Annotated in this window: 53 protein-coding genes and 1 pseudogene (2 of these 54 only partly in view); 29 read left to right on the top strand and 25 right to left on the bottom strand. The window is 67.0% G+C overall.

Going from position 1 to position 57671, the window contains the following annotated elements; translation table 11 throughout:
* Positions 1–697, top strand: the 3' portion of a protein-coding gene (locus tag K6L26_RS09745; protein ID WP_043370522.1) for an Mrp/NBP35 family ATP-binding protein. The gene continues 446 nt to the left of window position 1, outside the view; the window shows 697 of its 1143 coding nt (coding positions 447–1143); its start codon lies beyond the left edge, outside the window; its stop codon occupies positions 695–697.
* On the opposite strand, the gene tatB is transcribed toward K6L26_RS09745, so the two are convergent.
* The 4 genes from tatB to sigE all read right to left on the bottom strand — a co-directional run bounded on the left by tatB (position 694) and on the right by sigE (position 3931).
* On the bottom strand, positions 694–1098 hold the full coding sequence (gene tatB, locus K6L26_RS09740; RefSeq protein ID WP_019348215.1) for a Sec-independent protein translocase protein TatB: 405 nt from the start codon (positions 1096–1098) through the stop codon (positions 694–696). The two genes, K6L26_RS09745 and tatB, sit on opposite strands and share 4 nt — an antisense overlap.
* A 2-nt stretch (positions 1099–1100) precedes the next feature.
* Positions 1101–2597 (bottom strand): serine protease HtrA, encoded by a 1497-nt coding sequence (gene htrA, locus K6L26_RS09735; protein ID WP_019348216.1) that lies wholly within the window; start codon positions 2595–2597, stop codon positions 1101–1103.
* A 78-nt stretch (positions 2598–2675) separates the two neighbouring features.
* Positions 2676–3074 (bottom strand): anti-sigma E factor RseA, encoded by a 399-nt coding sequence (rseA, locus tag K6L26_RS09730; RefSeq protein WP_047040369.1) that lies wholly within the window; start codon positions 3072–3074, stop codon positions 2676–2678.
* A 77-nt stretch (positions 3075–3151) separates the two neighbouring features.
* Positions 3152–3931 (bottom strand): RNA polymerase sigma factor SigE, encoded by a 780-nt coding sequence (sigE, locus tag K6L26_RS09725; RefSeq protein ID WP_036394806.1) that lies wholly within the window; start codon positions 3929–3931, stop codon positions 3152–3154.
* A 174-nt stretch (positions 3932–4105) separates the two neighbouring features.
* Between sigE and K6L26_RS09720 the strand changes: the two genes are divergently transcribed.
* From K6L26_RS09720 to K6L26_RS09690, 7 genes are all read left to right on the top strand, one after another.
* Positions 4106–4750: an O-methyltransferase gene (locus K6L26_RS09720; protein ID WP_019348219.1), complete on the top strand. Its 645-nt coding sequence runs from the start codon at positions 4106–4108 to the stop codon at positions 4748–4750.
* Positions 4751–4836: 86 nt separating this feature from the next.
* Complete coding sequence (locus K6L26_RS09715) at positions 4837–5502, top strand: TetR/AcrR family transcriptional regulator (RefSeq protein WP_043370520.1); 666 nt, start codon at positions 4837–4839, stop codon at positions 5500–5502.
* Positions 5499–6392 carry an ABC transporter ATP-binding protein gene (locus K6L26_RS09710; RefSeq protein WP_036394802.1) on the top strand — a complete coding sequence of 298 codons (894 nt, stop codon included), beginning with the start codon at positions 5499–5501 and terminating at the stop codon, positions 6390–6392. The genes K6L26_RS09715 and K6L26_RS09710 overlap by 4 nt, the downstream gene beginning before the upstream one ends.
* Entirely contained in the window at positions 6389–7978 is a 1590-nt protein-coding gene (locus K6L26_RS09705; RefSeq protein ID WP_221853040.1) for an ABC transporter permease, read from the top strand. The genes K6L26_RS09710 and K6L26_RS09705 overlap by 4 nt, the downstream gene beginning before the upstream one ends.
* 20 nt (positions 7979–7998) lie before the next feature.
* Positions 7999–8673 carry a methyltransferase family protein gene (locus K6L26_RS09700; protein WP_085142459.1) on the top strand — a complete coding sequence of 225 codons (675 nt, stop codon included), beginning with the start codon at positions 7999–8001 and terminating at the stop codon, positions 8671–8673.
* A gap of 10 nt (positions 8674–8683) precedes the next feature.
* Positions 8684–9358 carry a methyltransferase family protein gene (locus tag K6L26_RS09695; RefSeq protein WP_221853039.1) on the top strand — a complete coding sequence of 225 codons (675 nt, stop codon included), beginning with the start codon at positions 8684–8686 and terminating at the stop codon, positions 9356–9358.
* Positions 9359–9427: 69 nt separating this feature from the next.
* A complete protein-coding gene (locus K6L26_RS09690; protein ID WP_221853038.1) occupies positions 9428–10072 on the top strand; it encodes a DUF4126 domain-containing protein in 645 nt (214 codons plus the stop codon).
* A gap of 9 nt (positions 10073–10081) precedes the next feature.
* Here K6L26_RS09690 and glgC read toward each other — a convergent pair whose 3' ends face one another.
* Complete coding sequence (glgC, locus tag K6L26_RS09685; RefSeq protein WP_036394784.1) at positions 10082–11296, bottom strand: glucose-1-phosphate adenylyltransferase; 1215 nt, start codon at positions 11294–11296, stop codon at positions 10082–10084.
* Between the two features lie 101 nt (positions 11297–11397).
* Between glgC and glgA the strand changes: the two genes are divergently transcribed.
* Positions 11398–12561, top strand: coding sequence for a glycogen synthase (gene glgA, locus K6L26_RS09680; RefSeq protein WP_221853037.1), 1164 nt, complete (start codon positions 11398–11400; stop codon positions 12559–12561).
* Between the two features lie 21 nt (positions 12562–12582).
* On the opposite strand, the gene K6L26_RS09675 is transcribed toward glgA, so the two are convergent.
* The 7 genes from K6L26_RS09675 to K6L26_RS09645 all read right to left on the bottom strand — a co-directional run bounded on the left by K6L26_RS09675 (position 12583) and on the right by K6L26_RS09645 (position 18266).
* Positions 12583–12750: a DUF3117 domain-containing protein gene (locus K6L26_RS09675; RefSeq protein ID WP_003885506.1), complete on the bottom strand. Its 168-nt coding sequence runs from the start codon at positions 12748–12750 to the stop codon at positions 12583–12585.
* Positions 12751–12914: 164 nt separating this feature from the next.
* The gene (locus K6L26_RS09670; protein ID WP_221853036.1) at positions 12915–13511 is read right to left on the bottom strand and encodes a DNA-3-methyladenine glycosylase I; all 597 of its coding nucleotides are present in this window, start codon (positions 13509–13511) and stop codon (positions 12915–12917) included.
* Positions 13508–13900 (bottom strand): DivIVA domain-containing protein, encoded by a 393-nt coding sequence (locus K6L26_RS09665; RefSeq protein WP_221853035.1) that lies wholly within the window; start codon positions 13898–13900, stop codon positions 13508–13510. The genes K6L26_RS09670 and K6L26_RS09665 overlap by 4 nt, the downstream gene beginning before the upstream one ends.
* Positions 13901–13930: 30 nt before the next feature.
* A complete protein-coding gene (locus K6L26_RS09660) occupies positions 13931–14881 on the bottom strand; it encodes a glucosyl-3-phosphoglycerate synthase (RefSeq protein ID WP_036394781.1) in 951 nt (316 codons plus the stop codon).
* Entirely contained in the window at positions 14878–15702 is an 825-nt protein-coding gene (gene folP / locus K6L26_RS09655; RefSeq protein ID WP_076215465.1) for a dihydropteroate synthase, read from the bottom strand. The genes K6L26_RS09660 and folP overlap by 4 nt, the downstream gene beginning before the upstream one ends.
* Before the next feature lie 132 nt (positions 15703–15834).
* Positions 15835–17613 carry a long-chain-acyl-CoA synthetase FadD6 gene (fadD6, locus tag K6L26_RS09650; protein WP_036394779.1) on the bottom strand — a complete coding sequence of 593 codons (1779 nt, stop codon included), beginning with the start codon at positions 17611–17613 and terminating at the stop codon, positions 15835–15837.
* Between the two features lie 92 nt (positions 17614–17705).
* Positions 17706–18266 carry a cytokinin riboside 5'-monophosphate phosphoribohydrolase gene (locus tag K6L26_RS09645; RefSeq protein ID WP_019347427.1) on the bottom strand — a complete coding sequence of 187 codons (561 nt, stop codon included), beginning with the start codon at positions 18264–18266 and terminating at the stop codon, positions 17706–17708.
* Positions 18267–18385: 119 nt separating this feature from the next.
* Here K6L26_RS09645 and K6L26_RS09640 point away from each other — a divergent pair, with 119 nt between their 5' ends.
* The 4 genes from K6L26_RS09640 to K6L26_RS09625 all read left to right on the top strand — a co-directional run bounded on the left by K6L26_RS09640 (position 18386) and on the right by K6L26_RS09625 (position 22506).
* Positions 18386–19075 (top strand): TetR/AcrR family transcriptional regulator, encoded by a 690-nt coding sequence (locus K6L26_RS09640; RefSeq protein ID WP_019347426.1) that lies wholly within the window; start codon positions 18386–18388, stop codon positions 19073–19075.
* Between the two features lie 60 nt (positions 19076–19135).
* Complete coding sequence (locus K6L26_RS09635; protein WP_047040402.1) at positions 19136–19510, top strand: anti-sigma factor antagonist; 375 nt, start codon at positions 19136–19138, stop codon at positions 19508–19510.
* Positions 19511–19520: 10 nt separating this feature from the next.
* Positions 19521–21596 carry an ATP-binding protein gene (locus tag K6L26_RS09630; RefSeq protein WP_047040378.1) on the top strand — a complete coding sequence of 692 codons (2076 nt, stop codon included), beginning with the start codon at positions 19521–19523 and terminating at the stop codon, positions 21594–21596.
* A 73-nt stretch (positions 21597–21669) separates the two neighbouring features.
* Positions 21670–22506, top strand: a complete 837-nt coding sequence (locus K6L26_RS09625) for a type VII secretion target (RefSeq protein WP_221853034.1) — start codon at positions 21670–21672, stop codon at positions 22504–22506.
* Here the strand turns inward: K6L26_RS09625 and K6L26_RS09620 are convergent.
* The 3 genes from K6L26_RS09620 to dapE all read right to left on the bottom strand — a co-directional run bounded on the left by K6L26_RS09620 (position 22487) and on the right by dapE (position 25705).
* Positions 22487–24109 (bottom strand): ABC-F family ATP-binding cassette domain-containing protein, encoded by a 1623-nt coding sequence (locus K6L26_RS09620; RefSeq protein WP_221853033.1) that lies wholly within the window; start codon positions 24107–24109, stop codon positions 22487–22489. The two genes, K6L26_RS09625 and K6L26_RS09620, sit on opposite strands and share 20 nt — an antisense overlap.
* A 169-nt stretch (positions 24110–24278) precedes the next feature.
* Positions 24279–24644, bottom strand: a complete 366-nt coding sequence (locus K6L26_RS09615) for an RNA-binding S4 domain-containing protein (RefSeq protein ID WP_047040385.1) — start codon at positions 24642–24644, stop codon at positions 24279–24281.
* Complete coding sequence (dapE, locus tag K6L26_RS09610) at positions 24641–25705, bottom strand: succinyl-diaminopimelate desuccinylase (RefSeq protein ID WP_047040387.1); 1065 nt, start codon at positions 25703–25705, stop codon at positions 24641–24643. Before dapE ends, K6L26_RS09615 begins: the two co-directional genes overlap by 4 nt.
* A gap of 34 nt (positions 25706–25739) precedes the next feature.
* Here dapE and dapD point away from each other — a divergent pair, with 34 nt between their 5' ends.
* Both dapD and K6L26_RS09600 read left to right on the top strand, forming a co-directional pair.
* On the top strand, positions 25740–26684 hold the full coding sequence (dapD, locus tag K6L26_RS09605) for a 2,3,4,5-tetrahydropyridine-2,6-dicarboxylate N-succinyltransferase (protein WP_064895107.1): 945 nt from the start codon (positions 25740–25742) through the stop codon (positions 26682–26684).
* A 98-nt stretch (positions 26685–26782) separates the two neighbouring features.
* Positions 26783–28039 (top strand): IS30 family transposase, encoded by a 1257-nt coding sequence (locus K6L26_RS09600; protein WP_221853032.1) that lies wholly within the window; start codon positions 26783–26785, stop codon positions 28037–28039.
* 408 nt (positions 28040–28447) lie between these two features.
* Here the strand turns inward: K6L26_RS09600 and K6L26_RS09595 are convergent, their stop codons facing one another.
* Complete coding sequence (locus tag K6L26_RS09595; RefSeq protein ID WP_221853031.1) at positions 28448–29854, bottom strand: acyl-CoA synthetase; 1407 nt, start codon at positions 29852–29854, stop codon at positions 28448–28450.
* Positions 29855–29879: 25 nt separating this feature from the next.
* Here K6L26_RS09595 and K6L26_RS09590 point away from each other — a divergent pair.
* The 3 genes and pseudogenes from K6L26_RS09590 to K6L26_RS09580 all read left to right on the top strand — a co-directional run.
* A pseudogene (locus K6L26_RS09590) lies at positions 29880–30353 on the top strand (DUF309 domain-containing protein); the annotation flags it as partial.
* On the top strand, positions 30348–30905 hold the full coding sequence (locus K6L26_RS09585; RefSeq protein ID WP_064895121.1) for an NUDIX domain-containing protein: 558 nt from the start codon (positions 30348–30350) through the stop codon (positions 30903–30905). The pseudogene K6L26_RS09590 and the gene K6L26_RS09585, both read left to right, overlap by 6 nt.
* A gap of 34 nt (positions 30906–30939) precedes the next feature.
* Positions 30940–31938 (top strand): isopenicillin N synthase family dioxygenase, encoded by a 999-nt coding sequence (locus K6L26_RS09580; RefSeq protein ID WP_081281822.1) that lies wholly within the window; start codon positions 30940–30942, stop codon positions 31936–31938.
* 10 nt (positions 31939–31948) lie between these two features.
* Here the strand turns inward: K6L26_RS09580 and K6L26_RS09575 are convergent, their stop codons facing one another.
* Positions 31949–32908 (bottom strand): proline dehydrogenase family protein, encoded by a 960-nt coding sequence (locus K6L26_RS09575; RefSeq protein WP_221853030.1) that lies wholly within the window; start codon positions 32906–32908, stop codon positions 31949–31951.
* Position 32909: 1 nt separating this feature from the next.
* Positions 32910–34538, bottom strand: coding sequence for an L-glutamate gamma-semialdehyde dehydrogenase (gene pruA, locus K6L26_RS09570; protein ID WP_221853029.1), 1629 nt, complete (start codon positions 34536–34538; stop codon positions 32910–32912).
* A gap of 83 nt (positions 34539–34621) precedes the next feature.
* On the opposite strand from pruA, the gene K6L26_RS09565 reads away from it, so the two are divergent.
* The 4 genes from K6L26_RS09565 to K6L26_RS09550 all read left to right on the top strand — a co-directional run bounded on the left by K6L26_RS09565 (position 34622) and on the right by K6L26_RS09550 (position 39599).
* Positions 34622–36193, top strand: a complete 1572-nt coding sequence (locus K6L26_RS09565) for a PucR family transcriptional regulator (RefSeq protein ID WP_221853028.1) — start codon at positions 34622–34624, stop codon at positions 36191–36193.
* 80 nt (positions 36194–36273) lie between these two features.
* Positions 36274–37758: a carotenoid oxygenase family protein gene (locus K6L26_RS09560; RefSeq protein WP_221853027.1), complete on the top strand. Its 1485-nt coding sequence runs from the start codon at positions 36274–36276 to the stop codon at positions 37756–37758.
* 9 nt (positions 37759–37767) lie between these two features.
* Complete coding sequence (locus K6L26_RS09555) at positions 37768–38982, top strand: sensor histidine kinase (protein WP_245008715.1); 1215 nt, start codon at positions 37768–37770, stop codon at positions 38980–38982.
* Positions 38979–39599, top strand: coding sequence for a response regulator (locus K6L26_RS09550; RefSeq protein WP_221853026.1), 621 nt, complete (start codon positions 38979–38981; stop codon positions 39597–39599). Before K6L26_RS09555 ends, K6L26_RS09550 begins: the two co-directional genes overlap by 4 nt.
* Here the strand turns inward: K6L26_RS09550 and dapC are convergent.
* Positions 39596–40696 carry a succinyldiaminopimelate transaminase gene (gene dapC, locus K6L26_RS09545; RefSeq protein ID WP_221853025.1) on the bottom strand — a complete coding sequence of 367 codons (1101 nt, stop codon included), beginning with the start codon at positions 40694–40696 and terminating at the stop codon, positions 39596–39598. The two genes, K6L26_RS09550 and dapC, sit on opposite strands and share 4 nt — an antisense overlap.
* A gap of 29 nt (positions 40697–40725) precedes the next feature.
* Entirely contained in the window at positions 40726–41049 is a 324-nt protein-coding gene (gene fdxA / locus K6L26_RS09540; protein WP_003882174.1) for a ferredoxin, read from the bottom strand.
* A 273-nt stretch (positions 41050–41322) separates the two neighbouring features.
* On the opposite strand from fdxA, the gene K6L26_RS09535 reads away from it, so the two are divergent.
* The gene (locus K6L26_RS09535; protein ID WP_221853024.1) at positions 41323–43338 is read left to right on the top strand and encodes an NADPH-dependent 2,4-dienoyl-CoA reductase; all 2016 of its coding nucleotides are present in this window, start codon (positions 41323–41325) and stop codon (positions 43336–43338) included.
* A 6-nt stretch (positions 43339–43344) separates the two neighbouring features.
* On the opposite strand, the gene K6L26_RS09530 is transcribed toward K6L26_RS09535, so the two are convergent.
* Together K6L26_RS09530 and K6L26_RS09525 are read right to left on the bottom strand one after the other, a co-directional pair.
* On the bottom strand, positions 43345–44028 hold the full coding sequence (locus K6L26_RS09530; protein ID WP_221853023.1) for a GAF and ANTAR domain-containing protein: 684 nt from the start codon (positions 44026–44028) through the stop codon (positions 43345–43347).
* Positions 44029–44286: 258 nt separating this feature from the next.
* Positions 44287–44835, bottom strand: a complete 549-nt coding sequence (locus K6L26_RS09525) for a YceI family protein (protein WP_019348125.1) — start codon at positions 44833–44835, stop codon at positions 44287–44289.
* A gap of 176 nt (positions 44836–45011) precedes the next feature.
* Here K6L26_RS09525 and K6L26_RS09520 point away from each other — a divergent pair, with 176 nt between their 5' ends.
* Positions 45012–45587, top strand: coding sequence for an excalibur calcium-binding domain-containing protein (locus K6L26_RS09520; RefSeq protein ID WP_064895085.1), 576 nt, complete (start codon positions 45012–45014; stop codon positions 45585–45587).
* Positions 45588–45661: 74 nt separating this feature from the next.
* Here the strand turns inward: K6L26_RS09520 and K6L26_RS09515 are convergent, their stop codons facing one another.
* The gene (locus tag K6L26_RS09515) at positions 45662–48241 is read right to left on the bottom strand and encodes a bifunctional FO biosynthesis protein CofGH (protein ID WP_043367739.1); all 2580 of its coding nucleotides are present in this window, start codon (positions 48239–48241) and stop codon (positions 45662–45664) included.
* Positions 48242–48443: 202 nt separating this feature from the next.
* Here K6L26_RS09515 and K6L26_RS09510 point away from each other — a divergent pair, with 202 nt between their 5' ends.
* Positions 48444–49946 (top strand): hypothetical protein, encoded by a 1503-nt coding sequence (locus K6L26_RS09510; protein WP_221853022.1) that lies wholly within the window; start codon positions 48444–48446, stop codon positions 49944–49946.
* Position 49947: 1 nt separating this feature from the next.
* On the opposite strand, the gene K6L26_RS09505 is transcribed toward K6L26_RS09510, so the two are convergent.
* The gene (locus tag K6L26_RS09505) at positions 49948–50370 is read right to left on the bottom strand and encodes a hypothetical protein (protein ID WP_435405359.1); all 423 of its coding nucleotides are present in this window, start codon (positions 50368–50370) and stop codon (positions 49948–49950) included.
* A gap of 112 nt (positions 50371–50482) precedes the next feature.
* Entirely contained in the window at positions 50483–51340 is an 858-nt protein-coding gene (gene mshB, locus K6L26_RS09500) for an N-acetyl-1-D-myo-inositol-2-amino-2-deoxy-alpha-D-glucopyranoside deacetylase (RefSeq protein ID WP_221853021.1), read from the bottom strand.
* Between the two features lie 104 nt (positions 51341–51444).
* On the opposite strand from mshB, the gene K6L26_RS09495 reads away from it, so the two are divergent.
* The 4 genes from K6L26_RS09495 to K6L26_RS09480 all read left to right on the top strand — a co-directional run.
* The gene (locus tag K6L26_RS09495; protein WP_221853020.1) at positions 51445–52680 is read left to right on the top strand and encodes a chloride channel protein; all 1236 of its coding nucleotides are present in this window, start codon (positions 51445–51447) and stop codon (positions 52678–52680) included.
* A 522-nt stretch (positions 52681–53202) separates the two neighbouring features.
* A complete protein-coding gene (locus K6L26_RS09490) occupies positions 53203–54555 on the top strand; it encodes a hypothetical protein (protein ID WP_221853019.1) in 1353 nt (450 codons plus the stop codon).
* Positions 54556–55121: 566 nt separating this feature from the next.
* The gene (locus tag K6L26_RS09485; protein WP_221853018.1) at positions 55122–56324 is read left to right on the top strand and encodes a hypothetical protein; all 1203 of its coding nucleotides are present in this window, start codon (positions 55122–55124) and stop codon (positions 56322–56324) included.
* Between the two features lie 276 nt (positions 56325–56600).
* Positions 56601–57671: the 5' portion of a hypothetical protein gene (locus tag K6L26_RS09480; RefSeq protein WP_221853017.1), read on the top strand. The gene runs 168 nt beyond the window's last position; only the first 1071 of its 1239 coding nucleotides appear in the window; its start codon is at positions 56601–56603; its stop codon lies beyond the right edge, outside the window.

Here is a 57671-nt window from a genome sequence, read left to right as displayed (position 1 = left end):
GCTCTTGGACGCAGATATCTACGGGCACTCGGTGCCGCGGATGATGGGCGTGACCGATCGGCCCACCCAGGTCGACTCGATGATCCTGCCGCCGATCGCCCATGACGTGAAGGTCATCTCGATCGCGATGTTCACCCAGGGCAACACTCCGGTGGTGTGGCGCGGGCCGATGCTGCACCGGGCGTTGCAGCAGTTCCTCGCCGACGTGTACTGGGGCGATCTGGACGTACTGCTGCTGGACCTGCCGCCGGGCACCGGCGATATCGCGATCTCGGTGGCCCAGCTGATCCCGGGCGCCGAGATCCTGGTGGTGACCACTCCCCAGCTGGCCGCGGCCGAAGTCGCCGAGCGGGCCGGTGCGATCGCCCTGCAGACCCGTCAGCGCATCGCAGGCGTAGTCGAGAACATGTCCGGCCTGACGATGCCCGACGGCTCCGTCATGCAGCTGTTCGGCGAGGGTGGCGGCCGCCAGGTCGCCGACTCCCTGACCCGCTCGGTGGGCGCCGAGGTGCCGCTGCTGGGCCAGGTGCCGCTGGATCCGGATCTGGTGGCAGCGGGCGACTCCGGGGTTCCGCTGGTGCTGTCGGCTCCCGACTCACCGGCCGGCGCCGAGCTGCGCAAGATCGCCGAAGGATTGTCGGCCCGCAAGCGCGGCCTGGCCGGGATGTCGCTGGGCCTGGATACCGCCCGCCGCTAAGTCGCGTCGGGATCGAACGTCGTGCCGGTGGGCTTGTCCGCCGGCTTGGCGGCGATGTCACCGGCGGGCTTGTCGCCGGGCACCGAGGGCTGCTGATTCTGGCGGTCGTCGAAAGCGCCGGTCAGAAATGAATCGTCACCGTCGAGTAAGTGCTTGGTGATCGCCGCGCGCGGCGTCATGCCGCGCAGCTTCTGCAAGTCGGCCAGCGGCTGCCGGAGATCGTCGAACTCCGGCCCGAGGTCCTGACGCAGTTGGTTGGTGGCGCCGCTGACGTAGTCACGTGCCTGCCGCAGCGCACCGGAGGTCCAGCGGATGGCACCGGGCAGGCGCTCGGGCCCCAGGATCACCAGCCCGGCGATCACCAGGACCAGCATCTCTCCCCACCCGATGTTGCCGAACATCGCTACTGCGCTTTTTGATCGTCGCCGATGGGCGTGACCATGAATGTCATGGGCCGCCCGTCGCGGAGCACCTCGATCGGGGCTTCCTGCCCGATCTTGAGTTGACGCACCGCGACCACCATCTCATCGGCGTCGGCGACCTTGCGGTCCCCGACCTTGACCACCACGTCGTTCTCCAGGATCCCCGCCTTCTCGGCCGGCCCACCGGCGTTGACGTTACGAACCTGGGCTCCCGAGGCGACGCTGTTGCTGACCGTGACGGCACTGAGCAGCAGCGTCGGATGCGCGACCTTGCCGTCCTTGATCAGGTTCTCGACAACCTGCTTGACCTCGTTGACCGGGATCGCGAAGCCGAGACCACTGGCGCTGTCCGACAAGGACTTTCCTGCCGTGTTGATCCCGATCACCTCGGACGACATGTTGATCAGCGGGCCACCCGAGTTGCCGTGGTTGATCGAGGCGTCGGTCTGCAGCCCGTCGATCACGGTGTCGGTGTCGGAGCCTTCACCCGACAGCGGCACCGGCCGGTGCAGCGCGCTGATGATGCCGTGGGTGACCGTGCTGCGCAGCCCCAGCGGGGCGCCGGCGGCGATCACTTCCTCACCGACCCGCACCTTCTCGGAGTCACCCATCCGCGCCACGACGAGGTTGTCGACGTTGTCGACCTTGAGCACCGCCAGGTCGGTCTTGGGGTCGCGGCCGACGAGGTTGGCCGGCACCTCCTTGCCGTCGTTGAACACGACGGTGATCTGGTAGTCCGCGGGCTTGCTCGCCGCGTCGGAGATCACGTGGTTGTTGGTGACGACGTAGCCCTTGCCGTCGACGACCACACCGGAACCCTGCGAGCCCTCGGTCTTGCTCTTGGCCTCGATCGTCACCACCGAGTCCTCGACTGCCGAGGCGACCGTGGCGAACCGACCGGCGTCAGGGGACGGAAGGTCGCCCGTCTCCAGCGTCACCTTGGAGGTGGTGAAGGCCTGCACGGTGCCCGCGGTCTTCTGCCCGACCCAGCCGCCGACGAACGCGATGAGCCCGGCGACGATCAAGAGGATGAAGATCGACGGCCAGGACACCCGGCCGCCGAACAGCACCTCGCGCGCGCCCAGCTTGCCGATCGGGGCCGCCGCCACCACCGGCGCGGCCGGCGCCTGCGCCGGGGTACCCAATGCGGGGATGGCCCCCGGGTCGCGCCAGGGGTCGTCGAAATCGTCGTCCCCGACGTTCTTCTCGGCCTCCATCGCGCCGGCGTCGGTCGGGTGGCGTTGCAGCGAGTCCGTAGCTCCGCCGGGCCGGCCGAACGCCTCGGCCAGCACGGGATCGGGCGGTTGGTCCTTGGGCGCGTACTCGCCCTGATCCTGGTACTTCTCAGCACCCTGGAACGAGCCTTCGACGCCGTCGGGGCGCCCGAATGTGCGTTGTGACAATTGGTCGACGGGTGGGCGCTCGACAGGGCGCGGTTCCAGACGACCGCTCTCGTCGGACTGGTCCTGATTGGTCACCGGTGTTTCACTCTCTATCGGAGCGCCCCGCCCCAGCCGGATAGGCCGACGCCGGTCACTGATCGCCTTGTATGCAGCCTACCGGCGCTTACGCCGGCTCCGCGTCGGGTCATCAGCGAACGGGGGCTGCTCATCGACGTCGGCCGAAGGCTGTGGGCTGTGGTGCGGTATCTGCGACAACAGGCCCAGCAGGGAATTCGGAATGGCTATCGGACAGGAGTCCCGCAATGCGGCCCGGGCCTGACTCTGGGCGTCGACCTCGGCTGCGCAATCCGGGCACAGAGACAAATGGTGTGCGGCCCGCAGATGGGCGCTCATCCGCAGCTCACCGTCGACGAAGGCCGCGATGGCCTCGATCGACAGGTGCTCGGTGGAACCGAACTGGCGCGGTGCGCCGACGGGGGCGTCGCTCTGCGAGGCGAACTGCGCAGGCAACCAGGAAAATGCCCGACGGAACACATGTCCCGGGTCGACCATCACCCAGCTCCTCTCACCGCGCCCAAATGTCCTGCCCCGAATGTAGCGCGACCGGGCGCGCCGAACACCAACCACCGCTAGGCGGATTTGGCGGTTTCCGGCGAGTTCTTCGCCAGATAGTCACGCAAGGCCTGCCGACCGCGGTGAATGCGGCTGCGCACGGTGCCGAGCTTCACACCCAGCGTGGCGCCGATTTCCTCATAGGACAGACCCTCGATGTCACACAGGACCACCGCGGCGCGGAACTCCGGCGCCAGTGAGTCCAGGGCCGCCTGAAGATCGGCCCCCAGCCGCGAGTCGTGGTAGATCTGCTCGGGGTTCGGATCGTCGGCCGGCACCCGGTCGTAGTCCTCGGGCAGCGCTTCCATGCGGATGCGGCCACGACGACGGACCATGTCCAAGAACAGGTTGGTGGTGATGCGGTGCAACCACCCCTCGAAGGTTCCGGGCTGGTAGTTCTGCACCGAGCGGAACACCCGGATGAAGGTCTCCTGAGTCAGGTCCTCGGCGTCGTGCTGGTTACCCGAGAGCCGATAGGCCAGCCGGTAGACCCGGTCGGCATGTTGGCGCACTAGCTCGTCCCAGGACGGCATCGCGGCCTGGTCGCCGGTGGCGTCGAAAACCGCCGTACCGGTCAACTCGTCGGAAGGCTCCACCCATTCGCCGGTGGTGAACTGCTCCAGATGGGCCATGGTCACCGGGGCGGCCTGGGGTGCGGGGTTGGCGGTAACAGCGGTGGTGCTCGTCGGATCCTCCTGATCACAGATTTCACTCAGCTCAACACGACTGATGACTTCGTTATTCCGATTGCTGTCCTGGTTGTGCTGGGCGGTGCGCCAGCGGGCGCCGTGTTCCATGCCAGTACCGTTCCCGATCCCGGTGTGGCAGGCATATGAGCAATCTGAACTTTCCCTGAGAAAGCCGACGATACGTCGGGTTACCTGCAAGAACCAGCGAATTTCGAGCCGTGATACCCGCCACCCACGGGCGTGTCGCCTCGGCGCCTCGGGGGTCTGGCTTACGCTGCGGGCATGGTCAGCTCCAACCCCGGTCGCACCGAGGCGATCGTCACGCATGCCGAACGGTCGATCTCCGAGGACGAGATCGTCGCGGCTGCGCGCGAGCGGGCCGAGGAACTCGGCGCGGGTGCGGTCACCCCGGCGGTGGGCGCGTTGCTCAGTGTGCTCGCGCGCCTCACCGGCGGCCGGGCGGTCGTCGAAGTCGGCACCGGCGCCGGTGTCAGCGGGCTGTGGCTGTTGTCCGGAATGAGCGACGACGGCGTGCTGACCACCATCGACGTCGAACCCGAGCACCAGCGCATCGCCAAACAGGGCTTCAACGAGGCCGGCGTCGGCCCCGGACGTACGCGCCTGATCAGCGGACGCGCCCAGGAGGTGCTGACCCGGCTGGCCGACGAGTCCTACGACCTGGTGTTCATCGACGCCGAGCCGATCGACCAACCGCAGTTCGTGGCCGAGGGGGTACGTCTTCTGCGTCCCGGCGGTGCGATCGTGTTGCACCGGGCCGCGCTGGGTGGCCGGGCCGGTGACGCCTCGGCCAACGATGCCGAGGTCAGCGCCGTGCGCGAGGCGGCCCGGTTGATCGCCGAGGACGACCGGCTCACCCCGGTGCTGATCCCGTTGGGCGACGGTCTGCTCGCCGCCGCCCGCGACTGACTTCCCCCGCGCGAGCCAAATTTTGACGGATTCCTGACGGGGTAACCCCTTGACCGCCGACTGAACGGCTGTTTAGCGTATTAAACATGCGTTCAGTCGATGATCGAACAGCGATGGCCCGGATTCGCGACGCCGCGATCGCGCAGTACGGGCAGCACGGATTCAGCGTGGGGCTGCGGAGCATCGCCGAGGCCGCCGGTGTCAGCGCCGCCTTGGTGATCCACCACTTCGGCTCCAAGGAAGGCCTGCGCAAAGCGTGTGACGCCCACGTGGCCGAGGTGGTGCGCGAAGCCAAGACCGAGTCGATGCAGAGCAGCGACCCCGCGACCTGGATGGCTCAGATGGCCGAGATCGAGTCCTACGCGCCACTGATGGCCTATCTGGTCCGCAGCATGCAGTCCGGCAGCGAGCTGGCCAAGACGTTCTGGCGCACCATGGTCGACAACGCCGAGGAGTACCTGCAGGAGGGTGTCCGCACCGGGATGCTCAAACCCAGCCGCGACCCACGGGCCCGGGCCAGGTTCATGGCGATCTGCAGCGGCGGCGGCTTCCTGCTGTACCTGCAGATGCACGACGACCCGACCGATCTGCGTCGCGTGTTACGCGATTACGGCGAGGACATGATGCTGCCCGCCCTCGAGCTCTACACCGAGGGCCTCATGGCCGACTCGACCATGTACGAGACGTTCCTGCAGCAACGCGAACAAGGCATCCCGTTCAGTTCAGCCACCGAGAGCAAGGAGCCGGCGTGAACAAGACCGTCGAAATCCGCGGATTGACAAAGTCTTTCGGGCACACCAAAGCTCTCGATGGACTCAACCTCACCGTATCCCCCGGCGACGTCACCGGGTTCCTCGGACCCAACGGCTCGGGCAAGTCGACCACGATCCGGGTGCTGCTTGGGCTACTGCGGGCCGACGGGGGCAGTGTGCGCCTGCTGGGTGGCGACCCGTGGCGCGACGCGGTCGCCCTGCACCGACGAATCGCCTATGTCCCCGGCGATGTCACGTTGTGGCCCAACCTGACCGGCATGCAGGCGATCGACTTCCTGTGCCGACTGCGCGGCAACGGTGTCGACACTCGACGCCGCGACGACCTCATAGACCGGTTCGAGCTGGACCCCGACAAGAAAGCCCGCACCTACTCCAAGGGCAACCGGCAGAAGGTCGCCATCGTCGCGGCGTTCAGCTGCCATGCCGAGCTCTACATTCTCGACGAGCCGACCTCAGGGCTGGACCCGTTGATGGAGAAGGCGTTCCAGCAGTGCGTGGCAGAGGTCGCCGCCCAGGGTGCCGCAGTCCTGCTGTCCAGCCACATCCTGGCCGAGGTGGAAAAGCTGTGCGACAACGTGACTATCATCCGCTCCGGACGCACGGTACGTTCCGGAACGCTGGCCGAATTGCGGCATCTGATGCGCACCAAGGTCGTCGCGCGCACCCGCTCCGATGGCCAGGAACTGCAGCACACGCCCTACGTTCACGACTTCACCACCCGTGACGGTGCCGTGAGCTTCTCGGTGGACCGCAACGACATCGAGTTCGCTTTGGAACACCTCACCGACCTCGGGATCGAAGACCTCACCGTCACACCGGCATCCCTTGAGGACATGTTCCTCCGCGAGTATCAGCGGGCCGGGCGATGACAGCCACCACTGCGCCGACCGCGGCCTTCACCGGTACCGCCGTCCTGTTGCGCCTGGCGCTGCGCCGGGACCGGGTACGGCTCGGCGTGTGGATCGCGTCGCTGACCCTGATGATGGCCTACGCGCCCAACGCGATTCGGTTGGCTTACCCGGGCGAAGAGCAGCGACTGGCCCGGGTCAACCTGCTCAAGACTCCGGCCGGCATGATGCTCGGCGGGCCCATGTTCGGCGTCAACGAGACCGACCTCGGCGTGATGATGGCCAACGAGCTGACCCTCACTCTGACCGTCGCGACCTCGATCCTGGCGATCCTCACCGTGATTCGCCACACCCGTGCCGAAGAGGAGAACGGCAGCGCCGAGCTGGTGCTCTCCTCGGTGGTGGGCCGTTACGCACGGACCGCCGCGGCGCTCGTCCTGGTCGGTGGGCTCAATGCCGTTCTCGCACTCACCATGACCCTGGCCATGGCGGCCACCGGCTTCGCGGTACTCGACACCGCCGCCATGTGCCTGGGTATCACGGGAGTGGCCATGGTGTTCGGTGCGGTCGCCGCCGTGACCGCACAACTGTGGCGGCAGGCGCGCACCGCATCGGGCGCAGCGCTGGCGTCGCTCGCGCTGGCCGCGCTGGTGCGCGGGGCCGGTGATGTCATCGACAACTCGGGCAGCGCGCTGAGCTGGTTCTCCCCGATCGCCTGGGCACAACAGATGCGGCCGTTCGTCAGCCTGCGCTGGTGGCCCTTCGGCTTGTTGGTCATCCTGGCTGTCGCGCTGATGGGTATCGCGGCGGAGCTGGAGCGGCGTCGCCAATACGACGCGGGCACCATCGCGTCGGCAGGCGAAAAGCCAGATGCGACAACGATTACCGGCCCGCTGCGGCTGCACCTGACGCTGCAGCGCGGCCAAACGATCGGCTGGGCCGTCGGCCTGTTCGCGGCCGGCCTGGTGTTCGGTTCGATGACGAAAGCGCTGCTGGATGCGGCCAAAACCAACGACTTGATCGCCCGGTTGCTGTCCACGACCGGCAACGAGGGCATCTACACCACCATGACGCAGTTCCTGGCCGCGGCGGCCTGCGCCTACGTCGCCGCCGCGGTGCTACGGGTCTACGCCGACGAGCAGAACGGTCTGGGCGAGCCGGTGCTGGCCGGTTCGGTGTCGCGCCCGCGCTGGCTGTTGGGCGCGGTGTGCTGCGCCTTGGCGGGGGCGGCGGTGCTGATGTTCTGGGCCGGGCTGGGCAACGGTCTCGGTGCCGGGCTGACGCTGGGCGAGCCGGGAACAATCGTCCGCCTCACCCTGTCCGCCCTGGCGTATCTGCCCGCGCTGGCCGTGGTCGCCGCGATCGCGGCGCTGGCCGTGGCTCTGCGCGCACCCTGGATCGCCTGGCTCACGGTCACATTCGTGATCACCGCGCTGTATCTCGGAGCGCTGCTGCGGCTACCGCGCTGGCTGATCGAGTTGTCGCCCGTGGGACAGACGACTGTGCCCAGCGACTTCCCGGCCATGGCGCTGATCGTGATGCTCGTGGTGGCAACGGCTTTGGCTGTCATCGCGGGGTGGATCTACCGAAATCGAGACGCGGTCTGAACCGAAACAGGAGGAAGCTGATGAAACTCGCTCTGCAGACAATCGCATCGGGCGTTTTCGGTCTGGCGCTCTTCGTCGTGGCGCTGTTCTGGCCCGCCGGCACGTTTCATTATTGGCAGGCTTGGGTTTTCATCGCCGTGTTCATGGCCACCACCATGGGCCCGAGCATCTATCTCGCGGTGAGAGACCCAGCCGCCCTGCAACGACGCCTCAACGGCGGACCGACCGCGGAAACGCGGATCGTGCAGAAGATCCTCATCTGGGCGATCAGCGGTGCGGCTTTCGCCGCGTTCATCCTCAGTGCCCTCGACCACCGGTTCGGCTGGTCGAGTGTGCCGACAGCGGTCGTCATCCTCGGCAATGTCGTGGTGGCGGTCGGGCTGGTCCTGGCGCAGGCGGTGGTCTTCCAGAACAGCTTCGCCGGCGCCAGCATCCGGGTGGAGGACGAACAACCGCTGGTCTCCACAGGGCTCTACGGCCTGGTACGTCACCCGATGTACTTCGGTGCGGTGATGATGATGCTCGGCACTCCCTTGGCGCTCGGCTCGTACTGGGGCCTGCTGGTGTCCGCCGCGGCGATACCGATTTTCGGGGCCCGCATCCTCGACGAGGAGAAGATGCTGCGCGCCGAACTCGCCGGCTACGACGCGTACAGCGAGAAGGTCCGCTACCGCCTGCTGCCCTACGTGTGGTGACGGGGGCACCATGCTGATCGGCCTGCAAGCGGCGGTCGCCGCCGTCGTCGGACTCGCAGTCTTCGCTGTCCTCGTGTTCGCGCCCGCCGGCACGTTGGACTACTGGCAGGGGTGGGCATTCATCGCCGTGTTCACCGTCGTCACGACGCTGCCGAGCATCTATCTCGCGGTGAACGACCCGGCGGCGCTGCGGCGCCGGATGCAGGCCGGGCCGACGGCCGAGACCAGGCCGGTCCAGAAGTTCGCGAGCACGATGGCCTTCGTCTTGCTCGCGGGCATCATCGCCGTCGCTGCACTGGATCACCGGTTGGGTTGGTCCAGCGTGCCCGGTGGGCTATCGGTGCTCGGCGACGTCTTAGTGGCGATCGGGCTCGGCATCGCGATGCTCGTGGTCATCCAGAACAGCTATGCGGCGGCCAATGTCAAGGTGGAGGCCGGCCAGGCGGTGGTATCCACCGGGCTGTACGGGCTGGTGCGCCATCCGATGTACGTCGGCAACGTGATCATGATGATCGGCATACCGCCGGCCCTGGGTTCGTACTGGGCGCTGTTGCTGGTGATCCCGGCCCTGGCCCTGCTGGGTGTGCGCATCCTCGACGAGGAGAAGATGCTGCGCGCCGAACTCGACGGCTACGACGCGTACACCCGCGAGGTCCGCTACCGGTTGTTGCCCTTCGTCTGGTGAGCCGTTCGGCACGGCGCGGATAACGGCGAACTGCCCGGCAGGACGCCTAGTTCGCCGCATACTGCAGTAATGGAACTGTTGACCGGCTTCGGCCTGGCTACCGCGGCGGGGCTCAACGCCTATATCCCGTTGCTGGCGCTGGGGCTGCTGTCACGCTTCACTCATCTGGTGTCGTTGCCGGCGGGCTGGTCCTGGCTGGAGAACGGCTGGGTGATGGCGATCGTCGCGGTGCTGCTGATCGTAGAAGTGGTCGCCGACAAGATCCCCGCCCTCGACTCGGTCAACGACACCATCCAGACCTTCGTCCGCCCGACCGCGGGCGGCATCGTGTTCGGGTCGGGTACCGCGTCACAGACCGCGGCCGTCACCGACCCGGGCGCTTTCGCCCAATCCGGCCAATGGATTCCGGTGGTGATCGGTGCCGTCACCGCGCTCGTGGTGTCGTTGACCAAATCGACGGTGCGACCGGCAGCCAACGTCGCCACCGCCGGGGTCGCGGCACCCGTGCTGTCCACCGTCGAGGACGCCACCAGTGTCGGTCTGGTTTTCGTGGCGATTCTGCTACCGATCCTGGTGCTCGTCGCGCTGCTGGCATTGATCTGGGGCGTGTTCCGGTTGTGGCGCTGGCGCCGGCGACGCACCGAGGTCAAGGTCGGCGTCAACGCACGCGGCAGCGTGGCGCCGCGGCCCGCTGCCGTGGATCCCTGGGAGTGAACCGGCGGCTCAGATCCATACCCCCTTGCCGACGGCGACCACACCGCCGGCGCTGATCGCGAACCGCTCGCGGTCTTTGTCGAGGTCCACGCCCACCATCTCGCCCGGGCCCACCACCACGTTCTTGTCCAGGATGGCGTGGCGCACCACCGCGCCCCGGCCGATCCGCACACCCGGCATCAGCACACTCCCCTCCACGATGGCGCCGTCGTCGATCACCACGTTGGAGGACAACACCGAATTGCGTACCGAGGCAGCCGAAATGATGCTGCCGGCGCCGACCACCGACTCCTGCGCCGATCCGCCGTTGACGAACTTGGCCGGCGCCAGGTTCTCCGACTCACCACGGATCGGCCAGCGCTTGTTGTACAGGTTGAACACCGGGTGCACCGACACCAGATCCATGTGCGCGTCGTAGAACGCGTCCAACGTTCCGACGTCGCGCCAATAACCGTGATCGCGTTCGGTGGCCCCCGGCACCTCGTTGTTGTTGAAGTCGTAGACCGCGGCCATTCCGTCGGACACCAACCGGGGAATGATGTCGCCGCCCATGTCGTGGTCGGAGTGGTCATCGTCAGCGTCGGCGCGGATCGCGTCGATGAGCACCTTGGTGGTGAAGATGTAGTTGCCCATCGACACGAAGGTCTGCTCGGGATCGTCGGGCGTGCCAGGCGGGTCCGCGGGCTTTTCCACGAACTCCCGGATGCGCCCGGAATCGTCGGCGTCGATGCAGCCGAATGCGCTCGCCTCGGCGCGCGGCACCCGGATTCCGGCCACGGTGGCGCCGGCCCCGCTGTCGATGTGGAACCGCAGCATCTGTTCGGGATCCATGCGGTACACGTGGTCGGCGCCGAAGATGATGATGTAGTCGGGATCTTCGTCGTAGATCAGGTTGAGCGACTGATAGATCGCATCCGCCGATCCCGTGTACCAGCGCGGCCCGAGCCGCTGCTGGGCCGGTACCGGGGTGATGTACTCACCGGCCAGGCCCGATAGCCGCCAGTTCTGGCTGATGTGACGGTCCAGTGAATGCGACTTGTATTGCGTCAGAACGCAGATCCGTAGGTATCGGGCGTTGACCAGGTTGGACAGCACGAAGTCGATCAGTCGGTAGGCCCCGCCGAAGGGAACTGCCGGCTTGGCGCGATCGGCCGTCAACGGATACAGCCGTTTGCCCTCTCCCCCGGCCAGAACGATGCCCAGCACATGTGGCAACTCCCTCATGACTCCAAACCTATCCGCCAACCAGTAACGCGGCCAGCCAATGGCAACTTCAAGTGGTCGGCGTGTAGCTGGACCCACGCCGACCTACTACCGTCTCGGATATGCGGGTGGCCATGATGACTCGGGAATATCCACCCGAGGTGTACGGCGGTGCCGGAGTGCACGTGACCGAACTGGTCGCACAGTTGCGTCAACTGTGCGACGTCGACGTCCATTGCATGGGCGCCCCGCGGGAAGGCGCCTTCGTGGCGCAGCCCGACCCGGCGTTGCGCGGCGCCAATGCGGCACTGTCGACGCTGTCCGCGGACCTCAACATGGTCAACTCGGCGGCAGCCGCCACGGTGGTGCACTCACACACCTGGTACGCCGGGATGGCCGGGCACCTGACCGGGCTGCTCTACGACATTCCCCACGTGCTGACCGCCCACTCGCTCGAGCCGTTGCGCCCGTGGAAGGCCGAGCAGCTCGGTGGCGGTTACCGGGTGTCGTCCTGGGTGGAACGCACCGCGATCGAGGCCGCTGACGCGGTGATCGCGGTGAGCTCCGGGATGCGTGACGATGTGCTGCACACGTATCCGGCGCTCGATCCAAACCGGGTTCACGTGGTGCGCAACGGCATCGACACCGACGTCTGGTATCCGGCTGCGCCGTCCGACCAGGACTCGGTGCTCGCCGAACTCGGTGTCGACCTGAGCCGCCCGATCGTGGCCTTCGTCGGGCGGATCACCCGGCAGAAGGGCGTCGCGCATCTGGTGGCCGCGGCCCACCGGTTCAGCCCGGAGGTGCAGCTGGTGCTGTGTGCCGGCGCCCCCGATACCCCCGAGATCGCCGCCGAGGTGTCCTCGGCAGTGGCGGAGCTGGCCCGGGCCCGCACCGGGGTGTTCTGGGTACGCGAGATGCTGCCGATCAACAAGATCCGCGAAATACTTTCCGCTGCAACAGTTTTCGTATGCCCGTCGGTTTACGAGCCGTTGGGCATCGTGAATCTGGAAGCGATGGCTTGTTCGACGCCGGTGGTGGCCTCCGACGTCGGCGGTATCCCCGAGGTCGTCGCTGACCATCAGACCGGCCTACTCGTGCACTACGACGCCACGGACCCGCGCTTCTTCGAGATGCGTCTGGCCGACGCGGTCAACGCACTGGTCGCCGAGCCGGACACCGCCCGCAGGTACGGCGAGGCCGGACGCCAGCGGTGCATCGCAGAGTTCTCCTGGGCGCACATCGCTGAGCAGACCCTGGAGATATACCGCAAGGTGTCCGCCTGAGCGGACACCTTGCGAAGTCGATCAGCTGGTGACGGCCTTGAGTTCGTCGCCCAGCGCAGCGGCCTCGTCGGGAGTCAGTTCGACAACGAGGCGCCCACCGCCTTCCAGCGGTACTCGCATAACGATTCCTCGCCCCTCTTTGGTTGCTTCCAGTGGACCGTCACCGGTCCGGGGCTTCATCGCCGCCATCGAGTGCTCCCTCCAACAGTGCCGACCCCGCGTCAGCGGGCCAGGTTGGGGCCGAAGCCGCCCACTCGTTGACGGCACCCGGCATTGAACTGCTACTGAACTACCCCTATTGTTCCTTATCCGCCGCGATGGTTGTGCAAAGACCCTTCGGATACCGGCCGATCTCACTTTTGAGCCGCCGCCGGCACCCAGCAGGCCGCGACGTGATCGTCGACCATCCCGGTGGCCTGCATCAACGCATATGCCGTGGTGGGGCCGACGAATTTGAAGCCGCGGCGCTTGAGCTCCTTGGCCATGGCGGTCGATTCCGGAGTCACCGCAGGGACTTGTCCCAGGTCAGCGGGCCGCGGCCGGGCCTCCGGGGCGAATGACCACAGCAGCTCGCTCAAATCGACGTCGAGGTCGGCCACCGCCCGGGCATTGGCGATGGTCGCGACGATCTTGGCCCGGTTGCGCACGATGCCCGAATCGGCCATCAGCCGTTCGATGTCGTCGTCGGTGTACTCGGCGACCAGGCCGGCGTCGAATCCGTCGAACGCGACCCGGAAGTTCTCCCGCTTGCGCAGGATGACCAGCCAGCTGAGCCCGCTCTGGAACGCCTCAAGGCTGATCCGCTCGAACAGGGCCGCGGAATCCCGCAGCGGCCGGCCCCACTCGGTGTCGTGGTAGTCGCGGTAGAGGGGGTCGCCCGATTGCACGGCCCAACCGCACCGGACGCGCCCGTCGTCGGCGGTGCCGGCGACCCGGCCCTCGACGGTCATGGCTCCTCCGCGGTACGCAGCTCCCCGGCCGTGACGGAGACCTCTTCTTCTTCGTCGTCCTCGTCCTCGTCGTCAGCCGCCACGAAGTCCTCGGGCACCCCGTAGGCCGCGCGGACGGCGGCCAACTCCCCACGCACTGCGTCCAGTTCGCGACCCAGCCGATCCAGGACCCAGTCCACCTCACTGGTTTTGTATCCGCGGACCACTTGGGCGAACTTGACGGCATCCACGTCGGCGCCGGTGACCCCTGAAGCGGGAAGGACCGTCGCGGTCGTCCCTCGGGGCAACGGAGGCAGCGTCTCACCCCGGCCGAAGATCACGCTGCCCAGCCCGAACAGCACCGTGGCCACCAGGACCAGCACCACCAGGTACAGCAGTATCAGTGTCACGCCCTCGATACTGCCTCACGCATGCGACATCTAGCGCGGGCGCAGGGTCACCATGGGCGGGCGGTCGGCCAATGACACCGACGACACCCGTGGGGTGAAATCGTCACCGTCGGCGTAGAACTGGGTCAGCCCCATGCCCGAATCGGCGATCCCACAGCGTGACAACAGGGTCGCGATGACCTGCCGGCTCATCGACGCCAGCTCGGTCAACGGCCGGTTGCGGTGCGCCCGCACCCCGAGGTTCACCTGGGCGATGGCGTCGAGGCCGAGCCGGTCGTAGGTGTCGACCAGCAGGCCGATCTCCACGCCGTAGCCGGGCGCGAACGGCACTGAGGTCAGCAGCTCGCGCGTGCCCGCGTACTCGCCGCCCAGCGGCTGCAACACGCAATTCAGCTCGGGCCGCAGCGAGGCCAGCAGCGGGCGCGCCACCAGCTCGGTGACCCGGCCGCCGCCGTTGGCGTCCTCGCTGCCGCTGACCTTGAGCGGCCGCCGGTAGAAGCCCTTGACCAGGTGCACGCCGTCGGTGGTCAGCAGCGGGCCCAGCAGCTTGGGGACGAACATCGGGTCCGGGTCGATCAGGTCGGAGTCGACGAAGGCGATGATGTCGCCCGTCGTGGCGGCCAGAGACCGCCACAGCACCTCACCCTTGCCCGGCTGCGGCGGGATCTCGGGCAGCGCGACCTCCCGGCTGATCACGCGAGCCCCGGCGGCGAGCGCGCGGATCTCGGTGTCGTCGGTGGAGCCCGAATCGAGCACGATCAGCTCGTCGACCAGGCCGCCCAGCAGCGGGGTGATGGTCTCGACGACGGAGGCGACGGTCTCTTCCTCGTTGAGCGCGGGCAGCACCACCGAAACCGTGCGGCCGGCCTTGGCTGCCTCCAACTCCGCGATGGTCCAGCTCGGCCGGTTCCAGCTGTGGTCGGTCAGCCAACGGTGGCCGACGACGCCGTCGGCGACGGACAGATCAGGTAGAGCGGTCATGCCAGTCCCCTCACTGTTCGTGCGGGTGCCCGCACTCCCTGGATCGACGCGACCATTTCCAGCACGCGCCGAGTGGGTCCGACTTCGTGTACCCGAAACATGGCGGCTCCATCCGCAGCGGCCAATGCCGTCGCGGCCAGGGTGCCCTCCAGGCGTTCGGTCAGATCCACACCCAGAGTCTCCCCGACAAAATCCTTGTTGCTCAGCGCCATCAGGACCGGCCATCCGGTCTTAACAAGATCTTTTACGTGGCGCAACAAACTAAGACCGTGATGAGTGTTTTTACCGAAATCATGGGTCGGGTCGATCAGGATTCGGTTTCGCGGCACACCCGTTGCTACCGCCCGCTCGGCCGCGGCGGTCACCTCGGCGATGACGTCGTCGACGACACCGCGCTCGGTGATCCCGTAGTTCACCCGGAACGGCCGGGTGCGCGGCACCGCGCCACCGGTGTGTGAGCACACCAGGCCCGCGCCGAACTCGGCCGCCACTTCCGGCAGCCCGGGATCGGCGCCCGCCCAGGTGTCGTTGATCAGGTCGGCCCCGGCCGCGCAGGCCTGTTTGGCCACCGCCGCGCGCCAGGTGTCGACGCTGATCAGCTGATCGGGATAGGTGGCGCGCAGCCATTCGATGAACGGCACGACGCGGGCGATCTCCTCGTCGGCGTCGACGCTGCTGCCGGGCCCGGCTTTGACCCCGCCCACGTCGATCACGTCGGCGCCCTCGTCGATCACCCGTGCGGCCGCAGCCTTGGCGGCGTCGTCGGTGAACGTCGCACCGCGGTCGTAGAACGAGTCCGGCGTCCGGTTGACGATCGCCATGATCAACGCACGGTCAGCCGCCACCGGGCGCCCGCAGAACTGGCCATTGCACGTCGACAACACGCCTCCATAGTGCCTGGTGCGGCTTCCGCGCCGGTTTCCACCTGCGCGGCGCCGCCCCGAGCGCTCCGCCTACTTGGGCCGCTTGCCCGCCGTCACCTCGTCGGGATATTCGGGGTAGAACGGCACATAGCCCTCGTCCCGGCCGGCCAGCACGTACAGCGGGTCCTCGATGTCGGAGCCGTAGCCCTGCTTACGCAGGTCGACTTTCTGGCTCTTGAAGGTCGACGTGTGTGCCAGCTCGGGGACGACGCGGACGAACAGCGGCACGGCGTAGGCCGGCAGGTGCCCGTAGAACGCGTCGGCCAGGGCCTTGCCGTCGAACTCCTTGCCGCCCTTGAGCTGCACCGCGGCCATGCCCGCTCGGCCGCCGGCACCGGGGACCTCGACACCGAACACGGTGCATTCCTCGATCAGCGGATTGCTGGCGACCGCGGCCTCGACCTCGGTGGTGGCCACGTTCTCACCCTTCCACCGGAAGGTGTCGCCGAGGCGGTCGGCGAATGCCGCGTGACCGAGCCCCTGCGACCGCATCAGGTCGCCGGTGTTGAACCAGACGTCACCCTCTTTGAAGGCGTTGCGCACCAGCTTCTTCTCGCTGGCCGCCTTATCGGTGTAGCCGTCGAACGGCTGCAGGGCGTTGACCTTGGACAACATCAGACCCGGCTCGCCACGCTTGACCTTGCGCAGGCGGCCGTCGGCGCCGCGGGCCGGCTCTCCGCTGTCGGCGTCGTATTCGACGAACGCGACCGGGCTGGGGCAGATTCCGGTGGACTTGGAGACGTTGAAGACGTTGACGAACGCGGTGTTGCCCTCGCTGGCCGCATAGAACTCGCAGACGCGCGGGATACCGAACCGTTGGGTGAACTCGTCCCAGATGGCGGGGCGCAGTCCGTTGCCGACGATGACGCGGACCTTGTGCGCGCGGTCGGTCGGCTTGGGCGGCTGGTTGAGCAGGTAGCCGCAGATCTCGCCGATGTAGACGAACGCGGTCGCGCCGTAAGCGATCACCTCGTCCCAGAATCTCGAAGCCGAGAACGACTTGCCCAGGGCCAGCGCGGCACCCGAGTTGAGCGCCGATCCGACTGAGACGGTCAAGGCGTTGTTGTGATAGAGCGGCAGGCAGCAGTACAGCGTGTCGTCGCTGTGCAGCCGCAGGCCCAAGCCGCCGAAGCCGGCCAGGGCACGCAGCCAGCGGTAGTGCGTCATGACGCTGGCCTTGGGCATTCCGGTGGTGCCCGAGGTGAAGATGTAGAAGGCCTTGTCCTTGGCCAGGACCGCCGACGTGCTGGCCGGGTTGGTGGTCGGTGCGGTGGACGCCAGCCGGCGCAGCTCCTCGACGGTGATGAGGCCGTTGGCCTCGGCTCCGCACTCGGTGATGTGCTCGATCAGGTCGGTCTCCGCGACCACGGCGGCCGCGTTGAGCAGACCGATGCTGTGGGCGAGCACCTTGCCGCGCTGGTGGTAGTTGAGCATGCCTGCGACGGCGCCGCACTTGACGATGGCCAGCATCAGCAGAACCGCGTCGGGCGAATTGCGCAGCATCACTCCGACCACGTCACCATGGCCGACACCCTTGGCCGCCAGCACGGCCGCGTAGCGGTTGACCGTCTCGTTGGCCTCGCGGTAGGTGATCCGCTCGTCGTCGAACTTGAGGAAAACCCGGTCGGCGTACTGGGCCGCACGTTCCTGGAACACCTTGCCGATCGAGGTCTTGGCCGTCGGCCGGGCCATCATTCCGGTGAGCACGCCTCGTGCGATGACCGGCGCATCCATCAGCAGACCGGGTACCTGGCTGGCGAGGTCGAGTAGGCCGACACTGCTCCTGGTGCCCGATTTCTGGTCGGTCATGCGGTCTCCCCCTGCATGTTGTTATGGGTCTCGAGATGGCTCTCGTGTGGCCAACACCATAACCGCGCTGGTAACCGCCGTTACCGCCGGTTCTAGGTAAGCGCTTCGCACACGTCGAGCGCAGCGGCGACCTCGTCGACGACGATCAACCTGTCCAGGGCCTGGCTGCTCACGTAACCCGAGTCGAGGAGCCCGCGCAGCCAAGTCAACAATCCGTCGTAGTGACCGAACGGATCGAGCAGCACGACGGGTTTATCGTGCATGCCCAGATAACCGGCGGTCCATGCTTCGAAGAACTCTTCCAATGTGCCGATGCCGCCGGGCAGGGCGATGAAGGCGTCGGAGCGGTCCTCCATCACCTTCTTGCGTTCCCGCATGGTGTCGGTGACCACGAGCTCTGCGGCGTCGACATCGGCGAGTTCACGGTGCACGAGCGCCTTGGGGATCACGCCGACGGTGCGGCCGTTGGACGAGCGTGCGGCCCGGGCGACCGCGCCCATCGCCGAGACGTTGCCGCCGCCGGAAACCAACGTCCACCCGCGCTTGGCGATGGCCACGCCGACCTCACTGGCCAGCGCCAGCAGCTCGGGATGGGTGGGCCCCGAAGCGCAATAGACACACACCGCAAACTCGCGGTCAGATTCACCGGACACGTACCCAAACTAAAGGGTGCTGGTGAACCGTCGATGACGGGTGGGCGATGTTCGCCGGGGCAATGGACTCAGCCGCGCCTGGCGAGGGAGACTGAACTGAACGCGGAGGGACGATCCTGGTGAGTGACGATGTCGATCAGCCGGCACGGCTGAGCCGCGAGTTCATCTTGGATACCGCGATCGAGCTGATCGATCGCGATGGCCTGACGAAACTGACCATGCGCCGGCTGGGTGCGGCCTGCGGTGTCGAGGCGATGGCGCTCTACCGCTACGTGCACAGCCGGGGCGATCTGCTGACCGGAGTCGTCAACCACATCGTCGACCGCCTCTATGCCGATCAGCTCGCCGCGCGGCGACAGGAGGACGGCTGGCAGGACTTCTTGCTCCGACTCGGCCACGGCGTACGCCAGATCGCCATCGACCATCCCGAGGTGTTCCCGCTGGTGGCGACGGAGGCTCCCGAGGCGCCATGGGTGCGACCACCGTTGCGCAGCCTGCGCTGGATGGAGACGTTTCTGGAGACACTGCTCTCCTACGGGTTCAGTGACAACGCCGCGGTGGCCGCATACCGGACGTACACCACGTTCCTGGTGGGCCAGCTGCTGCTCGAGGTGTCCGCGCGCGGGGTCGCGCTGAGTCCCGACGAGGCCGTTCTCGACGACGAACCGCGCCCCGACACGTCGCTGGCCGACTACCCCAACCTGCGCCGGCTGCAACCGATGCTGGCCGAGGACCACAGTTCCGACGAGTTCGAGGAAGCAATGGAAGCCATGCTCGATCGGATCGAGACCTGGTTGCCCCATCCCTGATCAGGACCATGATCACTCGTGTTTACATCGTAAACACAGGCGGTTATGCTCGGTTTCATCGTGGAATCGAACCAGCAAGATCACGAACTGCACTGGACAGTTCACACCGTTCCCGGAGGCCTCATCGTGCAGGTCTTCGGACAGGCCGATGCCCACAACGAATCCGACTGGCAACGCATGCTCGACGAGGCCGCTGCCGCGACGCCCGAATCCTCGACGCTCGTCGTCGACGCCGGATCGCTGGACTTCATGGGCTGCGGGGCGCTGCTCGTGCTGGCCAAGAAGACCGCCGACTGCCGCGCACAGGGAATCACTGTGCGGGTCGTCCTCCGTCAGCCGAGTGTCCTGCGAGTCATCTCCAAGTGCGGCATGGACGACGCGGTGTCGGCGCACCCGGACGTCAATTCGGCGCTGAACGGCCACCATCCGCCATAGGATCCGATGGATGGCTGTCGACTGGGTGATCGCACCACGTGACCGCGTATTCGATGGCCTCGAGGCCGGTCTGCAGGAGTGCTGCGGCGCCGCTCTCCTCGGACCGTCCGGTGTCGGCAAGACCTCGCTGATTCGCTCCGCCGCCGAGCATCTCGCAAGCGATTTCCGTCGGGTGGTGTGGGTTACCGGCACCGAATCGGCCGCGGCGGTTCCGTTCGCGGCGGTGGCGCACCTGATCGACATTCCTTCGGCGGGACGAACCGCCGACGTGCTTCGGTCCGCACGTGAGACGCTCGGGACCGGGCTGCTGGTCATCGTCGACGACGCACATCTGCTGGATCGCTTGTCCGCGGCCCTGGTGTATCAACTCGCGGTCAGTGGGGCGGCGAAACTCATCGTCACCGCATCCGCGGAAGACGCACCCGACGACGTCGCGGCATTGTGGGACGACGGCGTGGTGAACCGGGTCGAGATGACACCGCCGGGCCACGACGACGCCCGACTGGCCGATCAGGTGACCGCATTTCTCTCCGATCTGCCTGACGGTGCGGTCGCCGTGCTCCGGCAGTTGTCGGTGCACGATCCGCTGTCGCTGGCCGATTTGACGGCGCTGACCAGCGCCGAGGCCGTACAGCAGGCACAAGAGTGCGGCATAGTGCGGGTAGAGGACGCCAGGGCCCACTGCGTGCACCCGCTGTTTCTCAGCGCGATGCGCGCCACGATCGGAGGGCCCGGGCTGCGACGGTTACGCACCGCCCTGGTCGAGCGCCTGTCGACGACGTCGCAGCCAACGGTGGTGGACCGGTTGCGGGTGGCGGTGCTCGCGCTCGACAGTGACGTGCACCTGCCGACGGACGAACTCGTGAGCGCCGCGACCGAGGCCCTTCGACTGGGCGACCTGGAACTGAGTGAGCGACTGGCGCGAGCCGCGACAGCCACGCACCCCGATTTCACGGGCCTGCTCACCCTGGCCTACGCACTCGCCTGGCAGGGCCGCGGCCGTGAGGCCGATGCCGTTCTGGGCCAGATCGACCCGGCCGGCCTGTCCGAACATCAGCTGATGGCGTGGGCGCTGCCACAAGCTGCCAATCAGTTCTGGATGCTCTCGGAACCCGAACGTGCCACCGCGTTCTTGCGTTCCACCCGCCGCCAGGTGTCCACGCCGCAGGCCCAGTCCACACTCGACGCCCTGGCGGCCACTTTCGCCATGAATGCCGGTACGCCCCAACGAGCCCTGGGTCTCGCGTTGGAAGTGCTGGACTCCCCCGCCGCAGATGACACCGCCATCGGTTGGGCGAGCTCGACGGCAGCGCTCAGTTGCGCGCGGATCGGCCAGTTCGAGCGGGTGGATGCGATGGCAGCGCGTGCGCTGGCAGCTGGACACCCCGGCCTGTTGCGGTTCACCAGCGGCTTCGGCCAGACCACGGCGCTACTGATGTCCGGACGGTTGGACCAGGCCACGGACACGGCCAAGGCGATCACCGATTTCACCCAGCTGCTGCAGCCCGGACGCTCCATCGGCGAGGTGTTGATGGCTGACGTGTTACTGGTCCGCGGAAATCACGACGAGGCAATTGCGTTGCTGCGCAAGGCAGCCGCCGCGCTGGCGCCGACCGGATACTCCTGGGGACCACTGGCCTGGATGTTGTTGGCCCAGGCGCTCGGTCAGCGAGGCATGCCCGTCGAGGCCGGAAAGGCGCTGTCCCGGGCGGAATCCCGGCACGGGCTCAAGTCGATGTTGTTCGCACCGGAGTTGGCGCTGGCCCGAGCCTGGACCTGCAGTGCCCGCAAGGATTCGGTGGGTGCGGTCACCGCCGCTCGCGAAGCCGCCAAGGCCGCTGAGCGTGGCGGTCAATTCGCGGTGATGCTGCGGGTGTTGCACGACAGCGTGCGACTCGGCGACACCCGCGCGGTCGATGCGCTGGCGCGCGTGGATCTGGATTGCGTGTTCGGGCAACTGACGCTGGCGCACGCGCAGGCACTGAGCGCCGGGGACAGCGCAGCGTTGCGCGACGTGTCGGCGCGGTACCGCGACGCCGGGATGCTCGCGGCCGCCGAGGACGCCGCGCAGCAGGCGTGCGCCTGACATTTCCCGCTCGGCACCTGGCCACGCCGACATTAGAATGCGCAGTTGAACCGCACGATCTTCAGGGGGCTAGATGAACCAGCTCGTCGCGCACACAGACGCGATTACCGGCCTGCAAAACATCGTCGGCGGCGTCAGTGAAGACATCAACAGCTTCAAGAGCTCGTTCTCCGGCCCGTCAGACCTCGCGTCCAGTCACGGCACCATCGGTTTCCCCATGCAGAACGCCCTCGACGGGGCGTCGTCTGCGCGTAACGGCGCGCTGGGTGCGACGCAGGTGGCCGCAAGCAGAATGTCCGAATTGCTCGGAAAGGCTTCTCAGGCGTATGCCCGCGGTGACCTGGATGCCGCCGAGCGGCTCAAAGCCCAGGCCGATGCGCTCGGCGGAGGAAAGTCCGCGGCGGGTGGCGGCGCAGGCGGCTCCGAAGCCGCAAGCTCAGGAGCGGGCGGGGCCGGCCAGGTGATGGGTCAGTTCAGCCAGATGGCCGGCCAGATGATGCAGTCGGTCACCCAGCCGCTGCAGGGGCTGGCCCAGGCGGTGACACAGGTGCCACAGCAGGCGATGCAGGGTGTGCAGGGCATCGTCGAAGCCGCCATGCAGGCCGGGGGTGGTGGCGGCGAGGCTGCCTTGGCCGCCGGTGGCACGGGCGCCGAGGAGGCTGTCAAAGCCGCCGACCATCAGGGTGCCGGCGACGGCAGAGACGACGCCCAAGACGGCGAGAAGAAGGACGACGCCGACCATCGCAAGCACGAAGGTGAGCGCGCCCCGGTGGCCGAGGCCGGTACCGCCGCGGAGCGCAGTTATGAGCAACTCGCCGGCCGTGCCTGTGCCGGGACGACAGCTGAGGACGGCTTCGGCGTCGGCCCGGTGCCCACTCAGGTGCACAACATCAACCCGAGACGTCAGTAGCACCCAACTCGCCGGCGTCCAGCCGCAGCCACCGCTCGATGCCGATCGCTTCCAGGAATCGTTCGTCGTGGCTGACCACCACGAACGCGCCCCGGTAGGCGTTCAATGCCGATTCCAGCTGCCCGACGCTGACCAGATCCAGATTGTTGGTCGGCTCGTCCAACAGCAGCAGTTGGGGCGCCGGCTCGGCGTAGAGCACGCACGCCAGCGTCGCCCGCAACCGCTCCCCGCCCGACAACGCGCCCACCGGCAAGTGGATGCGATCACCCCGAAACAGGAACTGCGCCAACAGATGCATGCGCCGGGTGTGCGACAGACTCGGTGCGGCGGCCGCCAAGCTCTCGGCCACGGTCCGGTCCTCGTCCAGCAGATCCAGCCGTTGCGACAGGGTGGCGATCCGCCCGTCGGCCCGCTGCACCGTCCCCGCGTCGGGTTCCAGTGCACCGTCGATGATCCGCAGCAGAGTCGACTTACCCGCCCCGTTGGGTCCGGTCAGGGCGATGCGCTCCGGACCGCGGATGGCCAGATCGATACCGTTGTCGGCGAACAGCTTCCGGCCGCCGCGGCTGATCTGTAACCCTTCTCCGGCGAAGACCGTCCGGCCGGCAGGCACCACGGTGTCGGGTAGATCGAGCACTATCACCAAGGCATCACGCAATGCCCGTTCGGCTTCGTCGAGACGGGCGCGGGCATCGTCGACGCGCTTGGCGTGCACATCGTCGGCGCGGGCCGCCGATTCCTGCGCATCGCGTTTGAGCTTGCCCGCCACGATCTTCGGCAGCCCGGCGTCCTTGAGGTTGCGCGCCGCGTTCGACGAGCGCCGGGCGGCGCGCTCGCGTGCCTCCTGCATCTGCCGCTTCTCGCGCTTGAATTGTTGTTCGGCGTTACGGATGTTGCCCTCGGCCACCGCCTGCGCCGCCTCGACCGTCTCCTGGTAGGCCGTGAAATTGCCGCCGTAGAAGATGATTTCGCCGCGGTACAGCTCGGCGATCTGGTCCATCCGATCCAGCAGTACCCGGTCGTGGCTGACCACCAGCAGGCAACCGGTGTAGCTGTCGAGGGCGTCGTACAGGCGGTGCCGGGCGGCACTGTCCAGGTTGTTGGTGGGCTCGTCGAGCAGCAGCACACCGGGCCGCTTGAGCAGTTGTGCCGCCAGCCCGAGCGAGACCACTTCCCCGCCGGACAACGTGCCCAACCGGCGGTCCAGCGCCAGGTCGTCGAGGCCGAGCCGGTCGAGCTGGGCGCGGGAGCGCTCCTCGATATCCCAGTCATCGCCGATGGTGGTGAACACCTCGTCGCTGGCGTCACCGTCGGCCAGCGCCGCGAGCGCGTCGAGCACCGGAGCGATCCCCAGCACCGCGGCCACGGTGAGATCGGCAGTGAACGGCAGGCTTTGGGGCAGGTAGCCGACAGGCCCGTCTGCGACGACCGACCCCGCCGACGGGCGGTATTCGCCGGCGATCAGCTTGAGCAGCGTGCTCTTGCCGGCGCCGTTGGGCGCGACCAGCCCGGTACGGCCGGGCCCGACGGAAAACGACAGGTCCGAGAACAACTCGACGTCATCGGGCCAGGCAAAAGACAAATGGGAACAGACAATAGACATGCTGGTACTCCAAGGTGATGCGGGCAGCAGACCCCGCATTGAGGGACAGGAACGAATCAACTCGCGGGATCACCCGGAGATGTCGTCGTCTCCCAGCATGTTTTCGGCCCACCTCGGTTGACAGCAGATGCGTGTTCCATAGTACGCACTCAGGCAAGGCGATTTATGTTCAGTAAGTTCCGCGCAGCCGATCCAGTTGTCGCCGTTCACGTTTCGTGGGCCGCCCGGTTCCTCGGTCACGGACCGGAACTGACGCCATCATCTCTTTGGGTGGCGGTGGCGGGCTGCGGTCGATCAGGCATTCCGAAGCCACGGACGGCCCTACCCTTTTCGCGATGGGCCGGATCACCTCGACGATCCGTTCTCGGCCGTCCAACCGGACCCGCACCTCGTCGCCGGGGCTCACGTGCTGCGCCGGTTTGGCGGGCACGTTGTTGACCCGGACGTGGCCGCCGCGGCAGGCAGCCGCCGCAGCGGACCGGGTCTTGGTGATGCGCACGGCCCAGATCCAGCTGTCGACACGAACGGAGCTCATGCCAGATAGCGCCTCAGCATGTCGGTGACGGCGGTGATCTGGGCGACCTCCACCCGTTCGTCGACCTTGTGGGCCAGGTTGGGATCACCTGGCCCGTAGTTCACGGCCGGGATGCCGAGCGCCGCGAAGCGAGAAACGTCGGTCCAGCCGTATTTGGCGCGTACCTGGCCCCCGGCCGCGGCCACCAGGGCGGCAGCAGCAGGTTTGGCCAGCCCGGGCAGGGCGCCGGCTGCGGCGTCGGTCAGGTCGATGGTGACGTCGAGCCCGTCGAACACCTCGTGCACGTGGGCGACGGCCTGCTCGACGCTTCGGTCGGGGGCGAACCGGAAGTTGACGGTCACCGAGGCGGCGTCGGGGATGACGTTGCCGGCGATGCCGCCGTCGATGCGCACCGCCGACAGCCCTTCCCGGTAGACGCAGCCGTCGATGTCGACGCTGCGGGGCTGGTATGCCGTCAACCGGTCCAGCACGGCGCCGAGTTTGTGAATCGCGTTGTCGCCCAGCCAGGATCGCGCTGAGTGCGCGCGGGTGCCGGTAGCACTGACGACGACGCGGATGGTGCCCTGGCAGCCGGCTTCGATGAAGCCGCCGGACGGTTCGCCGAGGATCGCGACGTCGGCCTGCAGCCAGTCGGGCAGCTCACGCTCGATGCGGCCCAGCCCGTTGGCGCTGGACTCGATCTCCTCGCAGTCGTACATCACCAGGGTGATGTCGTGGCTCGGCTCGGCGATGGTGGCCGCCAGGTGCAGGAACACCGCGTCACCGGATTTCATGTCCGAGGTGCCGCAGCCCCACAGCTCACCGTTGGCCATGTGGCTGGGAACGTTGTCGGCGATGGGCACGGTGTCGATGTGTCCGGCCAGCATCACCCGCGAGGAACGGCCCAGGTGGGTGCGGGCCAGCACGGCGTCACCGTTGCGGATCACCTCGAACCACGGCGCCTGCACCCGCAGGGCGGCTTCGATCTCGTCGGCGATGCGGCGCTCATGGCGGGATTCGCTGGGGATGTCCACCAACGCAGCGGTCAGCGCGATCGGATCGGCACGCAGGTCTAGCCCCATGGCCGTCCACGGTAGTCCAGTAACCTAGGCCAACGTGACTGCAGCATCTGGCGTCGGCCTGGCCACCATCACCGCCGACGGGACCGTCCTGGACACCTGGTTTCCCGCCCCTGAGCTGAGCGGCTCCGGCGAGGCCGGCACGGTGAAGCTCACGGGTGACGATGTCCCCGCCGAGTTCGCGGGCCTGACCGGTCCCGACGCAGACCGCGGCGTCGAGGTGGCGGCGGTGCGGACCACCATCGCCTCACTCGAGGACAAGCCGGTCGATACGCATGACGTCTGGCTGCGGCTGCACCTGCTCTCCCACCGGCTGGTGGCCCCGCACGGCGCCAACTTGGACGGCATCTTCGGTCTGCTGGCCAATGTGGTGTGGACCAACTTCGGCCCCTGCGCGGTGGAGGGATTCGAGACCGTGCGGGCCAAGCTGCGGCGGCGCGGCGCAGTAGCCGTGTACGGCATCGACAAGTTCCCCCGCATGGTCGACTACGTGACCCCGTCGGGCGTGCGTATCGCCGACGCCGACCGGGTCCGGCTGGGCGCTCACCTGGCCTCGGGCACCACGGTCATGCACGAGGGTTTCGTGAACTTCAACGCCGGCACGCTGGGCACCTCGATGGTCGAGGGCCGGATCTCGGCCGGTGTGGTCGTCGACGACGGCTCCGATGTCGGCGGTGGCGCATCGATCATGGGCACGCTGTCCGGTGGCGGCAAAGAGGTGATCAAGGTGGGCAAGCGTTGCCTGCTGGGCGCCAACTCCGGCCTGGGCATCTCGCTGGGCGATGACTGCGTGGTGGAAGCCGGGCTCTATGTCACCGGTGGCACCAAGGTGATCACTGCTGACGGGCAGACCACCAAGGCCGTCGAGCTGTCCGGGGCCAACAACCTGCTGTTCCGGCGCAACTCACTGTCCGGCGCGGTCGAGGTCGTCAAGCGTGACGGCACGGGCATCACGCTCAATGAGGCGCTACACGCCAACTAGCTTCTATCGGCCGCCGAACGTCGGCTTGTGTATCAAAATTCGTCGGCGGTTTCTAGGCGTCGTTGCAATAGCAGCTGATTCTGATGGGAAGTGCTGCTATGCCGCGTCCACCGTTGTCGAGTGTTGTTCGGGAGTTCTGGGGTTGTGTCGGTGCGGGTTGCACCGCTGGTGAAGCCGGTGCGGCTGTCGGCGTGTCGTGCGCTACGGGGGTTCGCTGGTTCGCCGACGCTGGCGGGGTGAAACCTCAATTCCGTACGCCCAAGTCGTCGGGTCCTCGACCACGGCTGACGCTCGCTGAGCGGATCCAGATCGAGATCGGAGTCAAAGTCAACGAGTCGCTGAACTCGATCGGTAAACGGCTGGGCAGGGCTGCGTCGACGATCAAGTACGAACTCGACGTCAACGGTGTCGATCACAACGACGGACGTAAGTCCGGCTATCGACGCAAGGAGGCGTTCGGAGCACGTCAAAGCGGCAAGACTGCGGTTGTCCGCTACGACGCGTTGATGGCACAGTCGCGGTCGGAGGAGCGCGCTCGTCGTCCGCAGCCGGGCAAGCTGGCCCGCAATCAGGTGTTGCATGATGAGGTGCAGGCCAAGCTGCTCGACGAGCATAGTCCCGAGCAGATCGCGGCGCGGTTGACCATCGACTACCCCGACGATGCGGAGATGCGGGTGTCTCACGAAACGATCTATCGGTCAATCTACTTGCAGGGCAAGGGAAATCTACGTCGCGAGTTGCACACCTGCCTACGCACCGGACGCGCATTGCGCAAGCCGCAGGGGCGCCCCGACCAGCGTCGCGGTCGTCTGCGCGGCATGGTCAGTATCAGTGAGCGGCCCGCCGAGGTGGAAGATCGTGCGATCCCCGGGCACTGGGAGGGGGACCTCATTCTGGGCAGTACCGCCTCGGGGTCGGCGATCGGCACCGTCGTGGAACGCACCTCGCGTTTCGTCATGCTCTTGCACCTGCCCGACAACCACACCGCCGAAGCCGTCCAGGACGCGATCGTAGCCAAGATGGCCCAACTGCCGGCCATCCTGCGCCGCACGCTGACTTGGGACCAGGGCAGGGAGATGGCCAACCACGCCGCCATCGCCAAGGCCGCCGACCTCGACATTTACTTCTGCGACCCGCACTCCCCATGGCAGCGCGGCACCAACGAGAACACCAACGGACTACTGCGCCAGTACTTTGCTAAAGGCGCTGATCTCTCGATCTTCCCGGCCGACTACCTCGACTACGTCGCCGCCAAACTCAACACCCGACCCCGCAAGACCCTCGGCTGGAAAACGCCCGCCGAAACCCTCGACGCACTACTCTGCAACCCACTCAATCCAACCGCTGTTGCATAGACGCCTTGAACCCAAGGTCAAGATCTGACACACAAGCCAACGTTCGGGCTTCAGGCCGCTCTAGGTGCAGGGAATCCCGTGCGGGCCACCGATCCAGTGACCAGGCGGGGACTGCCAGGGGCACCACTTCTTGATCTGCCCTGGTGGGACGTTCGGGACCGGATTCCAGTCGACCCAGCCCGGACCGGGAACCCACGGAATACGGGGGCCGGGGTCAGCTTGCGATGAAGCCGCGCCCAACCCGAGGGACCCGGCGCCCAGGGCACCGGCGATCATTGCTGTTCCCACGATCTTCTTGAGATTCACGTGTGACCTCCAAACATCGGCAGGTTGACGTGCGCTTTCTAACCCCTCTATCGCCCAAGCTACGCCTTTTGTTACCACGCCGACGGAGCCGGCCAGGAACTGTCAGCCCTGTCGGGCCAATTCCTTCTTCATCACCTTGCCCATGGCGTTGCGGGGCAGGCTGTCGACCAGCCGAACTTCGCGGGGCCGTTTGTGCGCCGAAAGTTGTTGAGCGACAAAATCGATCAATACTTCGGGCGTGGCAGTGCCGACGACGAACGCGACGATGCGTTGCCCGAGGTCCTCGTCGGGCACGCCGACGACCGCCACCTCGTCCACCTCGTCGTGGCCCAGCAGCACGGTCTCGATCTCACCGGCACCGATCCGGTAGCCGCCCGATTTGATCAGGTCCACCGATTCGCGCCCGACTATGCGGTGCATGCCGTCGGCGTCGATGACCGCGACGTCTCCGGTGCGGTACCAGCCGTCGGCGTCGAACGCCTCGGCGGTGGCCTCCGGCCGGTTCAGGTAACCGTCGAACACCATGGGGCCCTTGATCTGTAGCCGGCCGATGGTTTCCCCGTCGTGCGGCACCGGGGCGCCGTCGTCGTCGACGAGCCGGGTCTGTACCCCGGTCAACGGCAGCCCGACCCAGCCGGGCCTGCGTTCGCCGTCGACCCGCGTGCTCAGGGTGATCAGCGATTCGGTGCTGCCGTAACGCTCCACCGGCGCGTGGCCCGTCAGCCGCACCAACTCGTCGAACACCGGCACGGGGAGCGGCGCGCTGCCGGAGACCAGGAGTCGCGCGGAGGACAAAGCCAGCGCGGAGTCGAGATCCTTGACCACCCGGGACCACACCGTCGGAACCCCGAAGTACAGCGTGCCCTGGGCCTGCGCGTACGCGGCCGGTGTCGGTTTCCCGGTGTGGACGAAGCGGTTTCCGATCCGCAGCGAGCCGAGCAGACCCAGCACCAGGCCATGCACGTGGAACAGCGGCAGACCGTGCACCAAGGTGTCCTCGGCGGTCCACTGCCAGGCTTGTGCCAGTGCGTCGATGTCGTCGGCGATGGCCTGGCGGCTGATCGGCACACCCTTGGGCGCCCCGGTGGTTCCGGAGGTGTACATGATGATCGCCGTCGATGCCGGCGACGGCTCGGGATAGCGGTGCCAGCTCCGGGCGTGCAGCCGCACCGGGATGTGCGGCAGCCCCTCGGTCTCGTCGGGCTGCTCCCCCAGCCAGGCCTGGGCGCCCGAGTCGGTGAGGATGTGCCGGCGTTCCGCGGTGCCGACGTCGGCGGGGACGGGGACGACGGGTATGCCGGCGATCAGGCAACCGATGATGGCGAGGACCGTGGTCGGGGTGGGTGTCGCCAGGACGGCGACCCGGCGGGCGACAGCGACACGCTCAGCCACCGAGGTGGCGGCGCCGACGAGGTCACTGCGGCTCAGTACGGTCCCGTCGATGGTGACGGCGTCGGCGAGTTCGGCGCCCGCGGCGACGGCTGCGGGGTTCAAGGAGGCCAGCAACACCCTTGTGAGGCTACCGTCGGGGGCTATGGCCACAGCAGCTGGACGCGACCGTGACGACTCGGGCCGGCCGCGCAGCACCCGCCCGCGCGACGCGCTCGGCCGGCCGTTGCCCTACGGCAGTGAAGGCGTCGAACGGATCCCCGATGACCTGGAGCTCTCGCCGGCCGAAACGCTCGCCTACGCGCAGGATCTGCTCGACCGGGGTCAGGCGTTCGGCGCCCACGAAGTGCTCGAGGCGGCGTGGAAGAGCGGCCCGGAGCACGAGCGTGCACTCTGGCAGGGACTGGCGCAGCTGGCCGTGGGCATCACGCATGTGCAGCGCGGCAATCGGACCGGTGCGGCCGCCCTGTTACGACGCGCGTCGGCGCGGTTGTCGTCGGTCGAAACGCCGGCGCCTTACGACGTCGACGTGGCGCATCTGATCGCGTACGCCGACGCTCTGGCCGAGGACATCGATCGGGGCGAGGTCGAAGTCCAGCGGTTAGGTACCCGCCTGACAGCGGCTATCCGGCGCACCGCGACCCGCGAGGTGTATCGGAACGACTGGTTGACGCTGCGCGAGGACGAGATCGTCCGACCCGACGGCAGCCCCGGCATCTACGCCGTGGTGGACAAGCCGACCTATGCCCTGGTGATCCCGTATGCCCCTGAGCCAGACCGGTTTCACCTCGTCGAGCAGTTCCGCTATCCGCTGGGCCTGCGGCGCTGGGAGTTCCCGCAGGGCACCGCTCCCGAACAACAACATCTCGCCCCGGAAGCCTTGGCCCACCGCGAGTTACGTGAGGAGACCGGGCTGCGGGCCGAGAGCATGGAGCGGCTCGGCCAGCTCGATGTGGCAGCCGGGATGAGCAGCCAGCGCGGGTGGGTTTTCCTGGCGACCGGGCTCAGCGAGGGAGCCCACGAACGCGAGCACGAGGAACAGGACATGCACAGCGCGTGGTTCACCCGCGCTGAAGTTGAGCGGATGATCCGCGACGGTGAGATCACCGATGCGCAGACCATTGCCGCGTGGACCTTTCTCATGTTGCGCACCAGCGACTTTCGCCGTTGACATCAACTTAGGTTGAGGTTCTACGGTCGAACACGTGACCCAATCAGAGGTAATTGTCGACCAAGTCGTTCTTCGGGACGGCTTCGTTCCGCTGATCGATATCAGCAGCGCACGCAATGGAGACCAACGCCAACGCCAGGCCGTGGCCGAGGCCATCGGCCGGTGTTGTGAAACCAGTGGGTTTCTGCTGCTCGCCGGTCACGGGGTACCCGACGACGTCATCGAAGATGTCAATCGGGCGCTACGCGAATTCTTCTCACTGCCACAAGCCGGAAAGGAGCGCGTCGGCGCGGACCCTGCCGATCCACTGGCCCGCGGATACAGCAGCGCGGGCAACCTGGCCGCCACGAATGACGGTGCCGATACCGCGACCGAGCACCAAACACCGGACCAGGTCGAGAAATTCGTGTACTTCCCGCTCGGCAGCCCGGAGGGGTTCGATGGCCCCGGATGGCCCGAGGTGCCGGGGTTCCGTGCAGCCTACGAACGCTATTACGACGAGATGGCGGCCCTGGCCACCGAGTTGTCCCGACTGTTCGCCTTGGCCCTCGGGCTGCGCGAAGACTGGTTCGATGGGTTCATCGACCGACACAACTCCAATCTGATGGCCAACCACTATCCCGCTGACGATCAACCGGAGGGCCACATCCGGCTGAGCCAGCACAGTGACTGGGGCAACCTGACGATCCTGCTGCAGGACGAAACTCAAAGCGGGCTACAGGTTCGGGGCGATCAGGGCGAGTGGCTCGACGTGCCCGTGGTGCCGGGATCGTTCGTCATCAACATCGGTGACCTGTTAGCCCGGTGGACCAACGACCGATGGGTCAGCACGGTGCACCGCGTGGTGAGCACCGGAGCACCCACCGCCGAACGGTTCAGTCTCCCGTTCTTTCACCAACCTAACTTCGACGCGGTGATCGAGTGCATCCCTACCTGCGCTTCAGCGGACGATCCACCGCGTTATGACCCGGTGGTGTCCGGGCCGTACCTGCTCAACAAGTTCAAGATCGCCTATGACCTGAGTGCCGACTGAGGCCGAGACCTCAGTGCCGCTCGGCCAAGGCCCGCAGGAAGAACATCAGATTGGCCGGGCGCTCGGCCAACCGCCGTACGAAGTAGCCGTACCACTCGTTGCCGAACGGAACGTACACGCGCACATGGTTACCCGCCTCGGCCAGCCGGCGCTGTTCGGCATCGCGGATGTTGTAGAGCATCTGGTACTCGTAATCGTCCACGGCGCGGCCGAATTCGCGGGCCAGGTTCGGCACCGCCTCGATGATCAGGGGGTCATGTGAGGCCACCATCGGATAGCCCGATCCGGCCATCAGGATCCGCAGGCAGCGCAGATAGGAGTCGGTGACGTCGGTCGCGTCCCGGTAGGCCACCGAGGCAGGCTCGTCATAGGCGCCTTTGCACAGCCTGATCCGGGCTCCCGCCGCCGCGAACTCACGACAGTCGGCTTCGGTCCGATGCAGGTAAGCCTGCAGAACGGTGCCCAGCCACTCGAATTCGGTGCGTAAGTCCCGCACGATCGACAGGGTCGAGTCGGTGGTGGTGTGGTCCTCGGCGTCCACCGTCACCCAGGCACCTACTTCGCGGGCCCTGACGCAGATGGTGTGCGCGTTCTCGTAGGCGATCTTCTCGCCGTCCCGGGGCAACGCCTGCCCGAGCGCCGAGAGTTTGAGCGACACTTCCAGCGGCCGCACTGGCGCGTGAGCATCGCCGAGGCGCGACAGCCCGTCGAGCAGGGTGAGATAGGCCCGCACGGTGCGGTCGGCGTCCTCGTTGCTCGTGGTGTCCTCACCGAGATAGTCGACGGAGACGAACCGGCCTGAATCTCGCAGCGCCCCAACGGTGTCAAGCGCATCGGGCACGGTCTCGCCTGCGACGAACCGGTCGACCACCTTGCGGGTGATCGGGAGCCGTTCGGCGGTGTGGCGTAGCCGCGATGAGCGCGAGGCTGCCAGGATCGTGGGGCGCGCCACCCGCTGGAAAACACCCATCTCAGGCCTCCATGTGCGGGTAGGTGTGGTTGGTGGGCGGCACGAAGGTTTCCTTGATGGAGCGGGCCGAGGTCCAGCGCAGCAGGTTGAGCGCAGATCCGGCCTTGTCGTTGGTGCCCGAGGCCCGCGACCCGCCGAATGGCTGCTGGCCGACGACGGCCCCGGTCGGTTTGTCGTTGACGTAGAAGTTGCCTGCCGCGTTGCGCAACCGATCGGCCGCGGTGAGCACCGCGGAGCGATCGTCGGCGATCACCGCGCCGGTCAGTGCGTAGCGGGCACCTGTGTCGACGACGTCGAGGATCCGCTCGTAGTCCGCGTCGGGGTAGACGTGCACGGCCAGGATCGGTCCGAAGTATTCGGTGGAGAACGCCTCGTCGGTCGGGTCGTCGGAGAGCAGCACGGTGGGCCGCACGAAATAGCCTTCGCTGTCGTCGTATTCGCCGCCGGCCGCGATGGTGACGCCTGCGGCGCCCTTGGCCCGTTCGATCGCCGCGACGTTCTTGGCGAAGGCGCGGTCGTCGATCACGGCCCCGCCGTAGTTGGTCAGGTCGGTGACGTCGCCGTACTGAAGCTCCGAGGTGGCGGAGAGGAAGTCGTTGCCCATCTGGTTCCAGACCGAACGCGGGATGAAGGCCCGGGAGGCCGCTGAGCACTTCTGGCCCTGGTAGTCGAAGGCGCCGCGAATCAGGGCCGTGCGCAACACGTCGGGGCGGGCCGAGGCGTGTGCGACGACGAAGTCCTTGCCACCGGTCTCGCCGACCAGCCGCGGATAGGTGCGGTAGCGGTCGATGTTCGCACCGACCTCGCGCCACAGGTGCTGGAACGTGGCGGTCGACCCGGTGAAGTGGATGCCGGCCAGTCGCGGATCGGCCAGTGCCACATCAGAAACCGCGATTCCGTCGCCGGTCACCAGGTTGATCACCCCGGGCGGCAACCCGGCGGCCTCGAGCAGCTGCATGGTCGCATATGCCGCGAAAGTCTGGGTGGGTGAGGGCTTCCACACCACGGTGTTGCCCATCAGGGCGGGCGCGGTGGGCAGATTGCCCGCGATCGCGGTGAAATTGAACGGCGTGATGGCGTAGACGAAGCCTTCCAGTGGCCGGTGGTCGGTGCGGTTCCACACACCGGGGCTGCTCATCGGCTGCTGCGCCAGGATCTGGCGGGCGAATGCGACGTTGAACCGCCAGAAGTCGATCAGCTCGCAGGGCGCGTCGATTTCGGCCTGGTAGGCGGTCTTGGACTGGCCGAGCATGGTGGCCGCGGCGATCTTCTCCCGCCACGACCCGGACAGCAGGTCGGCTGCCCGCAGGAACACCGCGGCGCGTTCGTCGAACGGCATCGCGGCCCAGTCGTGTTTGGCGGCCAGTGCGGCGTCGATGGCCGCGGTGGCGTCGGTGTGTTCGGCGTTGGTCAGGGTGCCCAGCCGGGCGCTGTGGCAGTGCGGCTGCACCACGTCGATGCGTGTGCCGTTGCCCATCGTGTGTTTGCCGCCGATGACGTGCGGCAGGTCGATCGGAGCCCCGGCGAGTTCAGAGAGCCAGGTGGTGAGGCGGGTGCGTTCGCCCGAGCCCGGTGCGTAGTCATGGACCGGCTCGTTGGCCGGTAGCGGCACGTTGGTGATGGCGTCCATGTCTCAAGAATCCCTGACGTGACCCGCGCAACACTTGTCCGAATCGACAAGGCTTGGCAGCTTGATCAGTAGAATCAGACAACATGCGGACAACGGGCGTGAGCCTGGGTCAATTGCTGTTGGCCCTGGATGCCACGCTGGTCCGGTTGGTGCAGGCACCCCGCGGGCTCGACCTGCCGGTGGCCTCGGCGGCCCTGATCGATTCGGACGACGTGCGCCTGGGTCTGGCCCCGTCCGCAGGTGCGGCCGATGTGTTCTTCCTGCTCGGGGTTTCCGAAACCGATGCCCTGCGCTGGGTCGAACAGCAGAGTGCACGTCGGGCCCCGACGGCGATCTTCATCAAGAAGCCGTCGGACGCCGTCATCGAACGGGCGGTCGCCGCGGGTACCGCGCTGGTTGCCGTCGACCCGCGGGCCCGCTGGGAGCGGCTCTACCGGCTGGTCAACCACGTCTTCGAGCACCACCGTGACGGCGCGCTGCACGATTCGGGCACGGACTTGTTCGGTCTGGCCCAATCGGTGGCCGAACGGACGCACGGCATGGTCAGCATCGAGGACGCCCAGTCGCACGTGCTGGCCTACTCGGCGTCCAGCGACGAGGCCGACGAGTTGCGGCGCCTGTCGATTCTCGGCCGGGCCGGGCCGCCGGAGCATCTGGCCTGGATCGCCCAGTGGGGCATCTTCGACGCGCTGCGTTCCCGACCGGAGGCGGTGCGGGTGGCCGAGCGTCCCGAGCTCGGGCTGCGGCCCCGGCTGGCGATCGGCATCTTCGCTCCGGCCGTGGATGAGCGCCGGGCCCCCGCGTTCGTCGGCACCATCTGGGTGCAGCAGGGCAGCCGCCCGTTCGCCGACGACGCCGAAGACATCTTGCGCGGGGCCGCCGTGCTGGCCGCCCGCATCATGGCGCGGTTGGCTGCCGCTCCGTCCACGCATGCGGTGCGGGTGCAGGAACTACTGGGATTGGGCGACACCGACGCCCCGGTAGAGGTGGAGCTGATCGCCCGGGAGCTCGGCGTGCCGGCCGACGGTCGGGCCGCCGTGATCGGCTTCGACAGCGCTTCCTCGTCCGGTCGGCTGGCCGATGTATTGGCGTTGAGTGCCAGCGCTTTTCGCCATGACGCGCAGATGGCTTCGGTGGGTTCGCGGGTCTACGTGTTGTTTCCCAGCACCGGCAAAGCGGTGACGTCGTGGGCGCGGGGCACCGTGGCGGCGCTGCGTGCCGAGCTGGGGTTGCAGCTGCGCGCCGTGATCGCAAGTCCAGTTGCCGGGTTGGCCGGCGCTGCGACTGCGCGCGCCGACGTGGATCGCGTACTCGACACCGCCGAGCGCCATCCCGGAACCCTGGCGGTGGTCACCTCCCTGGCCGAGGCTCGCACCACGGTGCTGCTCGACGAGATCGTCACCGCGATCGCCGCCGACGAGCGCTTGATCGACCCGCGGGTGCGGACGTTGCGCGCTGACGAACCGGGGCTGGCCGAGACCCTCGGCGTGTACCTGGATTGCTTCGGTGATGTGGCCGCGGCGGCGCAGCATCTGCATGTGCATCCCAACACGGTGCGCTACCGGATCCGCCGGGTCGAACAACTGCTGGGAGCCTCACTGGGCGATGCCGACGTGCGGCTGTTGCTGGCGTTGAGTCTGCGCGCCACGGCCTGAAGGCTGTCCATCTTTCGGTTGACATACGAATCAGCCGTGAAGCCGTCGCGCAGCAAGGTCCGAAGCGGCACCGTAGAGGTATGACGACCCAAGCGGTTCAGCAGGAGTCCGAACATCCGTTTCTGAGCGGAAACTTCGCACCGGTGCACGACGAGGTCACCGTCACCGACCTCAGTGTCACCGGGACGATTCCGGACTATCTCGACGGCCGGTATCTGCGCACCGGACCCAACCCGCTGCGGGCTCCCGACCCGCGACACCACCATTGGTTCCTGGGCGACGGCATGGCCCACGGGATCCGGCTGCGCGACGGGGCGGCCACCTGGTACCGCAACCGCTGGGTGCGCTCGTCCTCGGTGTCGCGTCAGCTCGGCGAAACATGGGCCGGCGGAGCCCATACGGGCGGCTTCGATTTTCCCGCCAATACCAACATCATCGGCCACGCCGGCAAGACTCTGGTGCTCACCGAGGCCGGCGCGCGCCCCTACGAACTCACCGACGAACTCGAGACGGTGGGGCCGTCCGATTTCTGCGGCACGCTGTTCGGAGGGTTCACCGCCCACCCCAAGCACGACCCGAAAACTGGTGAGCTGCACGCTGTCTCCTACAACCCACTGCGCGGGAATCTGGTCAGCTACACCGTCACCGGGGTGGACGGCAGGGTCCGGCGCACCGTCGCCATCGCCGTGCGTGCGAACACGATGATGCACGACTTCAGCTTGACCGAGAACTATGTGGTGATCTACGACCTGCCGGTATTGCTGGACCTGACCACCATGGTCAAGAGCACCCCCGCCCGGGCCGCGGCGCGACGGTTGACCCGGTTCGCGGCGCGGCACGCGGCACCGGACTTCGTTCTGCGGGCGGCGATGCGTGGATCCGAACGTGCCGCCCTGCCGACGACGTCCATGCCCTACCGGTGGGCGCCCGACCACGGCGCGCGTCTCGGGGTGCTGCCCCGCGAAGGCGCAGCCGGCGACATCCGGTGGTTCGATATCCCGCCGTGCTACGTCTTCCACGCCCTCAACGGCTACGACGAGGCCGGGCCCGATGGTGAGCAGATCGTGCTCGACGTGGTCCGCCACCCTGAGGTGTTCACTACCGGCGACCGGCTGTTCACCGAATCGATCACCTTGGACCGCTGGACCATTGACCTTCGCACCGGCAAGGTGCACGAGCACCGACTCGACGACGAGGTTCAGGAGTTTCCCCGCATCGATGATCGGCTCACCGGGCGGCGGCACCGGTACGGCTACACCGTCGCGCTGCCGTCGGATCCGGACGCGGCACCGGCGGCCATCGTGCGCCACGACTTGCGCGAGCGCACCGCTGACCGGGTCGACTTCGGCCCCGGGCGTGAACCGGGCGAGTTCGTCTTCGTCCCGTCCGGACCCGACGCCGACGAGAATGACGGCGTGGTCATGGGATTCGTCTACGACCGGGCCGAGCACCGCAGCGATCTGGTACTGCTCGACGGGCAGACTCTGGCACCCGTTGCCACCGTGCACATTCCGGTCCGGGTTCCGCACGGCTTCCACGGCAACTGGGTGGCGTCGGACCGTTAGCATCGGCAGATGACCGAAATCGGTTCATCTACGACATCGCGCCGCGTCAGAGGTGAACCGTCGGACTGGCACTGGATGTGGGAGAGCTACGTCTGCGGGTTATGTATTGCGGCGATCCTCGCGGTCGTGCTGCTGCGTCACACGTTCGGCGGCAACCTCCCGGTGGCCTGCGGCTCGCTCACCCTCATGGTGGTGATCGTTCTGACATTCGGACGCAACGTCATTCGCGCTGCGGATCCGATCGCGGGCCCGGTGCAGGTACGCGCGGCGGTGTTCGTGGCGGTGATGATCGGGCTGTGGCTGGTCGCGCTGCTGGCAGCACCGCCGGCCGTCGCGGCGGTTCCGGCGCTCTACCCCTTGATCTTCGCCACCTTGCCGCTGGCGGCCGCTCTGACGCTGACGTTCCTGGTGACCCTGGCGCCGCTGGGCGTGGCCGTGGCCGCCCACGGGCCGGGATGGCCGAGTCTGCCCGCGGTGGCGGCGGTGACTTTGGTGGGCGCGGTGGCGGCACCGATCATCGGTACGACGATCATGACGACCCTGCGACAGCGGCAACAGCTGACCGAGACCGTCGCAGAACTGGCAGCCAGCCGGGCGCAGACCGCTCAGCTGTCACGCGAGGCCGGGGTGGCCGCCGAGCGGGAGCGGCTGGCCCGGGAAATCCACGACACCCTGGCTCAGGGGTTCACCAGCATCGTGGCACTGGCCCAGGCCGTGCAGGCCGAGAGCGAGAGCGATCCGGCCGCGGCCGCCCGTCACGTCGAACTGATCCGCACCACCGCGCGGGACAATCTGGCCGAGGCCCGCACGATGGTGACCCGGTTGACCCCCGCCGCGCTGGAGGAGGGGTCGCTGCCGGCCGCGTTGCGTCGTCAGGCCGACGGGCTGGCCGCCGAGACCGGCATCGCCGTCGACGTCCGCATCGACGATGACCTGCCGCAGCTGGGGATGGCCACCGATGTGGTGCTGTTGCGCAGCGCGCAGGAAGCGATGGCCAATGTGCGTCGCCATGCCCGCGCCACCGAGCTTCACGTCCGGCTGCAGGCCACCCCGGACGGCGTTCGACTTTGCTTGTCCGACAACGGTATCGGACTGCCGGCCGATCATGTCGACGGGTTCGGCCTCCGCGGGATGCGGGCGCGGTTGGATCGGGTCGGCGGTACGTTGACGCTGTCCACGCCGCAGGGCGGCGGGGTACAGGTGGTCGTGGCGGTGCCGGCATGACCACTGTTCTGTTGGTCGACGATCACCCGGTGGTCCGCGAGGGGCTGCGCGGCATGATCGACGCCGAGGACGACTTGACCGTGATCGGTGAGGCCGGATCCGGGGCCGAGGCGATCGGGCTGGCCCACTCGCTGCGCCCGGATGTGATTCTGATGGATCTGCGGATGCCGGGCATCGACGGTGTCGCCGCCACCGCCCGCATCCTGGCCGACAATCCGTCGACGCACATCGTCGTCGTCACCACCTACGAAAGCGACAGCGACATCCTGCGTGCGGTCGAGGCCGGGGCGACGGGTTATCTGCTCAAGGATGCGACGCGCGCTGAGTTGGCCCGGGCTGTGCGCGACGCGGCGCGCGGCAAGACCGTGCTGGCCCCCGGCGTCGCGGATCGATTGGTGAACGCGGTGCGCTCACCGTCGGTGACGCTGTCGGCGCGTGAGGCCGAGGTGCTGGCCTTGGTGGGCACGGGCGCCACCAATGCCGACATCGGCCGCACCCTGCACATCAGCGAGGCGACGGTGAAGACGCACCTGCTGCGCGCATTTCACAAACTCGGGGTGTCCGACCGCACCGCGGCGGTCACCAAGGCCATGTCGCTGGGACTGCTCGACGGTTAGGAGAGGCGTGCGACCGCAGCGGCGATGCGCTCGTCGGTCGCGGTCAGTGCGACCCGGACGTACTGCGCCCCGGCCGGCCCGTAGAACTCGCCGGGCGCCGCCAGGATCCCCCGCTCGGCCAACCACTTGACGGTGTCGCGGCAGGGTTCGCCGCGGGTCACCCACAGGTATAGCCCCGCCTCGGAGTGCTCCACGGTGAACCCCGCTGCCTGCATGGCGGGCAGCAACAGTGCGCGGCGCTTCGCGTACCGCTCGCGTTGGACGGCCTCGTGCTCGTCGTCGTCGAGGGCGGCGACCATCGCGGCCTGCACCGGCGTCGGCACCATCATCCCCGCGTGCTTGCGCACCGCCAGCAGCTCAGCCACCACGGCAGGGTCACCGGCGACAAACCCGGCGCGGTAGCCCGCGAGCGAAGATGTCTTGGACAGCGAGTGCACGGCCAGCAGCCCGGTGTGGTCACCGTCGCACACCGCCGGATGCAGCACGCTGAGCGGCTCAGCTTCCCAGCTCAGGCCCAGATAGCACTCGTCGGAGGCGATCAGTACGCCCCGGTCCCGGGCCCAGGACACCACCTTGCGCAGGTGATCCACCCCGAGCACGCGGCCGGTGGGGTTGCTGGGTGAGTTCAGGTAGATCAGTGCGGGACGCTGCGGCCCGAGCTGGGTCAGCGAATCGGCCCGCAGCACCTGGGCGCCGGCCAGCAGGGCGCCCACCTCGTAGGTGGGGTAGGCCAGTTCGGGGACGACGACGGTATCGCCGGCGCCGATCGCCAGCAGGGTCGGCAGCCAGGCGATCAGTTCCTTGGTGCCGACCACTGGCAGCACTGCGTCCGGCGCCAGGTCGGTGATGCCGTACCGGCGTCGCAGCGCGGCTGCGGCGGAGGCACGAAGGGCCGGGGTTCCGGCGGTCGTCGGATAGCCCGGCGCCGAGCTGGCGGCGGCCAGCGCGTCCCGGATCACCGGCGCCACCGGATCAACCGGAGTGCCTACCGATAGGTCGACGATTCCGTCGGGGTGCGACCGGGCCAGCGCCGTGACGTCGGCCAGGGTGTCCCATGGGAACTCTGGCAGTACCGCTGAACGACGCTGTCGCACCACGTCAGTCTCGAAGCCGGTCTCTACCGTGCTCAGTCCTCGGCCTTGGCCGGCAGGTCCTTGATCACCTGCGGATCGTTGTCGGTCTGGCCGACCTTCGAGGCACCGCCGGGCGAGCCCAGCTCGGAGAAGAAGTCAGCGTTGGCCTGCGCGTAGCTGCTCCACTGGTCCGGCACATCGTCTTCGTAGTAGATGGCCTCGACCGGGCAGACCGGTTCGCACGCGCCGCAATCCACACACTCGTCGGGGTGGATGTACAGCATGCGAGCACCCTCGTAGATGCAATCGACCGGGCACTCCTCGATACATGCCTTGTCTTTGACGTCGACGCAGGGTTCGGCAATGACGTACGTCACTGATGTCTCTCCTGTCCAGTGGGCTGCTGGGCTCGGTGGTCGGGACTCTGATGAGTTCGACGTCACAGTATGCGTTGCCCATACTTGGACGCTCGTCTCAGTGTGCCCTAACTTCACGCGCCATCCGTTCAGGGCGGCGCGCAGTAAGTGATACTAGCCGTTGCAGATACACCTCGCCTAGTCGCCTCGGCCTATTACTTGCCCCCAAGTTGCACCCTTTCGACGCCAGTCAACTAGTTGCCTAGGACCGTCGGTCCCACCTACTCTGCCGACATGGGGTTGGCCTATCCGAACCTGCTGTCACCGTTGGACCTCGGGTTCACCACGCTGCGCAACCGCGTGGTGATGGGCTCGATGCACACCGGCCTGGAGGATCGCGCCGGCGACAGCGCGAAGCTGGCCGAGTACTTCGCCGAGCGGGCCCGCGGCGGCGTCGGCCTGATCATCACCGGCGGCTATGCACCGAACAAGACCGGCTGGCTGTTGCCGTTCGCATCCCAACTGGTGTCCTCGTCCGAGGCGCGCCGCCATCGCCGCATCACCGGCGCCGTGCACGACGCCGACGGCAAGATCCTGCTGCAGATCCTGCATGCCGGACGCTATGCCTACCACCCGTTTTCGGTCAGCGCGTCCGCGATCAAGGCTCCTATCAACCCATTCCGGCCGCGCGCACTCCGCGATGTCCAGGGCACCATCGACGATTTCGTCCGCTGCGCCCTGCTGGCTCGCGAGGCGGGCTATGACGGTGTCGAGATCATGGGCAGCGAGGGCTATCTGCTCAACCAGTTCCTGGCGCCGCGCACCAACAAGCGCACCGACGGGTGGGGCGGCACCCCCGAGAAGCGCCGCCGCTTCCCGGTCGAGATCGTGCGCCGGGTGCGCGAGGCGGTGGGCTCCGACTTCATCGTCTGCTACCGGATGTCGATGGCCGACTACGTCTCCGACGGCCAGAGCTGGGACGAAATCGTCGCGCTGGCAACCGAAGTCGAGGCCGCCGGGGCGACGATCATCAACTCCGGTTTCGGCTGGCACGAGGCCCGGGTCCCCACGATCGTCACCTCGGTGCCCGACAGTGCGTTCGTCGATATCAGCAGCGCAGTGGCCGAGCATGTCTCGGTCCCGGTGGTGGCGTCCAACCGGATCAACATGCCGCAGACCGCCGAACAGACCTTGGCCGACACGCACGTGCAGTTGATCTCGATGGCGCGGCCCTTCCTCAGCGATCCGGATTGGGTACTCAAGGCCGCCGAGGAGCGTGTCGACGAGATCAACACGTGCATCGCCTGCAATCAGGCCTGTCTCGACCATGCTTTCGTGCACAAGAAGGTGTCGTGTCTGCTCAACCCGCGCGCGGGACGCGAGACATCGTTGGTGTTGAGCCCCACGCGCCGCGCTCGCGCGGTCGCCGTCGTCGGCGCCGGGCCGGCCGGGCTGTCCGCCGCCGTCAGCGCCGCCCAGCGTGGTCACCGGGTCACCTTGTTCGAGGCGGGCTCGACCATTGGTGGCCAATTCGACTTGGCCAGAAGGATTCCCGGTAAGGAAGAGTTCAACCAGACCATCCGGTACTACACCACCATGCTCGACAAGCTGCAGGTCGACGTGCGACTCGGTGTTCGGGCCGGGGTCGACGACCTGTCCGGTTTCGACGACGTGGTGCTGGCCAGCGGCGTCACACCGCGGCTGCCCGCCATTCCCGGCATCGACCATCCGAAGGTGCTCACTTACGCGCAGGCCATCACCGGCGCACCCGTCGGTAAGTCGGTGGCGGTGATCGGCGCCGGCGGAATCGGTTTCGATGTCAGCGAATTCCTGACCACCGATCAATCGCCGACACTGAACCTCAAGGAGTGGAAGGCCGAATGGGGCGCGGCCGACCCTCAGGAGGCGCGTGGTGCGCTCACCACTCCCCTGCCCGCCCCGGCAGTGCGCGAGGTGTATCTGCTGCAGCGCACCAAGGGTCCGCAGGGCCGCAAGCTCGGCAAGACCACCGGCTGGGTGCATCGCGCCTCTCTCAAAGCCAAAGGGGTACATCAGCTTTCCGGAGTGAATTACGAGCTCATCGATGACGATGGCCTGCACATCAGCTTCGGCTCCGAGCACCGTGATCGACAGGTGCTTCCCGTCGACAACGTGGTGATCTGCGCCGGCCAAGAATCGGTGCGCGATCTCGAGGACGCCCTGCGTGACGCCGGGATTGAACCGCACATCATCGGAGGTGCCGCCGTAGCAGCCGAACTGGACGCCAAGCGCGCGATCAAGCAGGGCACCGAACTGGCCGCGCGGTTGTAGGACGCGCTATTCGCGAGAATCGATCACCTGTTGGGCGATGTCGACGAGCTTGGTGTTGCTGTCCTGGGACAGCCTCCTGAGCATCTCGAACGCTTGCACGTCGCCGACCCGGTAGCGCTCCATGATGATGCCCTTGGCCTGGCCGATGCGGTCGCGTGAGTTGAGCGCCGAGGTCAGTTGGTCGGTGTGCCTGCTGGCCAGCAGCGCCGCGGCGGCGTGCGCCGCCAGCACCGTGCCGATGGTCTCGGCTTCGCTGTCCCAAACCCTCGGCTGGAAACCGAACAGATTCAGCGCACCCGCTGTCCGGTCAGCGGTGTAAAGCTTCAACGACAGTCCGCTCAACACCCCGATTTCGACGGCGACCTTCGAATATCTCGGCCACCGCGTTTCCTCACGGAAGTCGTCGGTGCGGACCACGATGTCACCGAGCGCGGCCTCCATGCACGGGCCTTCCTGGTACGTCACCTGCAACTCGTCGAGCTGCGACGGCAGATCGCTGGTGCCCGCGAGAGAGTCCCACGTGCCGCCGTCGCCGACCAGCAATATCCCGGCGGTGTCCACGCCGGCAATGAGTTCGGTGGCGGCCTTGGTGACGTCGATCAAAATGTCGTCGAGACTGCGTGGAGCGGCGAGTGCGCGGGCTAGCTCGGCCATGCGCACAGCCAGCTCATGACGCGACAACTCCACCATGTTCGTCAGGGTTCCCTCAAGCGCGCCGTTATACACACTTCGTTTTCGAACTGGACGTTTATGGCCGATTCGGCAGGGCAATCTGCTGTAGCAGGCGGATCGCCATGGTCGACCATGGCCTTCGCCGAGGTCTCGCCGGTTCAGACCTGGAGCCGACGGGGCCGCCTGTTTCACGGCGGCCCGGCGGCCCCGGGGCGCGCAACCGTCACGCTGGAGTGGCACTGGCGGCCGGGCGCCACTCCAGCGTGACACGGCGGGTCAGGCTTGCTTGACGGCCTCGATCTCCAGGGTGATGGTGACCTTGTCGCCGACGACGGTGCCACCGGTCTCCAGCGGCATGTCGATGTCGATGCCAAAATCCTTGCGGTTCAGCACAACCGAGGCTTCGAAGCCGGCCACCGGGCCCTGGCCCATTCCCGGGTTGACGCCGTTGAACTCGAGCTTGAGTGAAACCGGCTTGGTCACGCCCTTGAGGGTGAAGTCGCCGTCGACGATGTAGTCGTCCCCGTCGGGACGCACGCCGGTCGAGACGAACGTGGCGGTCGGGTAATTCTCGGCGTCGAAGAAGTCTGCGGAGCGCACGTGGGCATCGCGCTGCTCGTTGCGGGTGTCGATCGAGGTGACGTCGATGGTGGCGCTGACCGATGGGGTTCCGTCCTCGGCAACGACGACATCGCCGCTGAACGTCTCGAAGCTGCCGCGGACCTTGCTCACCATCAGGTGGCGGACCGAAAAGTTGATCGAGGAATGCACCGGGTCGATGGCCCAGGTGCCGGCGGTCAGGTCGGTGGCTACTGCGACGGTCATGGTGTCTCCTTGGTTCGAGCGCCGGGCGGTCCGGCGCCTTCACCCAGAACTAACCGGACCACGGTCCGATTCAATTCCCGATTTTCGCGATTTTTCTTCTGATCTTGAATCCATGACGCATCATGCTCTGGTCAGCAATTTGCATCCTTGTCAATTTAAAGATCGGATCCACAGGCATGCGTATCCTCGCCGCCGCCACGGCATGTGCTGCAGCAACGACCGCCCTGATCGTCGCTCCCCTCGCCGGCGCCTACCCGAACTGCGCCGCGGCTCGCGCCGCAGGCGCCGCTCCGCTCTACGCGGGCCAACCCGGATACAGCTCGAAGCTGGACCGCGACGGCGACGGGGTGGCCTGCGAGACCGGTGGCGGCGGTGGCGGGTCCGTGTCGAGTAGCGGCAGCCTCCCCCTGTACGGCGGCGCGCCGGTGGCGACGGGCCCGGCCGGCCCAGCCCCGATCGCTCCGGCCACGGGTGGCGGCTACACCACCGTTGTCCGCTGGACCGGCACCAACTGCATCGACATCACCGCGCCGTCCGGTTCGGCCGGCACTCTGCAAACCGGCTCGCACTGCGGTGGCCAGGCCACGTTGTTCAGTTCCGGTCTGGGAGACCAGATGGTCGGAGCCGATCCGGTCATCGGCGACGCCGCAAGCCTGTCGTGTGAGATTCTCAGCGGCCGGTTGACGGACTCGGGCGTGGCCGGCGACGGGCACGACGTCAACTGTCTGACGCGCGCGAGCGCACTCTCGTAGCTCGCGGGCGTGCGCAAAATGCTGACGTGTGGCGGCGCGTCGGGCAGCAGACGCGCACGCTCGCGGTGCAGGTGTTACGCGGCCAGCGGTGAGTAATCCGTGGTGCGCTGACGGGCCGGGCGGCCGATGCCTTCGGCGATCGCGACGAGTTCGGCCACGGTCTTGGCTGAGCCGTTTTCTGAGCCGGCCATCCGGGAGATGGTCTCCTCCATCAACGTGCCGCCGAGGTCGTTGGCGCCGCCGCGCAGCATCACCTGGGTGCGTTCGACACCGAGCTTGACCCAACTGGTCTGAATCGACGGGATCCGGCCGTGCAACATGATCCGGGCCAGCGCATGGACCGCCCGGTTGTCGCGGTGGGTTGGCCCGGGACGGGCTCCGCCGGCCAGATACAACGGCGAGGACTGGTGCACGAACGGCAGCGGCACGAACTCGGTGAACCCGCCGGTGCGGTCCTGGATCGAGCGCAGCACGTTGAGGTGCCCGACCCAATGCTTCGGGGTGTCGACGTGCCCGTACATCATCGTCGAGGACGACCGCAGCCCCACCTCGTGGGCGGTGGTGACGACGTTGATCCACTCCGAGGTCGGCAGCTTGCCCTTGGTCAGCACCCAGCGCACCTCGTCGTCGAGGATCTCGGCGGCTGTGCCCGGGATGGTGTCGAGCCCGGCCTCGCGCAGCGAGGTCAGCCATTCCCGCACCGACAGCCCGCTGCGGGTCACACCGTTGGCGATCTCCATGGGCGAGAAGGCGTGCACGTGCATCGACGGCACCCGTGCCTTGACCGCCCGCACCAGATCCGCGTACCCGGTGACGGGCAGCTCCGGGTCGATACCGCCCTGCATGCAGACCTCGGTGGCGCCGGCGACGTGGGCCTCCCAGGCCCGGTCGGCAACCTCCTCGGTGGACAGCGAGTACGCGTCGGCGTCACCTTTGCGCTGCGCGAAAGCGCAGAACCGGCAGCCCGTGTAGCAGATGTTGGTGAAGTTGATGTTGCGGTTGACGACGAACGTGACGTCGTCGCCGACCACGTCGCGGCGCAACGAATCAGCCAGTGCCGTAACGGCTTCCAGCGCCGGTCCGTCGGCGGTGGCCAGCGCCAGGTACTCGTCGTCGCTGCAGCCACCCGGGTCGCGTTCGGCCGAGCGCAGTGCGGCCAGCACATCGGTGTCGATGCGTTCGGGCGCGCGGGCGGCCAGCTCGTGCACCTTGGCGCGGATCGACTCCCAGTCACCGAACGCACTGTCGAGGTCGCTGCGGGTCTCGGTGAGCCGGCCCTCGGAGTCGATCGCGGAATGCAGGTCGATGCGGCCCAGCGATTCGGATGCCTCGTCGGGCTCCTGCCAGGGCCGGCCCACCGGGTTCACGTCGAGGGCGTACCCGGTGTCGGGATCGGCCAGCGCATCGACATGCCCGCGCACCCGCGGGTCGATCCACGCCGCGCCCGCCTGCACGTACTGCGGTTGGGCGGTGAGCCGCTGCACCAGGTCGTAACCGGCTTGGGCGGTCACCTCGGCCAGATCGTCCAGCGCCGGCCACGGCCGCTCCGGGTTGACGTGATCCGGGGTCAGCGGCGACACCCCACCCCAGTCATCGACACCGGCGCCGATCAGGGCCAGGCACTCCTCACGCGACACCAGGTTGGGCGGGGCCTGGATGCGCATCTTCGGGCCCAGCACCAGGCGCGTCACCGCGATGGTGGCGATGAAGTCATCGATCCCGGCATCGGGCGTCGAGGCCATGGCGGTGTGGTCCTTGGCCCGGAAGTTCTGCACGATCACTTCCTGAACGTGGCCGAACTCCTTGTGGGACTTACGGATCGCGTGCATGGTTTCGGCACGCTCGGTCAGCGTCTCGCCGATACCCACCAACAGACCCGTGGTGAACGGAATGGACAGCCGGCCGGCGTCGTCGAGCGCGCGCAGCCGCACCGCCGGATCCTTGTCCGGGCTGCCGTAATGGGCCTCGCCCTTGGTCTCGAACAGGCGCCGAGACGTGGTCTCCAGCATCATGCCCATCGACGGTGCGACGGGCTTGAGCCGCGACAGCTCCGACCAGCTCATCACTCCGGGGTTCAGGTGCGGCAGCAACCCGGTCTCCTCGAGCACCCGGATCGCCATCGCGCGCACGTAGTCCAGCGTCGAGTCGTATCCCCGCTCGTCGAGCCATTGCCGGGCCTCGTCCCAGCGGTCCTCAGGGCGGTCTCCGAGGGTGAATAACGCTTCCTTGCAGCCCAATTCGGCACCCTGACGGGCCACCTCGAGAATCTCGTCGGGCTCCATGTACATACCCATGCCCTGCGCGCGCAGCTTGCCCGGCACGGTGACAAATGTGCAGTAATGGCAGGTGTCGCGGCACAGATGCGTGACCGGGATGAACACCTTGCGCGAGTAGCTGACCGGCAACCGGCCGGTGGCACCCCGGCGGCCCGCCGATTCCAGGCCGGCATCACGCACCCGCGCCGCGCTGGCACACAGATCAGCCAGATCCTCACCGCGGGCCGTCATCGCGATGGCGGCCTCGTCGACATTGAGGGTCACGCCGTCGCGGGCCCGGCGCAGTACCCGCCGTAGGGCCGTAGAAGATGGCGCTGCGGCCTTCGGTGGGACAGCCGGGGTGGGCAGATCAGCGCCGTGCTGGGGGTTTAGAGCCACTTTCCTGTAACCCCGTCGGTGTGCGCGATCATCCACGCGTCTCACATTCTGAAACCAATGCGCCCGGCATACCGGCCACAGTAACCCCAGCAGGTTTCGGCAGCGCGGCGCCCTTAGTGGACACACAACTTAAAGGTGCGACGAACGCCTTGCCGACCGCGTAAGTTAATTCCGTCGGGAAGGGGATACCGAAGGAGCCGTGATGTCCACAAGCGTTCGTACGTACCTGGTGGCAGGCGCTGCTGCCGCCACCGCCACGGCCATCGCCCTCACCCCCGTTCAAGCAGCTCCCGCCGATATCGCCGTCCCCGCCCACCCGACCTCCGCGCAGCCCGAGCTGACCCAGGCCATGATCGACCTGCTCGCAGCGGCCAGCCGGATGACCGCGGCAGTGGCACCCAAGATTTCCTCCGACTCCGGCGCCGCACCTGCGCTGGGATTCGCGCCCGCGGCGGCAGTTACCGGCGACGTCGCCGTGCAGAACGCGGCGAGTGACTGGCTGACGTCGGGCTACGAGTTCATCCAGGGCTGGGTCGACTGGGGCGTGGACTATGCGCAGGAGATCGCCTACTGGCTGGGTGGTTGGGGCGTACCGTTCGCCGGTTTGATCGGGGACCAGATCGGCATCGTCTATTTCGATCTGATTCAGGACATCGCCGACGCCGTGTTCTACCAGGCCATCGTTCCGATCGTGAACGACCCGCTGAATCTCGGGGTCTGGATCAACGGCGTCGGCAATGCGATCGGGAAATCGATCCAAGCCGGAATCAACTTCGGCGTCGCAGAATTGGATTACTTCTTCGGCTGGATCTTGCCGCCGCTGCCGCCGCCATTCCCCACCGTGGCCACCACCCAGACGTTGGCCGCCGCCGCGCCGGGCGCGCTGTTCCCCGGCCTGCGCGAACTGGCCGCCGATGTCGTGCTGCCGCCGGCGGACTTCGTCACCAATGCCGCGGTGAACACCATCGACGGCGCGTACGGCCTCGTGCACAACGCCGCCAACTTCGTCGTCGACGGGGCAGAGAATGCGTTCGACGCGCTGCGCCTGGGCTTCATCAGCAGGCAGATCGACATCAACTACGCGTTGATCAGCGCGCTGTCCCAGCAGGGTGTGGATCTGACCACCGACCTGATCAAGGTCCCGGACAGCTATCTGCACAATGTCCTGGTGAACGGCGAGGGTCCGATCCGGGCGCTCGGCACCGAGGCCCGCAATGTCGTCAACAGCTTCGTGAGCCACGGCAGCAGTGCGCTCGACGCGGTCGGTGACTATGTCGATGCTCAGATCAACTACTTCACCCCGGGCAAGCTGGCCACCGACACCAAGGAAGTGACGAGCGTTCCGCCGTCGGCTCGTGCTTCGTTGCTGTCGGCGCCGGCGCCGGCCGAGACGCCGGCCAAAGACGATGTCGCCACCGACTCCGAGACCGACGCCGACACCGTCGCGGGCACCCTGCAAGACCGCACGAAAGTCCGCACGCCTCAGGTGCGTTCGCGGGTGCAGCCAGCGGCCAAGGACGCGCTCACCACGGTGAAGAAGGCCGGCGATGACGCGCGTGACGCGGTCAGGAACACCGTGCGCAATCTGACCCCGAAGCCCAAGCCCAAGGCCACGCCGAAGGTCCACGAGAAGGCATCGACGGCATCCGGGAGCCAGTCGGCGGACAAGGGCAAGTCGGCCAGCGCCAAGAAAGACAAGAAGTAGCTCAGCGGCGGTAGTGCCGTCGTAGCATCGCCGCCGGTGGTAACGCGCCGGCGGCGATGAATATCAGCGAGCCGTAGGCCATCAGGCCGGGGCCGGCGAAGATGAGGTCGCTGCCCGGCCCGCCGAAGGTCATCACCACCACGGTGGCCAACCAGGTCCACAACGGCAGCGCCGCTATCCGCATGGAGTCAGTCCAGTACGTGGCCGCCCATACGAGCGCGGTGTTGAGCGCTCCGGCAGCCAGTGCGCTCACCGGAAATGGGATCGATCCGATATATGACGGCAGCAGCAGTGCACCTACGACGGCCGAGATGACGCCGTCAACCGCGAGCAGTGCCAGGACGATGCGACCTAGCACCAGGTCCGGGGGCGGGGTCAGGTCGGGATGCTGTCGAGCAGACCGACAAGCGAACCCACCACCCACTGGAAGTTGTCCGCACGGTCCTGCCAGTGCTGCAGGTTCGGATCCAGATCGGGGTCCATGAATGTCCCTTCGACGCCTCTGATTCACCGGAGCTTACCGCGTCCAGTTTTGGCTATTGCAGATTCAGTCCGTGCAGCAGGTCGGTTTCCCACCCGCGCTGGTCCCGCTCCCCCGCTTCGCCGGAGACGAGCACGTAGTGCTCTTCACCGAGCAGCGGCAGGGCGAGATTGTTCGACAGCGCGAATGCGTTGCCGTCCGCGGCGACGGTGACCTGGGTGGCATGCGCGCGCATCGCGGCTACCTTGGCCGGCAGCTGTGCGGTGGCGTCGACGACGGCATCGATCTTGTCGTCCGGGTACCCGAACGGGACGTCGCCGACGTCGATCCGGATCCAGTCTTCGGGAATGTCGCCCAGGCGCTGGAGGCCGGCCCGCATCGCGGTACTCGCCATGACCGTCCAATAGAACTTGGGGACTTTCCAGCCGGCCGCCGCGACGGCTGCGGTGGTGACCCGGTGAGCCTGTTTGTGGTCGGGGTGCCCGTACCCGCCATCGGGGTCGTAGGTGACGACGACGTGCGGCCGCAGCTCCTCGATGATCTGCACCAGCTCGCCGACCGCCTCATCGAAATCGGCATCGATGAATCGTTGTTGCTTGCGCTCCGGTGAACCTTCCATGCCCGAGTCACGCCAGCGGCCGGGGCCGCCGAGGAACTGCGGCGCACCGATGCCGAGCGCGCTCAGCGCCTTGGTGAGCTCGCTGATCCGATATCCGCCGAGTTGATCGGCGTGGTCCACCGCCAACCGCGCGTAGCGGTCCCCGATGACCTCGCCCTCCTCACCGAGAGTGCAGGTCACCACCCGCACATCGGCACCGAGTGCGGCGTAATGCGCGATCGTGGCGCCGGTGGTGAGCGTTTCGTCGTCCGGATGGGCGTGGACGAATAGCAGGCGGGGGGTTTCGCTGGGCATCGAGACCGACGATAGCCGGGGGCCGACGGCGGCGCAGGAACACCCACGTCGTCGGCATTCGCTCTGCCCTGACGAATCCGGGTATCGCGCATACATTCACTCAAGTGACCCGCCGTGAGCTTGAGTTCGGCTGCAGCATCATCGTCGTCGGGTTGTTGGCCGGCCTGGCCGGCATGGCGACAACGGTTCTCCTGCATTTCGTCGAACACCTCACTTACGCCTTCACGTTCGGCTCGCTACTCGACGGGGTCACCGGTAGCAGCCCGGTCCGGCGCGCGGTCGGCCCGATGATCGGTGGGGCGCTGGCCGGGTTCGGCTGGTGGGTACTGCGTCGGCACTATGAGGTACCCACGCTGGCTTCGACCATCACCAATCACCGTGCTGTTCCCCGGGTTTCGATGACGCTCGACGCAGCGCTGCAGATTCTGGTGGTGGGTTCCGGCGCATCCCTGGGGCGCGAGGGCGCACCCCGCCAGGTTGCCGTGGTGCTCGGTGACGCCGGCACCTCGCGATGGGCGCTCACACCCCATGACCGCGAAATTCTGCTCGCCTGCGCCGCGGGGGCCGGTCTCGGCGCGGTGTACAGCGTGCCGGTAGGCGGGGCCTTGTTCGCGATCCGGATCATGCTGCACACCTGGCATCCGCGGGCCGTCGGTGCCGCGCTGATCACCTCGGCGTTGGCGGTCGCGGTCGCGGCACCGGTGACACATGTTCGGGCTCCGCTGGTTTGGCCGGACCCGAGCCTGTCGTACTTCCTCACCGGTTTCGCGGTGATCCTGGCGCCGCTGGCGTTCGCGGTGGGCACGGCCTTCAATCGGATCATGGCGCGGGCCAAGCCCGCGGCGACGCCCACGTCGTGGCTGATCATCCCCGGCATCGCCGCGGCCGGCCTGCTCGTCGGCATCGGTTCGGTGTGGTGGCCGGAGCTTCCGGGCAACGGAAAGAGCATCCTGACGGTCAGCCTCGCCAGCGGTATGACGCTCGGTTCTGCCGCAGTGATCCTGCTCCTGAAGCCCGTGCTCACGGCGATCTTCGTGCGCGCCGGCGCGGTCGGCGGCATGCTCACGCCCGCGCTGGCCACCGGGGCAGCTCTCGGATCGCTGATCGCGCTGTCCATCAACGCCTTGGATATCCGGGCGGTCAGCGTGGCCGCGGTGTCGCTGACGTGTGCCGCCGGAGTGCTTGCGGTAACGCAGCGCGCGCCGATATGGGCCGCGTTGTTCGTCTGGGAACTGGCACGGCCTCCGCTGTGGGTGTTGCTGCCTTTTCTTGCCGCCGCCCTGGCCGCTCGCGGACTGCAATCCCTGGCCGAACGACGCGACGAAGTGAGGGTCGACTGAGCGGGCCACGGCAAACCGCGGACAACGAAATCCGTATTTTTCGAAACTGACCGAGGCTGCCACTTAGTTGCCATGGCAAACAGTGCGCGAATACCGAGACCAGCGGTCCCATTAGTGTCCGGAGCCGCACCGGACCACCTTCTGTTTTACAGATCACACTCGCGTGTCCAGTGTGGGCGCGCTAACTCGACCACGACGGCTGTAACAAGATTACCGCTGGGTAACCTAACCCCACTTATCGCCAAGCTCTTCGCTGGCAATCAATTGGCAGTCCCAGACAAAAGTTTGCCTCAGATGGGCTAGCACAGGGTGAAATATCGCTACCACGGGTCTCGCAACCACCAGCGCCAACCTAGGAAAACGCGTACTACCAGCTATATCGCGGATACCCGGAGTTCATTTGCCAAGCACTCCGCGGCTTCCGCAGACCTGAAAAGCCGATGAGAAAATTTGCAGACAGCTGAACTTACTTTGGGGTAACTTCTGCGCCGACCTTAGTTACGCTCCCGTAAGGAGATTCCAATGCAACTCGCTGCGCGGTCATATCTGGCCGCAGGAGTAGCGCTCGTGGGTGCCAGCGCCATCGCCGTCACCCCCGTAGCCCCGACCCTCCCCGAGGTGCACGCGCCCGTAGCACTGACGGCGGCCATCGACAATCCGGTGACCGTTTTTGCGCCGGTGGCCACCGCAACGCAGGAACTGATCTCGAGCGTCATCGAGCGGCAGACCAGCAATCCGGCCCCGATCCTTCGGCAACTCGGCGCCAACGCGGTCGCCGGCTACCAATCCTTCATGTCCACACCCCCGGCATACCTCCTCGCATACGCCCTCACGAACGTGGTCGTCGGCGCCCAGGAGTTCGGCCCCAACCTGAACAACTTGGGGACGGCCACGTCGGAGTCGTTGACCGCGCTCGCCACCATCCTGGGCGATATGGGCGAGGGATTGCCGGCAATGCTGGAGGCGGCGGGTGCGCAGCTCGCCGCGGGTAACCCCAATGGCGCAATCGACGCGATCATGCTGGCGGGCCTGCAGCCGGGCGTCGATCTGCTGATGAAAGTGCTGACGCCCGAGATGAACGCGATCGGCAAGTTGCTCGGCGTTCCGCAGCCGATCACCGACGCTACGACCAACGCCGTCATCGGTGTCGCACTCGGAGCCATCATCTCCACCGTCGGCATCGGATTCGACCTCGGAGATCCGCAGCCGGTGGTCAAGGGGTTCATCGCCGGGGTGCAGACAGTTCTCGACGGTGCAGCGTCCGGCGATCCGGCCACCTTCGTGAACTCCATCCAACACGGAGTCGCGAAGTTCGCCCTCGACGTCATCGGGCAGGCCGGCCAGATGCATGATTCGATCAACTTCGCCGTCGACGGTTTCGTCGACGCGCTCAAGCAGATCGCCCCCAAGCCGTTCACTCCGCCGGACATCACGCTGCCGACCGCCAAGGCACTGGCCGCCCCGGCCCCCGCAGCGATCACAGTCTCGACGCTGCAGGCCGAAAAGCCTGAATCCGCTCCAGTCACCAACGCGGGCAATGCTTCTGGCGCCGCAGCGGATTCCGCCACGGCGGACTCCGACGCAGCCCCGGCCGCCGTGGCTGCGGGCGCCGAGGCCGAAGCTCCAGCAGCCGATGCTGCGGATACCGATGCTTCGGATGCGGACGCCGGCACCAAGGCCGTCACCAAGCTGTCGACGAAGGCGTCACCCAAGGCCGCCAAGGGACAGGCAAAGGCGAACGCCGCCAAGACGGTTCGCGAACAGGTCAAGTCCACCGTCAAGAAGCTCACCGACGGGCTCAAGAAGGACAAGCCCAGCACCCAGAAGGCTGCCGCCAAGAAGGCGGACTCCACCAAGGGCGCCGACAACAACTAACCCCGCTGCTCTGCCCGCAGGCCCCCTTCTTCAACGAGAAGGGGGCCTGCGCTTCTGAGGAAGGTCTCAGCTCCAGCTCAGTTATCGACGCGAGAAAGCACACTGCGCGCACCGCCGACGCAAAGTGGCGGGCTCCGACATTTGATTGCTTGCGCGATGAAGGAGCGAACGCGCCCACGCGGCCTGCTCCCCAGCTGTTCCGCCGTTGTAGCCGCTCAATCCAGCTACCGCGGCGCAGTCACCACCTCGCAGTGCCGAACGTTGAGCACGCAAACAGGTGAGGTTGCCCTCCCCGATCCTTTTACGCGCAGGTTTTCGAATACCGGTCGAGCACGGCGAAGACTTTACATTCAATGACAATTGTTTGCGGGCCCACCCGGCACGATGTGCCGATCGATTAGCGAGCTCACCTAATCATGGCATCTATCAGCTAGTTCATGTTGTTCACAATCCATTTAGCCGCTCGATAGGCTTTGAATTCACATTTTCCGAAACGCAAATTTGTCAAGTTACTCTCAGGTAGCTTCAGCCTCGCCGGGGGATTGGATCCATCCAGAGGAGTAGCCATGCAGGTCGCAGCCCGTCCCTATTTCGCCGCTGGCATCGCGTTGTTTGGAGCCAGCGCCATCGCCATAAGTCCGGTCGCGCCGCCGATGCCGGACATCACCGTGCCGGCGATCTCATCGGCAGCGGTGAGCCTCTCGGCGGCAACCGACCCGATCCAGGCGTACATCGATCTGTTCTCGAACACCTTCGCGAACGTGCAGGCTCGCATCGGCGACGAATTGGCCGACCCGGCACCGATCCTGCAACAGGTCGTGGCCAACCAGATCGACAGCGCCACCAACATCGCCACAGCGCTGCAGAAGGCCGGGGAATCACTGGCCAATTCCCTGGACCCGTCGAACCCGTTCGGCCTGCCCGCGCAATTCCAGAAGGCATTCCAGGAGTTGTTGGCGGGCAATGTCGAAGGCGCGGTAAGTACGGTGTGGCAAGGCGTACTCATCACCGCTCTGGGCCTCGCCGAGATATTGCCTGCCGCTCAGCAAGCAATCGCACAGCCCGTGGTGAACCTCGGCAAGGTGCTCTCGGACACCCAAGTCATCCTGGCGCCGGTCATCGGACTGCTCGTCCCCGTCTATGCCACCGTCAGCACCAGCGCGAGCGTGGCTCAGGACATCGTCGACGCCGCGATGGACGGCGACCCGCTGGGCGTCCTCAGCACGATGATCGCTGCCCCTGCCGTCATCGGCAATGCCGTGATCAATGAAGGGCTGCTGGGAGATTCGGGATTGGTTTCGTTGTTGCGTAACACCCGCGAGTACGTCGCGACTCTCATCGCCCCACCCGCCACCGAAACTTCGGCCGTGACTGCAGCACCGCAGGCCAAGGCGACCACCGTGACCCTGAACGTCGCTCCGCAGGCATCGATTGCGGCCGAGGCCCCGGCCGAGGCGGCCCCAGCAGAAGCAGCGCCGGCCGAAAATGCGCCCACCGCAGAGGATTCCGCTGCGGAAGACGCATCGACCAAGGCCAGTACGCCCGTGGTGAAGGACAGCCTCAAGGCTGAGCCCGGCAAAGCCCTGTCCACCAAGCGATCCACCCCTGCCAGCCAGGTTCGCGAGAGCCTTCAGGGAGCCGTCAAGAACGCGACGGACGGCTTGAAGAAGGCGGTCGGCGGCGTCAGCGGCAAGAGCGCCGGCAAGAAGTCCGGCGGCGCGGCGTCATCGTCATCGGGTTCGCACGCGAGCTCACACGACGCAGCCTGAACCACCCCGCCGGTAGGCATGCTGCTCCCCGTCGCGCCGCGGCGGGGAGCAGGCTTGCATTCACCACGATGTGTTTGTACGGGAAATGCCGAGGCTCATGAGCAAAAGTAATTAACATTGCTCACCATTGTCTCTACCAGCTAGTTCGCTTCGCTTACGAGTTCGTTAGCCAGGCCGCGCGCCCCAAACTCGACTTTTCAAATTCTCGATTTTGTAAAGCTACTCTCAGGTAGCTTCTGGCTCGTCGGGGGATTGGATTGATTCAGAGGAGAAGCAATGCAAGACGTAGCCCATCCCTATCTCGCCGCCGGCGTCGCGTTGATCGGCGCCGGCGCCATCGCGATGAGTCCGGTCGCACCGCCGATGCCGGACATCACCGTGCCGGCGATCTCGTCGGCTGAGGTAGGCCTCTCGGCGGCGGTCGATCCAATCGAGGCCTACACCGCGCTGTTCACCAACACCTTCACCAACCTGCAGACCCTCATCGACGCCGAACTCGCCAATCCGGCACCGGTCCTGCAGCAGGTGATTGCCAACCAGATCAGCAGCGTCCAGGGGCTTGTGGCGGGTCTTCAAGGTGCCGGTGCGGGCATGGCCGAGATCCTCGACCCGAACAACCCTTACGGCATTCCGGCGACGTTGCAGCTGGCATTCGAGAACTTGTTGGCCGGTGACATCAACGGAGCGGTAGCGAATACCTGGGGCGCGCTTCTCAGCCCCGTGCTGTACGCCGGCCTGCCGCTGTTGACGCCGATCACCGCCGCCATCAGACAACCGATCCAGAACCTGCTCAACGTGGTCGACACTCAAACGGCGATTATTTTCCCGGTACTAGGGCTGATCAACGTCGGTTACGGCACGGTCACCGCGGCGGGCAATGTCGGTCAGGCGATCGTCGACTCGATCAGGGAGGGCGATCCGCTGGGCGTGGCGAGCGCCCTGGTCAGCAGCCCCGCCGTCATCGCGAACGCCATCCTCAACGGCGACGAGACCGGTGGCGGCATCCTCGGGCCGGGCCTCGGCCTGTTGAGCACGCTCCGGCAGGCTCGCGAATTGATCGCTGCGGCGATCACTCCACCGCCGCCCGCCGAAGAGGAAGCACCGGCGGCGGCGAACGCCACCCTGGCCTCGGCGTCGAAGGTTGTGACGCTGGACGTGACCCCGAAGGCGGCGGCCGCCACCCCAGTTGCAGCCGCTGTCGCCGCGCCGGCCGCTGCCGACGAAACTGTCACTGCCGCAGAGGATGCCGCTGACGCCGCACCCGGTGCCGGCACCCCGGTGGTCAAGGAGAGCATCAAGGCCGAGCCCGGCAAGACCCTGTCCACCAAGCGGCCGACCCCGGTCAAG

Source organism: Mycobacterium farcinogenes (assembly GCF_019739075.1).
Classification (GTDB): domain Bacteria; phylum Actinomycetota; class Actinomycetes; order Mycobacteriales; family Mycobacteriaceae; genus Mycobacterium; species Mycobacterium senegalense.
This window is presented reverse-complemented; position numbering and strand designations above follow the sequence as displayed.

Coding starts and splice junctions, on each gene's coding strand:
- K6L26_RS09720 (WP_019348219.1), top strand. CDS start 4,106: ATGGTCAGCTCCAACCCCGGTCGCACCGAGGCGATCGTCACGCATGCC.
- K6L26_RS09705 (WP_221853040.1), top strand. CDS start 6,389: ATGACAGCCACCACTGCGCCGACCGCGGCCTTCACCGGTACCGCCGTC.
- mshB (WP_221853021.1), bottom strand. CDS start 51,340: ATGCCCAGCGAAACCCCCCGCCTGCTATTCGTCCACGCCCATCCGGAC.
- K6L26_RS09670 (WP_221853036.1), bottom strand. CDS start 13,511: ATGACCGTCGAGGGCCGGGTCGCCGGCACCGCCGACGACGGGCGCGTC.
- tatB (WP_019348215.1), bottom strand. CDS start 1,098: ATGTTCGGCAACATCGGGTGGGGAGAGATGCTGGTCCTGGTGATCGCC.
- K6L26_RS09630 (WP_047040378.1), top strand. CDS start 19,521: ATGGCTGTCGACTGGGTGATCGCACCACGTGACCGCGTATTCGATGGC.
- rseA (WP_047040369.1), bottom strand. CDS start 3,074: ATGGTCGACCCGGGACATGTGTTCCGTCGGGCATTTTCCTGGTTGCCT.
- pruA (WP_221853029.1), bottom strand. CDS start 34,538: ATGGACGCCATCACCAACGTGCCGCTACCGGCCAACGAGCCGGTCCAT.
- glgC (WP_036394784.1), bottom strand. CDS start 11,296: ATGAGGGAGTTGCCACATGTGCTGGGCATCGTTCTGGCCGGGGGAGAG.
- glgA (WP_221853037.1), top strand. CDS start 11,398: ATGCGGGTGGCCATGATGACTCGGGAATATCCACCCGAGGTGTACGGC.
- K6L26_RS09560 (WP_221853027.1), top strand. CDS start 36,274: ATGACGACCCAAGCGGTTCAGCAGGAGTCCGAACATCCGTTTCTGAGC.
- K6L26_RS09510 (WP_221853022.1), top strand. CDS start 48,444: ATGTCCACAAGCGTTCGTACGTACCTGGTGGCAGGCGCTGCTGCCGCC.
- folP (WP_076215465.1), bottom strand. CDS start 15,702: ATGGCGATCGTCAACCGGACGCCGGACTCGTTCTACGACCGCGGTGCG.
- K6L26_RS09565 (WP_221853028.1), top strand. CDS start 34,622: ATGCGGACAACGGGCGTGAGCCTGGGTCAATTGCTGTTGGCCCTGGAT.
- fadD6 (WP_036394779.1), bottom strand. CDS start 17,613: ATGACCGACCAGAAATCGGGCACCAGGAGCAGTGTCGGCCTACTCGAC.
- K6L26_RS09625 (WP_221853034.1), top strand. CDS start 21,670: ATGAACCAGCTCGTCGCGCACACAGACGCGATTACCGGCCTGCAAAAC.
- K6L26_RS09535 (WP_221853024.1), top strand. CDS start 41,323: ATGGGGTTGGCCTATCCGAACCTGCTGTCACCGTTGGACCTCGGGTTC.
- K6L26_RS09615 (WP_047040385.1), bottom strand. CDS start 24,644: ATGAGCTCCGTTCGTGTCGACAGCTGGATCTGGGCCGTGCGCATCACC.
- K6L26_RS09525 (WP_019348125.1), bottom strand. CDS start 44,835: ATGACCGTCGCAGTAGCCACCGACCTGACCGCCGGCACCTGGGCCATC.
- K6L26_RS09660 (WP_036394781.1), bottom strand. CDS start 14,881: ATGACCGCTCTACCTGATCTGTCCGTCGCCGACGGCGTCGTCGGCCAC.
- K6L26_RS09490 (WP_221853019.1), top strand. CDS start 53,203: ATGCAACTCGCTGCGCGGTCATATCTGGCCGCAGGAGTAGCGCTCGTG.
- K6L26_RS09550 (WP_221853026.1), top strand. CDS start 38,979: ATGACCACTGTTCTGTTGGTCGACGATCACCCGGTGGTCCGCGAGGGG.
- K6L26_RS09695 (WP_221853039.1), top strand. CDS start 8,684: ATGCTGATCGGCCTGCAAGCGGCGGTCGCCGCCGTCGTCGGACTCGCA.
- K6L26_RS09530 (WP_221853023.1), bottom strand. CDS start 44,028: ATGGTGGAGTTGTCGCGTCATGAGCTGGCTGTGCGCATGGCCGAGCTA.
- K6L26_RS09600 (WP_221853032.1), top strand. CDS start 26,783: ATGCCGCGTCCACCGTTGTCGAGTGTTGTTCGGGAGTTCTGGGGTTGT.
- K6L26_RS09520 (WP_064895085.1), top strand. CDS start 45,012: ATGCGTATCCTCGCCGCCGCCACGGCATGTGCTGCAGCAACGACCGCC.
- K6L26_RS09690 (WP_221853038.1), top strand. CDS start 9,428: ATGGAACTGTTGACCGGCTTCGGCCTGGCTACCGCGGCGGGGCTCAAC.
- K6L26_RS09555 (WP_245008715.1), top strand. CDS start 37,768: ATGACCGAAATCGGTTCATCTACGACATCGCGCCGCGTCAGAGGTGAA.
- K6L26_RS09715 (WP_043370520.1), top strand. CDS start 4,837: ATGCGTTCAGTCGATGATCGAACAGCGATGGCCCGGATTCGCGACGCC.
- K6L26_RS09620 (WP_221853033.1), bottom strand. CDS start 24,109: ATGTCTATTGTCTGTTCCCATTTGTCTTTTGCCTGGCCCGATGACGTC.
- K6L26_RS09700 (WP_085142459.1), top strand. CDS start 7,999: ATGAAACTCGCTCTGCAGACAATCGCATCGGGCGTTTTCGGTCTGGCG.
- K6L26_RS09575 (WP_221853030.1), bottom strand. CDS start 32,908: ATGGGTGTTTTCCAGCGGGTGGCGCGCCCCACGATCCTGGCAGCCTCG.
- K6L26_RS09675 (WP_003885506.1), bottom strand. CDS start 12,750: ATGGCGGCGATGAAGCCCCGGACCGGTGACGGTCCACTGGAAGCAACC.
- K6L26_RS09485 (WP_221853018.1), top strand. CDS start 55,122: ATGCAGGTCGCAGCCCGTCCCTATTTCGCCGCTGGCATCGCGTTGTTT.
- sigE (WP_036394806.1), bottom strand. CDS start 3,931: ATGGAACACGGCGCCCGCTGGCGCACCGCCCAGCACAACCAGGACAGC.
- dapE (WP_047040387.1), bottom strand. CDS start 25,705: ATGGGGCTAGACCTGCGTGCCGATCCGATCGCGCTGACCGCTGCGTTG.